At 44.2% G+C, this 57,671-nt stretch carries 53 protein-coding genes, 1 rRNA gene, 1 riboswitch and 1 other annotated feature (2 of these 56 only partly in view); of the genes, 19 read left to right on the forward strand and 35 right to left on the reverse strand.

The annotated features are described in order from the left end of the window. From RA086_RS10895 to RA086_RS10920, 6 genes are all read right to left on the reverse strand, one after another. Positions 1 to 1,308 (reverse strand): 16S ribosomal RNA (locus tag RA086_RS10895) (it extends 258 nt beyond the left edge of the window). Positions 1,309 to 1,936: 628 nt separating this feature from the next. After that, positions 1,937 to 2,758 (reverse strand): IS3 family transposase, encoded by an 822-nt coding sequence (locus RA086_RS10900; RefSeq protein ID WP_308702431.1) that lies wholly within the window; start codon positions 2,756 to 2,758, stop codon positions 1,937 to 1,939. A 38-nt stretch (positions 2,759 to 2,796) separates the two neighbouring features. After that, the gene (locus RA086_RS10905) at positions 2,797 to 3,324 is read right to left on the reverse strand and encodes a helix-turn-helix domain-containing protein (RefSeq protein WP_308702430.1); all 528 of its coding nucleotides are present in this window, start codon (positions 3,322 to 3,324) and stop codon (positions 2,797 to 2,799) included. Between the two features lie 240 nt (positions 3,325 to 3,564). Beyond that, positions 3,565 to 4,077 carry an ECF transporter S component gene (locus RA086_RS10910; protein WP_308703814.1) on the reverse strand — a complete coding sequence of 171 codons (513 nt, stop codon included), beginning with the start codon at positions 4,075 to 4,077 and terminating at the stop codon, positions 3,565 to 3,567. A gap of 155 nt (positions 4,078 to 4,232) precedes the next feature. Continuing rightward, positions 4,233 to 5,489: a tyrosine--tRNA ligase gene (gene tyrS, locus RA086_RS10915; RefSeq protein WP_308703815.1), complete on the reverse strand. Its 1,257-nt coding sequence runs from the start codon at positions 5,487 to 5,489 to the stop codon at positions 4,233 to 4,235. A 58-nt stretch (positions 5,490 to 5,547) separates the two neighbouring features. Next, positions 5,548 to 5,748, reverse strand: a binding site (T-box leader). Between the two features lie 43 nt (positions 5,749 to 5,791). Continuing rightward, positions 5,792 to 7,174 carry an MFS transporter gene (locus tag RA086_RS10920; RefSeq protein WP_308703816.1) on the reverse strand — a complete coding sequence of 461 codons (1,383 nt, stop codon included), beginning with the start codon at positions 7,172 to 7,174 and terminating at the stop codon, positions 5,792 to 5,794. A 154-nt stretch (positions 7,175 to 7,328) separates the two neighbouring features. On the opposite strand from RA086_RS10920, the gene RA086_RS10925 reads away from it, so the two are divergent. Then, entirely contained in the window at positions 7,329 to 7,769 is a 441-nt protein-coding gene (locus tag RA086_RS10925; protein WP_308703817.1) for a MarR family winged helix-turn-helix transcriptional regulator, read from the forward strand. Between the two features lie 133 nt (positions 7,770 to 7,902). Here the strand turns inward: RA086_RS10925 and RA086_RS10930 are convergent, their stop codons facing one another. From RA086_RS10930 to RA086_RS10945, 4 genes are all read right to left on the reverse strand, one after another. Beyond that, positions 7,903 to 8,337, reverse strand: a complete 435-nt coding sequence (locus tag RA086_RS10930; RefSeq protein WP_308703818.1) for a hypothetical protein — start codon at positions 8,335 to 8,337, stop codon at positions 7,903 to 7,905. A gap of 14 nt (positions 8,338 to 8,351) precedes the next feature. Continuing rightward, positions 8,352 to 9,914 (reverse strand): GH25 family lysozyme, encoded by a 1,563-nt coding sequence (locus RA086_RS10935; RefSeq protein WP_308703819.1) that lies wholly within the window; start codon positions 9,912 to 9,914, stop codon positions 8,352 to 8,354. Positions 9,915 to 10,540: 626 nt separating this feature from the next. Further along, positions 10,541 to 11,308 (reverse strand): C39 family peptidase, encoded by a 768-nt coding sequence (locus tag RA086_RS10940; protein ID WP_308703820.1) that lies wholly within the window; start codon positions 11,306 to 11,308, stop codon positions 10,541 to 10,543. A 227-nt stretch (positions 11,309 to 11,535) separates the two neighbouring features. Next, positions 11,536 to 12,102: an NAD(P)H-binding protein gene (locus RA086_RS10945; protein WP_308703821.1), complete on the reverse strand. Its 567-nt coding sequence runs from the start codon at positions 12,100 to 12,102 to the stop codon at positions 11,536 to 11,538. 201 nt (positions 12,103 to 12,303) lie between these two features. Between RA086_RS10945 and RA086_RS10950 the strand changes: the two genes are divergently transcribed. Then, positions 12,304 to 13,641, forward strand: a complete 1,338-nt coding sequence (locus RA086_RS10950) for a sensor histidine kinase (RefSeq protein WP_308703822.1) — start codon at positions 12,304 to 12,306, stop codon at positions 13,639 to 13,641. 103 nt (positions 13,642 to 13,744) lie between these two features. Then, complete coding sequence (locus RA086_RS10955; RefSeq protein WP_308703823.1) at positions 13,745 to 14,248, forward strand: YueI family protein; 504 nt, start codon at positions 13,745 to 13,747, stop codon at positions 14,246 to 14,248. 636 nt (positions 14,249 to 14,884) lie between these two features. On the opposite strand, the gene RA086_RS10960 is transcribed toward RA086_RS10955, so the two are convergent. From RA086_RS10960 to RA086_RS10970, 3 genes are all read right to left on the reverse strand, one after another. Next, positions 14,885 to 15,565: a DUF554 domain-containing protein gene (locus tag RA086_RS10960; RefSeq protein ID WP_308703824.1), complete on the reverse strand. Its 681-nt coding sequence runs from the start codon at positions 15,563 to 15,565 to the stop codon at positions 14,885 to 14,887. A 176-nt stretch (positions 15,566 to 15,741) separates the two neighbouring features. After that, complete coding sequence (locus RA086_RS10965; RefSeq protein WP_308704466.1) at positions 15,742 to 17,043, reverse strand: cation:dicarboxylate symporter family transporter; 1,302 nt, start codon at positions 17,041 to 17,043, stop codon at positions 15,742 to 15,744. A gap of 157 nt (positions 17,044 to 17,200) precedes the next feature. Then, positions 17,201 to 17,716, reverse strand: coding sequence for a YagU family protein (locus RA086_RS10970; RefSeq protein ID WP_308703825.1), 516 nt, complete (start codon positions 17,714 to 17,716; stop codon positions 17,201 to 17,203). 185 nt (positions 17,717 to 17,901) lie between these two features. Between RA086_RS10970 and RA086_RS10975 the strand changes: the two genes are divergently transcribed. Together RA086_RS10975 and RA086_RS10980 are read left to right on the forward strand one after the other, a co-directional pair. After that, the gene (locus tag RA086_RS10975) at positions 17,902 to 18,969 is read left to right on the forward strand and encodes an ABC transporter permease (protein WP_308703826.1); all 1,068 of its coding nucleotides are present in this window, start codon (positions 17,902 to 17,904) and stop codon (positions 18,967 to 18,969) included. 15 nt (positions 18,970 to 18,984) lie between these two features. Then, positions 18,985 to 19,656 carry an ABC transporter ATP-binding protein gene (locus RA086_RS10980; protein ID WP_308703827.1) on the forward strand — a complete coding sequence of 224 codons (672 nt, stop codon included), beginning with the start codon at positions 18,985 to 18,987 and terminating at the stop codon, positions 19,654 to 19,656. Positions 19,657 to 19,753: 97 nt separating this feature from the next. On the opposite strand, the gene RA086_RS10985 is transcribed toward RA086_RS10980, so the two are convergent. The 3 genes from RA086_RS10985 to RA086_RS10995 form a co-directional block, all read right to left on the reverse strand. After that, a complete protein-coding gene (locus RA086_RS10985; RefSeq protein WP_308703828.1) occupies positions 19,754 to 20,506 on the reverse strand; it encodes a MerR family transcriptional regulator in 753 nt (250 codons plus the stop codon). Between the two features lie 532 nt (positions 20,507 to 21,038). Next, positions 21,039 to 21,587, reverse strand: coding sequence for an ECF transporter S component (locus tag RA086_RS10990; RefSeq protein WP_308703829.1), 549 nt, complete (start codon positions 21,585 to 21,587; stop codon positions 21,039 to 21,041). Then, a complete protein-coding gene (locus RA086_RS10995; protein WP_308703830.1) occupies positions 21,584 to 22,573 on the reverse strand; it encodes a nucleoside hydrolase in 990 nt (329 codons plus the stop codon). The genes RA086_RS10990 and RA086_RS10995 overlap by 4 nt, the downstream gene beginning before the upstream one ends. 23 nt (positions 22,574 to 22,596) lie before the next feature. Next, positions 22,597 to 22,641, reverse strand: a riboswitch (PreQ1 riboswitch). Between the two features lie 140 nt (positions 22,642 to 22,781). On the opposite strand from RA086_RS10995, the gene RA086_RS11000 reads away from it, so the two are divergent. The 3 genes from RA086_RS11000 (at position 22,782) to RA086_RS11010 (ending at position 28,369) form a co-directional block, all read left to right on the forward strand. Beyond that, on the forward strand, positions 22,782 to 23,336 hold the full coding sequence (locus RA086_RS11000; RefSeq protein WP_308703831.1) for a TetR/AcrR family transcriptional regulator: 555 nt from the start codon (positions 22,782 to 22,784) through the stop codon (positions 23,334 to 23,336). 123 nt (positions 23,337 to 23,459) lie between these two features. Continuing rightward, positions 23,460 to 25,259, forward strand: coding sequence for an oleate hydratase (locus RA086_RS11005; RefSeq protein ID WP_308703832.1), 1,800 nt, complete (start codon positions 23,460 to 23,462; stop codon positions 25,257 to 25,259). Positions 25,260 to 25,603: 344 nt separating this feature from the next. Continuing rightward, the gene (locus RA086_RS11010) at positions 25,604 to 28,369 is read left to right on the forward strand and encodes a cation-translocating P-type ATPase (RefSeq protein ID WP_407659065.1); all 2,766 of its coding nucleotides are present in this window, start codon (positions 25,604 to 25,606) and stop codon (positions 28,367 to 28,369) included. A 135-nt stretch (positions 28,370 to 28,504) separates the two neighbouring features. Here the strand turns inward: RA086_RS11010 and RA086_RS11015 are convergent, their stop codons facing one another. Then, positions 28,505 to 29,707: an ATP-binding protein gene (locus tag RA086_RS11015; RefSeq protein ID WP_308704468.1), complete on the reverse strand. Its 1,203-nt coding sequence runs from the start codon at positions 29,705 to 29,707 to the stop codon at positions 28,505 to 28,507. A gap of 312 nt (positions 29,708 to 30,019) precedes the next feature. Here RA086_RS11015 and RA086_RS11020 point away from each other — a divergent pair, with 312 nt between their 5' ends. Next, positions 30,020 to 30,547, forward strand: coding sequence for a dihydrofolate reductase family protein (locus RA086_RS11020; protein ID WP_308703833.1), 528 nt, complete (start codon positions 30,020 to 30,022; stop codon positions 30,545 to 30,547). Here RA086_RS11020 and RA086_RS11025 read toward each other — a convergent pair. Beyond that, positions 30,544 to 31,083, reverse strand: coding sequence for a GNAT family N-acetyltransferase (locus tag RA086_RS11025; protein ID WP_308703834.1), 540 nt, complete (start codon positions 31,081 to 31,083; stop codon positions 30,544 to 30,546). The genes RA086_RS11020 and RA086_RS11025 overlap by 4 nt on opposite strands. After that, entirely contained in the window at positions 31,073 to 32,254 is a 1,182-nt protein-coding gene (locus RA086_RS11030; protein WP_308703835.1) for a cation:proton antiporter, read from the reverse strand. The genes RA086_RS11025 and RA086_RS11030 overlap by 11 nt, the downstream gene beginning before the upstream one ends. 259 nt (positions 32,255 to 32,513) lie before the next feature. Between RA086_RS11030 and RA086_RS11035 the strand changes: the two genes are divergently transcribed. Next, entirely contained in the window at positions 32,514 to 33,194 is a 681-nt protein-coding gene (locus tag RA086_RS11035; protein WP_308703836.1) for a YczE/YyaS/YitT family protein, read from the forward strand. 89 nt (positions 33,195 to 33,283) lie between these two features. After that, positions 33,284 to 34,210: an AEC family transporter gene (locus tag RA086_RS11040; protein ID WP_308703837.1), complete on the forward strand. Its 927-nt coding sequence runs from the start codon at positions 33,284 to 33,286 to the stop codon at positions 34,208 to 34,210. A gap of 78 nt (positions 34,211 to 34,288) precedes the next feature. Here the strand turns inward: RA086_RS11040 and RA086_RS11045 are convergent, their stop codons facing one another. From RA086_RS11045 to RA086_RS11060, 4 genes are all read right to left on the reverse strand, one after another. After that, complete coding sequence (locus RA086_RS11045) at positions 34,289 to 34,552, reverse strand: type II toxin-antitoxin system YafQ family toxin (protein ID WP_308703838.1); 264 nt, start codon at positions 34,550 to 34,552, stop codon at positions 34,289 to 34,291. A 36-nt stretch (positions 34,553 to 34,588) separates the two neighbouring features. After that, the gene (locus RA086_RS11050) at positions 34,589 to 34,894 is read right to left on the reverse strand and encodes a type II toxin-antitoxin system RelB/DinJ family antitoxin (RefSeq protein ID WP_308703839.1); all 306 of its coding nucleotides are present in this window, start codon (positions 34,892 to 34,894) and stop codon (positions 34,589 to 34,591) included. A gap of 217 nt (positions 34,895 to 35,111) precedes the next feature. Beyond that, positions 35,112 to 36,308, reverse strand: a complete 1,197-nt coding sequence (locus tag RA086_RS11055) for an MFS transporter (protein ID WP_308703840.1) — start codon at positions 36,306 to 36,308, stop codon at positions 35,112 to 35,114. Positions 36,309 to 36,425: 117 nt separating this feature from the next. After that, entirely contained in the window at positions 36,426 to 37,088 is a 663-nt protein-coding gene (locus RA086_RS11060) for an HAD family hydrolase (RefSeq protein ID WP_308703841.1), read from the reverse strand. A 591-nt stretch (positions 37,089 to 37,679) separates the two neighbouring features. On the opposite strand from RA086_RS11060, the gene RA086_RS11065 reads away from it, so the two are divergent. Further along, positions 37,680 to 39,164, forward strand: a complete 1,485-nt coding sequence (locus tag RA086_RS11065; RefSeq protein ID WP_308703842.1) for an MDR family MFS transporter — start codon at positions 37,680 to 37,682, stop codon at positions 39,162 to 39,164. Continuing rightward, on the forward strand, positions 39,161 to 39,667 hold the full coding sequence (locus RA086_RS11070; RefSeq protein WP_308703843.1) for a DUF4811 domain-containing protein: 507 nt from the start codon (positions 39,161 to 39,163) through the stop codon (positions 39,665 to 39,667). The genes RA086_RS11065 and RA086_RS11070 overlap by 4 nt, the downstream gene beginning before the upstream one ends. 128 nt (positions 39,668 to 39,795) lie before the next feature. Here RA086_RS11070 and RA086_RS11075 read toward each other — a convergent pair whose 3' ends face one another. Continuing rightward, entirely contained in the window at positions 39,796 to 40,806 is a 1,011-nt protein-coding gene (locus tag RA086_RS11075; protein ID WP_308703844.1) for a YeiH family protein, read from the reverse strand. A gap of 118 nt (positions 40,807 to 40,924) precedes the next feature. Between RA086_RS11075 and RA086_RS11080 the strand changes: the two genes are divergently transcribed. Next, complete coding sequence (locus RA086_RS11080) at positions 40,925 to 41,749, forward strand: LysR family transcriptional regulator (protein WP_308703845.1); 825 nt, start codon at positions 40,925 to 40,927, stop codon at positions 41,747 to 41,749. 68 nt (positions 41,750 to 41,817) lie between these two features. On the opposite strand, the gene asp1 is transcribed toward RA086_RS11080, so the two are convergent. Next, positions 41,818 to 43,326, reverse strand: a complete 1,509-nt coding sequence (gene asp1, locus RA086_RS11085) for an accessory Sec system glycosyltransferase Asp1 (protein ID WP_308703846.1) — start codon at positions 43,324 to 43,326, stop codon at positions 41,818 to 41,820. Position 43,327: 1 nt separating this feature from the next. After that, the gene (locus tag RA086_RS11090; RefSeq protein ID WP_308703847.1) at positions 43,328 to 44,869 is read right to left on the reverse strand and encodes a glycosyltransferase; all 1,542 of its coding nucleotides are present in this window, start codon (positions 44,867 to 44,869) and stop codon (positions 43,328 to 43,330) included. Positions 44,870 to 45,266: 397 nt separating this feature from the next. Between RA086_RS11090 and apf the strand changes: the two genes are divergently transcribed. Beyond that, positions 45,267 to 46,154: an aggregation-promoting factor gene (gene apf, locus RA086_RS11095; protein ID WP_308703848.1), complete on the forward strand. Its 888-nt coding sequence runs from the start codon at positions 45,267 to 45,269 to the stop codon at positions 46,152 to 46,154. A gap of 75 nt (positions 46,155 to 46,229) precedes the next feature. On the opposite strand, the gene RA086_RS11100 is transcribed toward apf, so the two are convergent. Beyond that, a complete protein-coding gene (locus RA086_RS11100) occupies positions 46,230 to 46,766 on the reverse strand; it encodes a bifunctional transcriptional activator/DNA repair enzyme AdaA (protein WP_308703849.1) in 537 nt (178 codons plus the stop codon). A gap of 141 nt (positions 46,767 to 46,907) precedes the next feature. Here RA086_RS11100 and RA086_RS11105 point away from each other — a divergent pair, with 141 nt between their 5' ends. From RA086_RS11105 to RA086_RS11115, 3 genes are read left to right on the forward strand one after another with little or no spacing between them, the layout of a single operon-like run. Next, the gene (locus RA086_RS11105; RefSeq protein WP_308703850.1) at positions 46,908 to 47,426 is read left to right on the forward strand and encodes a methylated-DNA--[protein]-cysteine S-methyltransferase; all 519 of its coding nucleotides are present in this window, start codon (positions 46,908 to 46,910) and stop codon (positions 47,424 to 47,426) included. Between the two features lie 44 nt (positions 47,427 to 47,470). Further along, complete coding sequence (locus RA086_RS11110) at positions 47,471 to 48,370, forward strand: ABC transporter ATP-binding protein (RefSeq protein ID WP_308703851.1); 900 nt, start codon at positions 47,471 to 47,473, stop codon at positions 48,368 to 48,370. Beyond that, on the forward strand, positions 48,363 to 49,580 hold the full coding sequence (locus RA086_RS11115; RefSeq protein WP_308703852.1) for an ABC transporter permease: 1,218 nt from the start codon (positions 48,363 to 48,365) through the stop codon (positions 49,578 to 49,580). The genes RA086_RS11110 and RA086_RS11115 overlap by 8 nt, the downstream gene beginning before the upstream one ends. A 106-nt stretch (positions 49,581 to 49,686) precedes the next feature. Here RA086_RS11115 and RA086_RS11120 read toward each other — a convergent pair whose 3' ends face one another. Genes RA086_RS11120 through RA086_RS11130 form a run of 3 tightly spaced genes read right to left on the reverse strand, consistent with a single transcriptional unit; the run spans position 49,687 to position 51,178 of the window. Then, on the reverse strand, positions 49,687 to 50,430 hold the full coding sequence (locus RA086_RS11120; protein WP_308703853.1) for an SDR family oxidoreductase: 744 nt from the start codon (positions 50,428 to 50,430) through the stop codon (positions 49,687 to 49,689). A 10-nt stretch (positions 50,431 to 50,440) separates the two neighbouring features. After that, entirely contained in the window at positions 50,441 to 50,764 is a 324-nt protein-coding gene (locus RA086_RS11125; RefSeq protein WP_308703854.1) for a carboxymuconolactone decarboxylase family protein, read from the reverse strand. Positions 50,765 to 50,776: 12 nt separating this feature from the next. Next, positions 50,777 to 51,178, reverse strand: coding sequence for a cupin domain-containing protein (locus tag RA086_RS11130; RefSeq protein WP_308703855.1), 402 nt, complete (start codon positions 51,176 to 51,178; stop codon positions 50,777 to 50,779). A gap of 155 nt (positions 51,179 to 51,333) precedes the next feature. Between RA086_RS11130 and RA086_RS11135 the strand changes: the two genes are divergently transcribed. After that, positions 51,334 to 51,768 carry a MerR family transcriptional regulator gene (locus RA086_RS11135; RefSeq protein WP_308703856.1) on the forward strand — a complete coding sequence of 145 codons (435 nt, stop codon included), beginning with the start codon at positions 51,334 to 51,336 and terminating at the stop codon, positions 51,766 to 51,768. Between the two features lie 157 nt (positions 51,769 to 51,925). On the opposite strand, the gene RA086_RS11140 is transcribed toward RA086_RS11135, so the two are convergent. The 5 genes from RA086_RS11140 to RA086_RS11160 all read right to left on the reverse strand — a co-directional run. Then, the gene (locus tag RA086_RS11140; protein ID WP_308703857.1) at positions 51,926 to 52,510 is read right to left on the reverse strand and encodes a hypothetical protein; all 585 of its coding nucleotides are present in this window, start codon (positions 52,508 to 52,510) and stop codon (positions 51,926 to 51,928) included. After that, a complete protein-coding gene (locus tag RA086_RS11145; RefSeq protein ID WP_308703858.1) occupies positions 52,500 to 53,891 on the reverse strand; it encodes an AAA family ATPase in 1,392 nt (463 codons plus the stop codon). Before RA086_RS11145 ends, RA086_RS11140 begins: the two co-directional genes overlap by 11 nt. A 193-nt stretch (positions 53,892 to 54,084) precedes the next feature. Then, positions 54,085 to 54,540 (reverse strand): GtrA family protein, encoded by a 456-nt coding sequence (locus tag RA086_RS11150; protein ID WP_308703859.1) that lies wholly within the window; start codon positions 54,538 to 54,540, stop codon positions 54,085 to 54,087. A 17-nt stretch (positions 54,541 to 54,557) separates the two neighbouring features. After that, positions 54,558 to 55,793 (reverse strand): ArgE/DapE family deacylase, encoded by a 1,236-nt coding sequence (locus RA086_RS11155; protein ID WP_308703860.1) that lies wholly within the window; start codon positions 55,791 to 55,793, stop codon positions 54,558 to 54,560. Positions 55,794 to 55,888: 95 nt separating this feature from the next. Further along, positions 55,889 to 57,671, reverse strand: the 3' portion of a protein-coding gene (locus tag RA086_RS11160; RefSeq protein ID WP_407659092.1) for an ABC transporter permease. The gene runs 794 nt beyond the window's last position; only the last 1,783 of its 2,577 coding nucleotides appear in the window; its start codon lies off the right edge, out of view — the gene reads right to left on this strand; the stop codon is at positions 55,889 to 55,891.

Raw genomic sequence — 57,671 nt, forward strand, 5'->3', positions numbered from 1 at the left:
GAGATTAGCTTACTCTCGCGAGTTCGCAACTCGTTGTACCATCCATTGTAGCACGTGTGTAGCCCAGGTCATAAGGGGCATGATGATTTGACGTCATCCCCACCTTCCTCCGGTTTGTCACCGGCAGTCTCACCAGAGTGCCCAACTTAATGCTGGCAACTGATAATAAGGGTTGCGCTCGTTGCGGGACTTAACCCAACATCTCACGACACGAGCTGACGACAACCATGCACCACCTGTATCCATGTCCCCGAAGGGAACGTCTAATCTCTTAGATTTGCATAGTATGTCAAGACCTGGTAAGGTTCTTCGCGTAGCTTCGAATTAAACCACATGCTCCACCGCTTGTGCGGGCCCCCGTCAATTCCTTTGAGTTTCAGCCTTGCGGCCGTACTCCCCAGGCGGAATGCTTAATGCGTTAGCTGCAGCACTGAAGGGCGGAAACCCTCCAACACTTAGCATTCATCGTTTACGGTATGGACTACCAGGGTATCTAATCCTGTTTGCTACCCATACTTTCGAGCCTCAGCGTCAGTTACAGACCAGACAGCCGCCTTCGCCACTGGTGTTCTTCCATATATCTACGCATTTCACCGCTACACATGGAGTTCCACTGTCCTCTTCTGCACTCAAGTTTCCCAGTTTCCGATGCACTTCTTCGGTTAAGCCGAAGGCTTTCACATCAGACTTAAAAAACCGCCTGCGCTCGCTTTACGCCCAATAAATCCGGACAACGCTTGCCACCTACGTATTACCGCGGCTGCTGGCACGTAGTTAGCCGTGGCTTTCTGGTTAAATACCGTCAATACCTGAACAGTTACTCTCAGATATGTTCTTCTTTAACAACAGAGTTTTACGAGCCGAAACCCTTCTTCACTCACGCGGCGTTGCTCCATCAGACTTTCGTCCATTGTGGAAGATTCCCTACTGCTGCCTCCCGTAGGAGTTTGGGCCGTGTCTCAGTCCCAATGTGGCCGATTACCCTCTCAGGTCGGCTACGTATCATTGCCATGGTGAGCCGTTACCCCACCATCTAGCTAATACGCCGCGGGACCATCCAAAAGTGATAGCCGAAGCCATCTTTCAAACTCAGACCATGCGGTCCGAGTTGTTATGCGGTATTAGCATCTGTTTCCAGGTGTTATCCCCCACTTCTGGGCAGGTTTCCCACGTGTTACTCACCAGTTCGCCACTCACTCAAATGTAAATCATGATACAAGTACCAATCATTACCAGAGTTCGTTCGACTTGCATGTATTAGGCACGCCGCCAGCGTTCGTCCTGAGCCAGGATCAAACTCTCAAATTAATGATGAGTTCTAAAAAAGCTCATTTAAAAAGTTGGTTCAAATTTATTAATTGTTTTCACGAATTGACTTCGCAAATGTTTTGCTAACAATCACAAGGATTGCTAGACCCTACACATTTGATTTGTCGAAACTTTGTTCAGTTTTCAAAGGTCTAATTTGTTGGTTGATTACCTCAACGCAACTTAATCATCATAGCATCTGAAGCGCTTACTGTCAAACACTTTTTTCAAAGAATTTAATTGGCTTTTTCAACTATCGTTGCCGTTGCGACAACAGAAACTATCATATCAATTACTGAAGAAGTTGTCAACAACTAATTTCAATAATATTTTTGGTTTCATCAGCACTGGGCTGACCTGCCGTAGCAGCAACGTGTACTAATATACCAATTTGAAATGAAAGTGTCAACGGTTTTTGACATCTTTTTTCACAATTATGAGAAATTGACACTGTAGAAGCCACTTTTTGCACGGTTTTGACAAGCTAGAAAACGCCCCATTTCAACGTTCAAGGACTATTTTTACGGTAATAATCGACAAGTTGTTTCTATTATATTGAATTTAACTAAAAACGAGTCTGGGACAAAAATGAAGTGCAATAGAAAAGTTAGACAAATGGTAATTTAATTTATGCTGCTAAGGCTTGAGTCCTGTAACTTATAGGGCTTAAGCCTTTTGTCTTCATTGAAATTCGATCATGATTAAACCATTCAATATAAGCGTTTAGGATACCGCGTAATTCGGTAATATTCTTGATCTTGTATTGGTTCAAACACTCCCGCTTAAGTAGACTAAAGAAACTCTCTACGGGTGCGTTATCATGACAATTCCCTTTTCGGGACATGCTTTGAATAATGCCCATTTCTTTGAGCTTTGATTGATAACCAGGAATTTGATATTGCCATCCTTGGTCGGAATGGAGGATTGGGTGAAGATCATTTGGAATATGCTTTTGGGCTGTCCTTAAGGTCGCTTTGATTAGCTTCTTATTAGGTGAATAACTTGTCACTGCTGAGAGCACTTCCTTACTGGCTTCGTCAATAATGACTGAGATATAGCTCCATTTACCATTATATAGTGCCACTTGGGTTACATCAGTGTGCAAGACAGTTAAAGGCTTGGTGGCGTTGAACTTTTGTTTGAGCAAGTTCGGCGCAATCTTACCAACGGTCCCCTTATAGGAGCTATATTTGCCAGTATGTTTGGAGAATAAGGTCACTTTAAGATCCATATCGGTCATGATTTTTCGAATTGTTTCTTCGGAATACGTGAATCCAGCATCGATGGCCTCTTTATGCATACGTCGATAACCATAGCTGGCTCCAGAATTAACATATTCCTGTCGAATAAAATGTTTGACCTTAGCGTATTTATCAGGTTTGTGGTTACGCTTTAAACGGTCATAATAAGTCGCTCTAGGCAATTTAAGCTTGCGTAGTAGTTCCTTCAACGGATATCGCGACCGTAACTTAGAGACAATATTAGCTTTTACTTTGGTTGTTTCCTGGTTATGGTCGCTAGTGTTTTTAAAATGTCACGATCCAATTCAGCGTTGTGCAGTTGCCGCTTTAATTCAGTGATTTGTTGTTTGTATTTTTCCTCTTTAGTTGCGGTTAATCGTTTTGGGGAGCGGTTTTGATTCTTATGTTTACTCATGGTTGACCTTCTTCCACGAGGTTTAGGACGCAATCCAGCCACACCTTGTTCCTGGTAAATTTTCATCCAACTATTAGCCTGGCTACTGGAAATTCCAAAGTGAATTGCGGCTTGGTTACGACTGATCTCGTGAGTTTGAATATAGTCTACCACGCTTATCTTATAATCCTGTGAATACTTGTTACGATGATGACTTACTTTTAGTGAACTCATACCATGAACTTGAGCACGTTTTACCCATGAAGAAACAGTACTATGCCGGGCAATCTGATACTTTTGTTGTAATTCATTTAATCCAATCCCCCCATCCAAATATTCATGAACCACCTTAGCTTTAAATTTACTGCTATATTTAGTCATAATAAAAACCCCACAATCGTTAGACTCATCTGTCTAACAATTGTAGGGCACTTCAAAAACCCCAGACTCTTGTTGGTATTCCTAATATTTATAGCCGAAACGTGGGACAAAAGGCTTTGATGCAACCGAGCTACGAAAGTCGAACGATTGAAAATGCCAATCATTCGACTTTCTAGGCTATGCTCGGTAGCAAACCGCCTTTTGTCCCACTCTCGCGATAATCAAAATCGAAATAATTCCTTAACTGAAGCGCGCCTTAACACGATCTTTTAATTGCACAACGATTGGAAAAGCAATTACCGCACCCAGTACAGCTTGAACGGCATTCATCGGCACACCGATTAAGCCAGTCGGAACCGTATATAATATGGAATCAGAGGCAAAATAGCCTGCCACCATCACAAGACTGCCAATTGCTAAGGCAACGAGTTGTTGGCGTTTAGACTTATTGGCCCCAAACTGACCAACCAAAAAGCCTTCCAAACCATGGACAATTAACGAAAAGACCATGTACTGTGAATATCCCAAAATCATGTCCAGCAAAAAGCCACTGGCACCGCCGACGATAGCCCCACCACGTCGGCCAAATAATAAAGCGGCAATAAAAATACCAGCATCACAAAGATTGACGTACCCATGAGTCATTGGTACTGGGATATGTACAAACATTGAAAGTGCCACATCGACCGCAATCAATAGCCCCAAAGCTGCGACCATCCGGGTTGAAAACTGTGTTGATTGTTTACCTGCCATTTGTTGATCACTACTCCCCTATTTTCTGAAGACCTAACAACATCAAACCTGTTGATGTCACTTTAAATTTTACACTATTTTCATGAAAACACCCACTACTTTAATCGCAAAAAAACTGACACACGTCTCCGCATGCCAGTTCATTATTAAGCTAATTAGTTAACGCGTGCTAAGAAGTAACGTTTCTTACCACGACGCACGATGACAAACTTACCATCGAAGGCAGTGCTAGGATCAATCTCAGCATCAACATCCGTAATTTTCTCACCATTGATGCGAATAGCACCATTTTTAATATCTTCACGTGCTTGGCGACGAGAGCTTTCAAACTTAGTCGCGTCTACTAACCAAAGGACGATATTTTGCTTTTCGGCAGTGACATCCGCTGAAGGGACCCCTTTGAAACCTTGTTCAATTTCATCGGCAGATAGCTTTTGCACTTCACCAGTGAACAATGCTTTGGTGATGTTTTCAGCTTCAACGACGGCTGCTTTGCCATGGACAAATTCTGTGACTTCTTCCGCTAATCGACGTTGCGCTTCACGTTTTTCTGGCGCCGTCTTCACGGTCTCCGCCAAAGCATCGATTTCTTCATGACTCAAGAAGGTGAAGTATTTCAAGTATTTGACGACGTCACGATCATCTTGATTAATCCAGAATTGGTAGAATTCGTATGGTGACGTCTTTTCAGGGTTCAACCAAACTGCACCACCCGCCGTCTTACCAAACTTCGTCCCATCAGCTTTCAACAATAATGGAATCGTTAAGCCGTATGCTTTAGCTTCATTGCCTTCCAACCGGTGAATCAAATCAGTCCCGGCCGTAATGTTGCCCCATTGATCGGCGCCACCAATTTGTAATTGGACATGTTCGGCACGGTATAGATGTAAGAAGTCCACAGATTGTAGAATTTGGTAAGTGAATTCCGTGTATGAAATACCGACTTCCAAACGACTTGCCACAACTTCTTTATTTAACATGGTATTCACGCTAAACAACTTACCATAATCACGCAAAAAGTCTAATAGCGAAAGTTTTGACAACCAGTCGTAGTTATTGACGATTGAAAAATTCTCGTCTGAGCCAAACAACTTGTGCATCTGCGCGTTCAGCCCGTCTTCATTGTGTTTAACTTGGTCCATCGTCTGTAAGACCCGTTCTGAATTCTTACCAGAAGGATCACCGATAGCACCAGTCCCACCACCAACTACCACGTATGGATGGTGTCCAGCAAGTTGGAAACGCTTCAAAATCATAAAGGGAATCAAATGGCCGATATGCATACTATCACCGGTTGGATCAATCCCACAGTATAATGACACTGATTGGTTCTCAGTCAATTCCTTTAGACCGGCTTCATCCGTCTGCTGATTGATGGCGCCGCGCCACTTTAAATCATTAATAATGTTCATCTATAATCCTCCTAAGTTAAGGTCCGGAGTAAAATAAAAAAACTCACCCCTGCTATTAAACAGGGACGAGTTTTTCCGCGTTACCACCCAAGTTACCACTCTAAAAAGAATGATCTCTCATTTATTGATAACGAAATAATCCGGCCGAATGGCAGTTCACTTTATGTAATTCATCATTGATCACAGCTCGGTTCGCACCAACCACCGAGTCGCTTAACTGTTGGATCAATCACTACTAATTAAAGATCACCACTTTTAATTGTTATCTCATATCATAAGCACTCAATTGACAAATGTCAATCTTATTTCCGCGTCCGCATCGCTAAAGTTAAGACCAAGAGATTGCTTAAAATCAAGACAAACAACAGGATGAATGCCACGGTTGACCCTAAAGCTGTCCGGTGTGCCAATGAACCGCTGGCCTGAGCTTGTACTAACGTGATCAAGGCTGAAACGACCGCCGTCCCCGTTGCACCAGCAAATTGTTGGAGCGTATTAAAAACCGCATTACCATCCGCTTGTTGGCTTGGCGACAATTGGCTCAACCCACTTGTCATCGTGTTGCCCATCGTTAACCCCATGCCAACCATTAACACAATATAAAGTCCTAAAATCAAGCCCCCTGTTAAGTGCATCCCTAATAGGGTGAAACCGGCAATCGCCACAGCCAAAACAATGGCTCCAGTTAATATTGGTTTGGCCGCACCAAAGTGATCCAAGATACGACCACCCAACGGCGCAAAAGCTGCCCCCACCGCAGCGCCAGGCAAGACAAACAATCCCGCCAGTAAGGCACTCTTCCCAGTGACGATTTGAATATAGTTTGGCAAAATAAACGCTAAGCCTAACGCATTAATTTGGACTAAGAAGAATCCCAACAAATGCCAGTCAAACGATGAGACTTTAAAAACCGCTAGCTTGATCAACGGTTGAGACGATCGCTGCGTCCGGTAAACAAACCCCAACAAGCCAACTAATCCCACCGCCAATAAACTCAACACCTCGCCCGGTCTAGTCGCAATGTTTGGCAAGCGATTGAAGGCAAAGGTAAAACCGACAAAAATCACCATGACCATCAGCCATGCGATCACATCAAAACTGGCCGTAGTGGTGGGTGTCATTTGTCGAATGGCAAACAATCCCAATCCTAGCGATAGCAATAATAGTGGTAGGAGTAAAATGAAAATCCAATGCCAGCCAAGACTACTGACCACAAGTCCCCCAAAGGTGGGGCCTAATGCAGGCGCAATCGCCGTAATTAACGTTCCAATACCCATTAAAGTTCCCTTTTGATTGTCCGGAACGCCCTCTAAGATGATATTAAACATTAATGGCAATGCAATCCCGGTCCCTAGCCCCTGTACAATTCGACCCAGTACTAGCATCGCAAAGCTACCGGCGCACGCATCAATCAATAATCCCGTCATAAATAGCAAATTTGCCGTCACAAATAACGTTTTAGTCCGGAAGCGGCGTTTTAAGAAGGATGAAATGGGCACAATAATCGACACGACTAACAAGTAGGCCGTTGTCAACCATTGAACAGTCGCCGCGTTGAGGTTAAATTGGCGCATTAAGACTGGAAAAGTGATATTCATCGCCGTTTCAACGATAACGCCACAAAACGACAGTAGCCCAGCCGCCACTACCGCCAAGATTAATTTTAAATCGACTTTTTTAGTCACAAAACAGCCTCCTTTATAATTAGTTCGTATTCGAACTAATTAATTAGTTTAACACAATTCATTAGAAATGCTAGTCCTTATTAACACTTGACTTTCACTTGTTATGCCCATACAATGCCAACTAGTAAGATTACGAACTATTTTAGGAGAAGCTATGAAAAATTCACTTGGAATCGCCATTAAAAAAGCCAATAATGCGTTAGCACGAGATTCAGATCACTACGCCAAGCAGCTCGGTTTAACCGGAGTGCAAATCAGCACGATTAATTACATTGCCGATCATGAAGCCACCCAGACCATTTTTCAGCGTGATCTTGAACATGAATTTAATATCCGTAAAGCAACCGCCTCTAGTCTGGTCTCAACCATGGTTCGTAAACAATTACTCGTACGAGTCCCAGCGCCGACCGATGCCCGCTATAAGCAACTATTATTGACGCCCCAAGCACGACAACTCGCTACCCAGATTGAAGCTTTCTTTGAGACCAGTGAGCGCCGCATTCAAACCCTGTTAACGACCAATACGTCATTAACTTACGATAGTTTAACGCAAATTAGCACGGCCTTTACGGCGGAAAACACCCCAGAACCTTAATATACAGCCTATAAAGCTTATAAAAATAGACCAGTAACGGCTCAAATCAGTCCTGAGTCGTCACTGGTCTATTCGCATCATAAGACAGCACTCAATACAATTTTTGCCAGTCTTGATGGTGCTAAATTCAAAATTAATTTTTAGCAATAACGGCAAAATCAGCCGCTGGCCGCGTTGGCTGCGGTACTTTAGGCGCGGGCTGTTGCCACTTCATTGGACTGGTCATCCGAGCACCAACATTTTTTGGCCTTGGCTCGACCTTTTGGGCAGCTGGTTGGACATGATCAGCGAAAGCTAGTGCCTTTTTCTGCCTTGTCTGCTTTGGCAAATTAGTTGCCGTGGTCGACTTGCTAGTCGTCGCTTTGATTCGACGCGTCACAGAACTCGCCAATTTTGCTTTTTGACTGGTGGCGCTAACAGTCAGGGCAGTCTTCGTTGTCTTGACAACACTCACATCCCCCACTGCCATGTGGAAGAGTTGATTAACTGAAGGTGTGATCAATAAGCCTAAAACAATGAGCCCCGTTGTAACGAAAATCCCTAACTTAATCTGCCGTTTAAAATCCATAAAAGTTGTCCTTCCTAAACTGTCACTGATTGTTTATCCGCCGTAATATAGCGCCCATTTGGCGTGACAAAGTACCGCGACCCATCGGCACGTTCACCTAATCTTTTCACCGGAATCCGACTATTTCGACGGATTCGAGTGCGGCTTAAATCATGTCTTGTAAATGTCGAGTAACTATACTGTTGTAGGCCAACTTTAGCCCGAACCCATCGTTGTGCAGGCATCCGTTCATAATAAGCTGGTGTCACCGCAGTCACATTGGCAGTCAAATAACCCGCGCTGGTTTTCAAAACAGTTGTTGCACCCACAGTTATCAGTCTAGCATTAATTTGCTTGCCAGCTACTAAACGCCGACCCGTTGCTCGCCGTAAATGGCTGTCGCGATAAAATTGCAACGATCGAGTTGCCGTATAGGCGCCATGTTGACCAGCCCAGTAGCCAGTCACATCTTGCGATAAAACCCACTGATGTAACGTTGCCAAGTAAATGGCTTGGCGTGAACGGTCAGCTTTTATTGATTTAACCGCCGTCACCCGTAACAAACGGTATTTTGCACTAGGTCGGATTTTAGTTCGGTTACCATAATAGGTCCTAGCCGTCGACGATAGGGCCACAACTTGCCCTACTTGATAATCGCTAGTGACCCATCTGATTGGCTGGCGCTTCACGTTTTGAGTCACAGGTTTAGCCACGACCCGCTTAACTGGCGGAGTCGTTTTTCTGACCACACTAACTTTTTTAGTGACCGGTTTCTTTTTGACCGGCACAGCCTTTTTAGCGACTGGTTTCTTTTTAACGGCTGGTTGGGGCTGCTTAACGACCGCGACTTTTTTCGCTGGTACTGGCTTTTTGACGGCTACCGGCCGTTTCGGCTGACTCACACTTGCAGGTGCGGGTTGACCGGTTGCCAGCCACCAACTGACCGGATGAACCCAAGTGGCGACGCGACTATTATCCACGTACTCATTGAGACCGGCCATATAAAAGTGGTCTGTATATTGCCATAAATCATAAGGTATTCTTGGTGGCGTGGCTGTTGCGTCGGCGATCCACTGCGCATCAAATAAGAACCGTGATGAACTAGCGTAAGTCGTCGCAAACGATTGATACGAGTAGAAAATCAGTTTTTTATGCGTTAAAGCGCGCATCTGTTGCACCCAAGCAGCGACCGCCGCATTGGTCGTGCCGGAAGTCACCGTATCAACTTCAAAGTCCAACACGTAAAACCGGGCCTGCTTATTTGATCGCGCATAAAATAGTCGTGCTTCCTCGCGAGCACTAGCTGCATTTGTAAATAACGAAAAATCATACTCCCCAAATGGAATACCATACTTAACATATAGCGCCGTATTATTTGCGGCATCTTTATCAATATAATTTGATCCATACTGGCGCCGATTGATCACAAATGAAACGCGTGGCTTCATTGCTTCAACCTGTGTGGCGGTTAATCTGCCTTGCCACTCCGAAATATCCGGGATCGCTAATGCTTCCGCTTGCGCGTGCAATGGCACCGCTAAGCAAAGCATTGCGATAAATCCCATCAGCAATTTCAATCCCCATGCTGAATGCTTCATGCAATGGTCCTCTCCTATGTCTGACTTCACCAAACCTGTCTTATCATAATGACTTGGTCAAGCAGATTGCATCAGCTTGTACTGCATCGCAGCTACCTTGTTTAATTAAGTTGCCGCTCCGGTTAGCCTGGAATGATGCTGGAACGTGGTGACCAACGGAGACGAGCAATTAATCAATTATTCGAAACATACGATACCTTCGGATGGCTCAAGTACAATCCTACTCGACCATCACTTTCATCATAAGCCCTTTTTCTTTAGAAAACGCGTCATTCCGATTTCAATTTTGTTACAGATTTTTAACAGTTACCGCTAACCCCGGAGTTACTGGGGTTCTGCCAAATCGTTTGTCGTATGTTTGCACTTGGATCGTTAACTAACCTATTATTTTAGCCCCACAACACCCCTAAAAATCAGGCCCAAAAACGATAGCGTAATGCCCCATAACGCTCATATTTTAAACCATGCTATGGCTTGCCCATCTCCGTGGCTCACCACTTTTAGCATCATGCCAGACCAACTTGACTCACAATAACGATCTGGCACAACAAAAAAAGAGCTTGGAAATAGTCCCAAACTCATCTTGATGTTTTTCATATTTACAACCGAAACGTGGAACAAAACGGCTAATGGTTTAAAGTTAAAACAACCGCTTGTTTACCCATTTGATTGTAGGCCCCTTCAAAATCAGACCAATTAACGGCTTGTTGCTTATAGCCATAAGGATTGTTGATGTAAACGACTTTTTTAGCCCGATCAAACCCAACGATGACCACACTATGCATGTCATAAGTCACCTTGACCGACCCTTGTGGTGTCTGCCAAGTTTTCATCGTGCTAACGGGAGCAAAAGTTCCCGTTGTGATCGTCCACACAGGGCGACCTAATTCCAATTGAGCAATCACTTGGTCAAAACTGGACCCGGTTAAATCTTTAACTTGACTGGTTTGAGTCTTAGCTAATTTCACGATTGGGCCATGATAAACCCCTAAACCGGGATTGGCACCAGTCACATCGCCGACAAAACCCACGTTTGGATTGCCGTGCTCACCGTTATCATAATCCAACGGTACACTAGTTAATTTAGTTGCCAGTTGGTTCTTCGTGACATTGATGTGATAATAATTTAACATCATCGTTAACGACGTCACTTCGCAACCGTTATATAATTTTGGTTCCGTCATTTGCTCGACTAATGGCACTGACAACTTGACCTGATTCACAACTTTGGGCTGTGGTTTAGTTGCGGTTTGACTCGTCTTTGGTTGCTTGGTTTTGAACGATGCTTCGCTCCAATCCGAAACCTGTACCGCCGAAAAGCCACCAATTCCTAGAACTAATAGTGTCACGATAACAGTCGGCCATATGCGCCGTCGCTGAATGTGTTTTGGCATGGTGCTAACCCCTATCTCCTAATTAACTGATTGATTACCATATAAACTGTTCTAATTCATTACCAGTAATAATAACATCAAACAATTAATAATAACAGCGAAAAAATTAACCGCGATCTAATCGTTAAACTGGGCTAAATTAGTAATCCTGCCGAACTTAAACTATAATTACTTTTATGAAGATTAACACCATCAACTAATAACGTGCATTAGTTATTTATATTATACTAAGCTGAAAACGGGAGGGCTAAATCAGCAGTCAAATAATCAGTTACCGCCAAAGACCGTCGAGCTGGTACTGCCGTGGTCCAGGTTTGGCTTAGCATTTGATTATAGAGCGTCGTGTCAGCCGCAGTCGTTCCTTGAATCAAGGTAAAGTTTAGCTGACTACGACGTAACAAGTGTTCCACTGTTCGAATGGCCGCTAATTGTTGGCGTTGACGACGTTGCTGATACCATTTAACCGTAGTTTGTGCGAGTGATAGGACGCTGTCAGTCATGCTGACAACAAGTTGCATCGTTTGGGTCGTTGCCATGGCTGCGGTAATGGATTGTGTTTGCGCGACCAAGGCACTAGAATCGAGTTGAACCAAGACCAGGTCTTGCGCTAACATCGCTGCGGTTAACCCCGCTGTGTCTGTCAATTCGCCAGCAATCACATTGCCGGCTACGGGCCAAACACTGACGTCGGTCGTATAGACGGTCAAACGCACTGCGGGTAATTGTTGAACTGCTTTTAAGATGGCCTGACTCTGATCTAAGGTTAATCGGCCAGCAACTAAGATATTTTGCATTATTTCGATGCCTACTTTCTCGACTTAATTTTGAATAGATTGAGTTTACTAGCTTCGTGTTACTCGAACGCAAGCAAAATTTACATTTTTTCAACAAATTTTCTCATTTTTTTGTGGCATCGGTTTCATTTTGATTTATGATTATAAGGTCAACTAACTAACTGTTTTATGAACAAAATTTCAATATAATGAGGTGTTCAAATGGAAGCTGTATTATATGCACTTTCCTTACTTTCAGGAGCTTATGAAATGTTAGTCATGATGATTGCCTTCCACGAGCTTCTGACCTGGCGGCTGGCAACCGTGTGGGTCACACTAATTATCGCGAATTGTGAATTTGCGCAACTTGCAACGGCATTTTGGCCTCAAGTTCCACTAGTCTTCTTTTGGGTCGTACCACTCACCATTATCACGACCGTCATGAGTGCGCGCTTACTCTACACAAAATGGATCTTAACCTTGCCAATTGCGATTTTTTTAAATGCCGTCAAACGCCTGATTGGTGGGATGGCAGGCAGTTTTCTCAAATGGATCATGTCTTCTGATGCGCCCATGCGATTACGCCAGTCCATCGATATGCATAATTTAGCCGCTAATATCAACTTGTTTGGTGCGGCAATGCTTTGTCTCCCAGCCATGATCATTATTGGCTTAATCGCGCACCATTTTGTGATCAAATCAGCCGCCGCTGACTTTTTCCAACATGCCAAAATTGATCATAGCGACTATTTACTAGTCCTACTCTGCTATGGCCTATACATAGGGGCTTATGCTTATGTCATGCAATTATCGGTTACCTCACAAACCTTTGTAGCCAGTGCTTCAAGCTTAATTTTTGGGATTATCGTTTTCTACGTCGTTAGCAATAAAAATAGTCGCTTGACCGATGCCCAGCTCCTTAGCGAAGTTTCTGACTATAATGAACTCTTAGGCCATCGCAACCAACAGTTGCATCTCTTCAAGCACGACTATCAAAATATCTTACTCAGTCTTTCGCAATACATTCAAAATGAGGATATGCCTGGTCTGAAAACATATTTTGAAAATGAAGTCATGACCAGTGGGCAAAGTTTAAATGTGGACGTTGGCCCTGAACAACTGCGCAATCTACAGGTTCCCGCACTAAGTGGCCTAATCTATTCTAAATACGAGGCCGCAGCAAGTCGTGGCGTGGAGTTACAGCTCAACGTCTTACAAGCCATCGAATTACCAGAAGCCGCCCATGTCAACATTGTGCGCATCTTGGGAAACCTGATTGATAATGCGATTGACGCTGCCAGTCAAGTGGACCACCGGGTTCAACTTAGCATTCGACAAACGACCGCTGGTACCGTTGATTTCACCGTTGAAAACAAAGTTCCCGCTGGTGAGACGATTGATCTCGCACGCATTAAGAAAAGTCGCTTTACAACCAAACCGGGTCATCTCGGCTATGGATTGTCAAGCATCTCACAATTAGCCAGTAAAAACGTCGCAGTCCGCTACCAGATTCAAGAAGGGACATTCTCAGCGACCTTAACCATTCATAAGGCACACTAGCCTTTAGAAAATCTTAATTTGATAAAATTATTTTCTCCATTACAATTGAAGGTATACTTTGAGTGGTAACGGTTACCCACTCTTTGGAAAGGACTTGAAATTCATGTCACAATCCGAAGATGAAATGTCTAAACATCTACAATCGGCAATATTTGGTACCCCAGTCTTACATCCAGACGAACAACACCGAAATCTAGGCACTTTTCATGAGCGCATTGATTTAGGAATTACTTTTACCCAGGCACTTTTGCGGGATTACTCTGCAGAATTAGAGACCGAAATTTCTGCTCATCCTAATTACCAACTTTTGTTGCATGGGCTACTGGACCAAGATATTTTAGATCGGTATATCAAACTTGCTAATCAGGCTAACTTAAAGTTTGCCATCCGTAATGATCTGCTGTACCTGCACGAACCGGACAGTTTAGCCATTGCGTTGGCAGCGCCTTGCGCCATTCAACCAGCCACCATCAATATTGATGACCGGTTCCCGCAACCAGCATCAGCAACAACTTCAACGATTCCTAAACAATTATTATTGGAACGAATCTATCAGCATCTTGAACGTAATCGGCGCAACTATCATCAGCGCCATCAAACTAAATAGGCTTAACATTTACTGAACTAATCTAAAACAGTAGCAGCGTCAAAATTATTTGGGAGTCCAAATAATTTTGACGCTGCTACTGTTTTAATGAAATAATTAAAGGTTGAAAGTTAAAAATTGCCGGTCTGCACCACTACGTCAACAATCCGGTAATGAAAACTAGTCGACTACTGCCGTTTCCGGTTGTTGCCGATAACATGCGGACGAGGGACCGGTTCAAGCCATAGAAACGTCTTGAATCTCGCCCGGAAACTTTGCCAAAGCCGCAAATTTCCCGGACCGTCCGTGGTGTAAGGCCGGCAAAAGAACGCCGGTCAAACACTACCTGCACGTCTGATGCTATCAGCAACAACCTCCAGCTAAGTCAGTAGCTATTTATGCTTAGCGGAATCAGTCAAGATCGTTGTGCAGTGTCGGCGAGATTAATCGGCGTTCTTGGCTGACTAATCTCGCGGGGCAATTCAAAGACGTGTTTTGTCGGCTTGGAATTGAGGCGTCAGACCGTACCTTGGCTGGCGCAGTCCCCCCACAGCACACCGATTTTGACTGACGGAGCGCTAAATTTAGGTGAGTCTACTTTAGGCTTATGGGTTACCGGTACTACAACATTTGTGATGCTTTTGAGTCTTTCAACCTTTAATGAAATAATTGCAAAATTCCGATGACGATTGGTGGTACAAGGAGTGAGGGTAATAAATTTAAAGTATTGATTTTTTTGATATTTAATAAACCTAAGCCAGAACCGAGGATCAAGATACCCCCGACAATTGTGATCTCATTTAAAATAGCCGTATTTAAGGCTCCTTGCAGGATCAATGCCAAGACATAAAGCGACCCTTGCCACGCAAACAACACACCCGCCGCAATCGCGATGCCAAAACCAAAAGTTGACGCTAACACGATCGACGTAATCCCATCTAACATCCCGTTCGTGAACAAAAAGGTATAGTCATGTTTTAAGGCAGCCTCAATTGGCCCCAAAATAGATAACGAGCCAATACAATAGAGCAAAATGGCGGTAGCCAGTCCTTCCGCGAGATTGCCACCGGAGAAACGACCCACAAGTTTGTCAAAACGGCCTTGCAGATCCAACGCTTGGCCAATGAGGCCCCCCAGCGCTAAACTGACAATAAATAAAACCGGATATTTACTTTGGGGCATCCGCTGAACCACGGCATTGATCCCAATCACGGTCGCCGCTAATCCCAATGCCTGCATCAAAATCTCATGATAGGCTGGCTTGATGCCTTTTTTAAATAGACTACCAAGCGTACAACCCACTAAAATCATTCCAACATTAAAAAATGTCCCAATCATTGCTAAATCCTCCACTGCCGAAAAAAACGCGGTCCAAAAGGCATCTGCTTGCCCCGTGTCAGCCTGAAAGCTCACTAATGGTTACTTTCATCGCTAACACCGGCGACTGCCCTTTGTTCCACGTTTCAGCTCGTAATAGTTCGTCCAAATAAGTTAGATCACTTGTCGCTTAATGCTTACTTTGAAATTGGCGCTGAATGATGACCTGCCTTAATTTCGGCCAGATAACGCTCACTCATGTCGCCATCAAATTCATGTTCTGATTTACCAATAATGACCGCCGCAAGCGAGTTCCCAACCACGTTGACCACGGTTCGACCCATGTCGACTAGCCGATCAATACCAGCAATAAAGGCTAAGCCTTGTACCGGGACGCCGATTGATGAAATCGTGGCTAGTAAAACCACGAAGGAGGCACCAGGAACCCCCGCAATCCCCTTTGAGGTGATCATCAAGACGATTAACAAGGTAATCTGCTGGCTGAGCGACAAATGAATGCCATACGCTTGCGCTAAAAACAACGCCGCTAAAGACTGATAGATCGCCGAACCATCGAGATTGAACGTGTAACCGGTCGGAATCACAAAGGAAACGATTCCTTGGCTAACACCATATTTCCCCATTTTATCAATGATTTTTGGTAGAGCCGCTTCGGAACTTGCCGTTGAAAAGCCAAGGATCATTTCATCGCGAATAACGCGTAACAAATGCCAGATGTTCAGACCAAATAAACGCGCTACTAACCCCATCACGACGACGATAAAAATAGCCATCGTGGCGTACGCCAACACGATAAAATAGCCCAGCGGTGCTAAAGCTTTGAGTCCCATTTCCGCCACGGTCACGCCGATCAGTGCACAGACCCCAATCGGTGCCGTGTGCATGACCCAATTGGTGACCTTAAACATCGCTTCCGCCACGGCATTCATGAAGTCCAAAATAATCTTACCTTGATCGCCGATGGCCGCCGTGCCTAAACCAAAGAACACTGCGAAGAAAATGACTGGGATCATGTCACCCGCAGCTAATGATTTGAAAACGTTGGTCGGAATGATCCCCATGACCGTCGACCAAATGCCACTGTGCGACACCGTTTTCGCGGTCGCAACATACTGACTGATACTAGTCGAATGAAGCTGATGAATATTAATATAATCACCAGGATGAAAAACATTCCCTACCAGCAGCCCTAAAGCAATCGCAATCGTGGTCATCACTTCAAAGTAAATAATCGTTTTGCCACCAATGCGACCAAGCTTTTTCAAATCACCCATATTGGCAATCCCAGTAATCAAACAGGCCACCACAATTGGTAACACGATCATCTGAATCAAACTAATGAACATGGTCCCGATATTTTGCATTGCGGTGATCGCAGTCTGATTCCCATAAAAAATGACGCCTAAGATAATTCCCAAACCCAAACCAATCAAAATTTGCCAGCCTAAACTCAGGCGAAAACGGTGATAGGTCTTCATTTTTGTTTCTTGCTTCAAAATCAATCGCTCCGTTCACATTTATGGATAGTTTCACTAAAATTGCCACACAATATTAACATTTTAGCACAAATTATTCGTAAATGAGAAAATAGTTAGAAATTAACCAGAAAGCGACAGATTTTTTTGTCAATGACTGCTATTTGGTCCCTTTTTTACCCGCAGTTAAGCGCTGATAAACGGTCGCACTGACCCAGTCAGCCGTCCACATCCATAGCACATGACCAATGGCTTCTGAAAGATGTTCTTCAGCGGGTTGATCCTTAGCGCGAGGAATCGTTCCTAAAGCTGGTAAGATGCCATGATGGAAGACGCCAAAAATCGTTAGCCCGAATAACGCACTGCTACCGGCCTTCGCACGCGGATGCTTGCGAGCCCATAAACTGTAGGCCACCGCAAAAGTCGTCGAAAATCCGAAGTGCATCATGTAACTCACAACGGGTAATTGATGACCTGAATACGTATAAGTCGCATGAGTCACACGAGCTGGAATCCCAATTTGTTGTAGTAATTGCTGAGGTGGATTAGTTTGATCACGTGCGGCGGTCCGCGGTGGTAGGATATTTTCCCAACCTAACTTAACTAACCCTGAGATTACCCCGCCAGTGACACCGGCGATCATTGCTGCTTGATGATTAAAACTTTTCTTTGCCATTAAAAAAACCTGCCTCTCTTCAATAAGTTAATCATACCAGCCTTTCAAGCGGAACCGTAACGATTCCACCCCAATCTCAGTTATAAATATAATAATATTAAAACTTGCCAGTTCGTTGATTTGATGCTATGCTTTGATTATTCGTTTATCACTTGATAAGTGAAACTTAAAGGGAGGAAAATCATATGTACTTAGGTCTCAAAGAAATGCGTCATGAAAAGCTACGCTATAGCTTATTAAGTGGCGTCCTACTATTAATTGCCTTGGTCGTTTTCATGTTGGCCGGACTAGCCAACGGCCTTTCCAACGGCAATCGACAAGCCATTGACAACTGGCAGGCCACGGATGTCTATTTAAACCAAAATGCGAATGAAACCCTCTCCACTTCTCAGCTTAAATTAGCCGACCAGAAAACCATCAAGGGGGATAAAGTCGCCCCATTAGCGACTTTGTCCGGCACTTTACGGACTGCTAAGAATAGTCACAAAACGACTATCAGTGCTTTAGCTACAAGTCGTCAGGCGTTTATTATGCCCAAAGTCACCAGTGGTCACCGAATCAACGGTCAAAATCAATTACTGATCTCAAACAGTTTAAAAGCTGATGGCTATCATATTGGTCAAAAGGTTCGTTTAGGAACCACTAAGAAAACGGTCAAAATCGTTGGTACATACGCCAGCAGCACGTACATGATCTCACCAACGGTCTACACCGACGTTGCCACCCTGAATCGATTGAAAGACATGCCCGTAACCAGTGGCAATCAGCAAACAATCAATGGTTTCGTTACAAAAAACGGCGCCTTCAAACGTGCTGATCATGACAGCCTCCAGCATTTAACGATGGCCACCTTCATCAATAAGTTACCTGGTTACAGCGCCGAACAATTGACGTTAAACACCATGATCTATTTCTTGTTTGCGATTGCCTTAGCCATCATCGGCATTTTCATGTTCGTCTTGACCTTACAGAAACAAGCGCTGTTTGGGGTTTTAAAAGTTCAAGGAATCGGCACCAAGCATATTCTCGCCGCTTTACTCACACAGAGTGTTGCCATGGCAGTCATCGGCATCGTCATTGGCCTAGGCATAACTGTCGGCTTGGCCCAAATCATGCCCGCCGGCCTACCTTTTGCCATCAACTGGCTGCAATTTGGTGGGTATAGTCTCGCATTGCTTGCCGCCGCCGTTATCGGTGCCTTACTTTCTTGGCGAACCGTCGCTAACATTGATCCCGCCGTTGCTATCGGCTAAAAAGGAGTGCAAAATATGACAGCAGTTTTAGCTTTAAAACAAATCAATAAACAATTCGGCCAAGGTCATACCGCCGTTACCGCCTTAAAAGATGCCAATTTTGAAGTCGCCGCCGGCCAATTTGTCGCGATCATTGGCCCATCCGGTTCCGGTAAAAGCACCTTTTTAACGATTGCCGCCGGGCTACAAACTCCGACCAGTGGTCAAGTCTTGCTGAATGGTACCGAATTGGCCGCTCAATCTGAAAAGGCACGCCTAGCCTATCGTTTTAATGAAATTGGTTTCATTTTACAGAGCTCCAATTTGATTCCGTTTCTCAATGTCACGGAACAATTAAAACTCGTGGACAAAATGGCTAAACGTCCCTTTCAAAAAGCCCGCGCCCAAAAATTACTCGCTGAGTTAGCTTTAAGCGACGTAGTGACCGCCTACCCGAACGAACTCTCTGGTGGTGAACGTCAGCGAGTGGCAATCGTGCGCGCACTCTATAATGATCCCAGCGTTATTCTTGCCGATGAACCCACAGCCAGTTTAGATACACCACGCTCAATCGACGTGGTCGCACGACTCGCCAAAGAAGCTCATCAACATCATAAAGCTATCGTCATGGTCACCCATGATCAACGTTTGATCAGCCATTGTGACGTCGTTTATCGAATTGAAGATGGCATCATGACTCGCCAATAACACCCAAAACTGGACATAATCTAAAAAGATGTTAACTTCACAACTGATGTAGAGTTGTGAAGCCAGCATCTTTTTTTGTAGTTCTTATGGTCAGACCTTAAGCTTGCGCATAATACGCGATAATCTGGCAGAGCAAGGCACTCGCACCTTTCCCAGCTCGCCCATCATAGTAAGCTTGGAATCGGTCATCTGCTTGATACATCAACGCTAAATTCCGATGCATGGCGGCAGAATAAGTGACCCAACTATAGCTTAACCACTTTTTGTGTGCGGTATAAATCCGTGCTGCAACCGCACTTGGTACAGCAGGTCGCGTCTTCAAATCTGCCAGCAGTTGGGCTTCAGTTGCTCGCATTGCCGCATAATCGTCAGCGGACAAGTTGGCAAATTTTTGATTGGCCTGTTGAATCGTCTTGGCATCATACTTATCAGCCAATTCTTCCCCGTATTCAGCGGTATTAGCCGCCACTTGTTGCCGCTTAAAGGCTGCAAATTTTTCACTATCCGTCATAGTTGATCCTCCTTGATGACTCTTAATCGTTGCTTGGACCAGTCCTAAAAGCCGATCTAACTGTTGACGTTCCGCCAATAACTGCTGATATTGCTGCGACAACGTTGCGACAATTTCAGTAGTCGATTGTGCTAAGAGTGGCTTAATTTCAGCTAACGGTACCTGCATCGCCCGATAGAGACGAATTTGTTGGAGTTGATCTACCTGGGCCGTTTCATAATAACGGTAGCCATTCGTCCCGATATAGGCTGGCGGTAACAAGCCAATTTCATCATAATACCGCAGTGTCCGGACGCTGACGCCGGCCAGTTTAGCCAACTGTTTAATTTGATAAGCCATCGGACTGCCCCCTTTCAACAAATTCAAGTCTAAAGGATAACGTGACGTGAGGGTCAAGTGAAAAGATTAATCTTTTTATCGTCGAGCATAAGATTGTGACCTGTGCTTAACTATCATATCAATTTAACTTGCCGCTCCGGTTGGTCTGGATTGATGCTGGAACGTGGTGGCCACGTTTGTGAGCCCAAAGGCGGTCTCACAAGCCGGGCTTTCTCTAAGCTGGAAAGGTCCGCCAGCAAAGAGAAATTTCACCACTGAGCATCATCCAGCCCGTCCTGCGCTAATCAACAGCCTGATTATCAATCTATTTTCATCGAAATTAGGTTTATCACTATTCTTTTGATCAAAACCACTATTTAACAACGGAGTGAACCAATATCTTCACCATGTCGAAAATCTCTGCTGAGTGACATTTGTTACTCAGCTTAGTCTCTGGGCCAAATCTTAAGACGTGTCCGCGGCGATCGTACTGGTCAACGGAGACAGTCAACAACTAGCCAAAGCCTGCGACAAACCAACTATCCCCACAAACTCAATTTGCTTGTGGCAATTTATACCGAATCGCTCGATAAACTAGCGCCACCACGTAAACAGTCAAAAAACGATCTAAATAATCGGTTCCGATTTGAATAAGAAAAACTGCTAAAGCCTTACTCATCCCCGTGCCTAGCAATACTTGCACTAACATGCTGGAGCCCGACGAAGTAATACCATGGAACAATATTACTGTGATCAGCGTACTAACGAGCGTTCCTGGTAGCGAAATTGCTAACGCTAGCCACCAATTATTTTTAAAACTGCTTGGTTTGAGGCGCCGATAAATCAACCCAGCAACTAGCCCGGTTAACAACTGGACAGGCATGAAAAATAGTGAATATAAGTCAGTCGTCGCCATGAACAGCCCGGTCGCACCCCCAGCTAGCATCCCACCAAGTGGGCCAAAAACTGCCGCAGCTAGCACAGTTCCAATTGAATCTAAATAGACCGGTAACTTCAGCATCAAGGCAAGATTGCCACCAACCACGTTGAGCGCAATGCACAACGCCAACAAGGTAACGGTACGTGTTTTGATTTTTTTCATGCGCCCACCGTTAATAATTGATGCAAGGTTGTCGTCAAGTCTGGTTCGGTTGCTCCTAAAACACGCGTCAAAAATTGACGCCAGAATGCTGGAACATCCACCTGCGTGCTGACAAAACTATTTGGTGAACGATGCCAGAAATGATGATCATCCACCATCGACTCGCCGCGAGCGAGATCATCCGTCGCCACGATGGTCGTATAAGCCTCAAAGCCAGCCAAAATTCTTGGATCAATGAGATAGGCAACCGCCAAAGGATCATTGATCACACAACCGATGACCCGTTCGTATTGCCAGTGAAAATCAAAATAAAAACGCGTAATTTTTTCAATAAAGGTGCCCATTTCAGGGTTAATAACTTTCATATATTCCAGTAGACTTGGCGTTAACACAATTTTTCGTGTGACATCCAAACCGACCATGTGAATTGGGACTGGCATCAGATCAAAAACAATTTTTGCCGCATCCGGATCACACCAAAAATTATATTCAGCGACCGGCGAGCAATTCCCATGGCTTTTGTAGTTACCACCCATTAAAACGAACTGATCAACCGCTGCAAAAGCGGCCGTATCACGTTCTAAAGCCTCAGCAAGATTAGTCAGTGGTCCCAGCGCCAAGATAGACGTCGTGGGATCTTCCGCCAAAGTATCCAAAATAAAGCCAACGGCATTTTGAGCCGCATGGACCGTAGTCACTGCGGGAATGTGACTATTGCCCAAGCCATCATCGCCATGCGTGTCTTGAGCACTGACATAATCAACTTTCAGTGGCCGGTTGGCGCCAAGGTAAACTGGCACATCCAACCGATCCGCTAAAGCTAACACTTTCAAGACATTTTCAGCCCCAATATGCGTGGGCACATTGCCACAAACGGTCGTAATACCAACCACATTTAGTTCCGGTGAATTCAACGCTAATAACAGCGCTAAACTGTCATCGATGCCCGGATCACAATCGATGATGACGTTTCTTGTTGCATCCATTTTCCTACCTCCGATTAATCGTGAAGTTCTTGGTTTTTTATCCTGGGAAGTTTACGAACCAGGCCAGCGGTAACCCGCTGATTGCATAAATGCAAGTTTAATTATAACGAACCTAGGATCGAATTAACATCACTCAAAAAAACTTCTCGTCGAATGTTTGAAAAAAAGCTATAATAAGACGCATCGCATCACTTAGGGGGTCCAGAATATGGCATCAAAAACGAAAGAAAAATTAGCGGCGGCGTTAGTCACAGAGTTACAACAAACACCGGTGGACAAAATCACGATCCAAGCGATTGTTGATGACTGTGAACTCACCCGCCAGACATTCTATAATCATTTTGCTGATATTTATGAACTCGTCGAATGGACTGCTAAAGAAGCCACGAACCGAGCACTCGCAAACGTGGCCGACTACGATAATTGGCAACAAGGTTTCTTAAACATCATGGCGGATATTCAAGCGAATCAGTACCTAGTCATGAATACTTATCAATCCGCTTATCGTGACCTATTAGAAAAGTATATTTATACCGTGCTCTACCAATACATCATCAAAGTGGTAGATCGCCAAGCAGTCGGTATGCGTGTGGCCGCCAAACACAAACATTTCATCGCCCATTTCTACAGTCTCGCGTTCATTGCGTTGATTTTTGAGTGGGTCAAAGATGGCTTCCATGACGATCCTCAAGAAATCGTGGAACAAACGGGAGTCCTTGTTCAAGGGGATTTTCAGAAAGCACTCAACAACTATGCTGAATAATTTACAATGTTTGCGAACTGTCAAAATTTTGACAGTCCGCTTTTTTTGTCAATTGTTTCCATCCTGGTACCGCTTTATTGTAAGAACAAGCAAGAAATCTTATTTACAAAGAAGGCCATTATTATGAACATTTATAAAACAATGTATCGCCCGTTAAAACCGGCTGGTATCGATGATCGTCGTGCCAATATCGTTGGTGGCGGGATTGCCGGCTTAGCCACTGCCGTTTTCCTAATCGATGACGCACAAATGCCCGCTCGCAATATCACTTTATATGAAAAGAAACCCGTCATGGGCGGTTCCATGGATGGGACTAAGCGCGCCGCTGGCTATCTTTGCCGGGCCGAACGTGAACTCGAACCTTATATGGAATGTCTCTGGTACCTTTGCAGCAAGATTCCTTCACTAGAGAATCCGGGCCGCAGTGTCTTAGACGATGTCGTTGATTTCAACCGTGACGAACCGATCCATAGTGAAGCACGGGTCATCATCAATCAAGGTGAGATCGACAGTCATTATCACGACTACAAGCTAGCACCGCAATATGCCGAAGCAATGCGGCAGATCATTGGCTCAACCGAAGATGAACTCGCTGACAAGAGTTTAGATGATTTCTTCGACGCAGGCTTCTTCAAGACCAACTTCTGGACTTGTTTCCATAGCCAATTGGCCTTCAAAGATTATCACAGTGTGATCGAATGTCGGCGTTACTGGCAACGTTTCACTTTCATCACCCGTCATGAATATTTGGAAGGTTTTATTCATACTAAATATAACGAATACGATGCCATTATTTTACCAATCGAACGTTGGTTGACGGATCAAGGCGTACATTTCGTCAATGATTTTGCCGTAACTGACCTACAACTCGATGAGGCCAATAATACCGTGATGGGCATTGTGGCAAAACAACATGGTGAACCGACCACCGTTGCCGTCAACAGCCAAGATCTCGTCTTCGTCACAACGGGGTCAATCAGTGAAAACAGTACCTTTGGCGATAATCACATCGTCGCTGAAACGAACCGGGATACAACTGACATGGGGACTTTCACCATTTGGCAGAATTTGGCTAAAAAAGATGCTAAATTCGGTCACCCCGAAAAATTTTTGGGCCAGATTGATAAGACAAAATGGATTTCCTTCTTCCCAACCGTTAAAGGTTACCCTGAATTCTTCAAACGAATTGAACGACTTTCAGGCAGTCCAGCCGGGACCGGTGGTTTAATGACTTTCAAAGATGCTAATTGGGATCTATCCTTTGAAATTCATCACAAGCCATTCTTCCCTTATCAAGCCGATGATGAAGAAGTTGGCTGGGGCTATGGGCTCTACGGTGAAAATATCGGGAACTACATCAAGAAACGGATGTGGGATTGTACCGGTGATGAGATCATGACGGAACTGCTCTATCACTTGGGCATGCTCGACATTAAAGATGAAGTCTTAGCTCATACCTACATGTCTACAGCGATGATGCCATATTGTACCGCTCAATTTATGCCACGGAAGCTCGGCGATCGGCCAAAAGTCATTCCAGCTGGTTGCACCAACTTAGCGTTACTCGGCCAATTTGTCGAAATTGACGATGACGTTGTCTTCACCGTTGAAACCTCTGTCCGCACTGGGATGGAAGCCGTCTATGGCCTCTTGAATCTTGAAAAAGATGTCTTGGAAGTCAACACATCACGTTACGATATTCGCTACTTGCTCGAACGGGTTAAACGCTTTGCTGGTATTCATGGTGAAATCAAAGCTAGCGATTTGCCACCAATGGACCCAGCCAAATTACCAGAACTAGAAGCTGGCTTGCTTAAGTTGATCAACGACGTGCCACCGTTCTATCAGATGTATCTGGGACGCGATCAAACGATTCCAACTAAAGCCGCCGTGCTACATCCCCAAGCACCACGCAGCAAGTAACCTTTTCTCAAGCGTCCAATAATCATCAATAACTCCCTAAACGTGGGCTAACTTTAATGGTTAGCCTGCGTTTTTTTGTCATTAGTCTAAACATTACTTTTGAAATGTTTTTGCAAATAATCGTAGTATTTTTTCATTAATGAGACTATTCTATGGTATGTAATTAGAAGACTCGATTAGCTGGTAATCGTCATAATTTGTCTTAGCCACCTGCCAGCGCATCGCAATGATCATCGTTATTAGTGTCGGTTTAGGCTTGTGTCAGAAATGATGTGGGACGTGGAATCGCCTATGTAACTATGAACGCTACGAGGAATTAAATCGAGCTATAGGAGTGAGAAAAGATGGGAAAATCTGGAATGACTACCGATGATTTTGCAAAATTATCCGTTGACCAATTTTACCAAGCCCTCAAGACCCAAGCGACCGGTCTGAGCGCTGCGGATGCCGCCAAACGTCTACAAGATGTTGGCCCTAATACGATTCAACAAACGCAATCGCGGTCGCAATTCAAAGCATTTATCAAGAACTTTACCAGTCTGATGGCGTTACTACTCTGGGTCAGTGGCCTGATTGCCATGTTCGTCGGAATGCTAGAACTCGGTATTGCGATTTGGGCCGTCAACGTCATCAACGGCTGCTTTAGCTTTTGGCAAGAACATGCCGCTCAAAAAGCCACCGATTCACTGAAAGAAATGTTGCCAACCTATACGCATGTCATGCGAGCTGGCAAAACGATACAGATCAATGCCACCGACCTTGTTCCCGGTGATGTTTTCACCATTCAAGCCGGAAACAGTATTTCAGCGGATGCCCGTATCATTCAGGGCACGGCCTTACAAGTCGATGAATCTGCTTTGACTGGTGAATCTGTGGCCGTTGATAAAAAGCCCACTTACGATAAAGGTGATGGCAAATTTTCTGAGGCTAATATCGTGTATGCTGGGACCGTGGCCGTCAATGGTACCGCCACGGCAGTCGCCGTTCAAACGGGGATGCAAACCGAATTTGGCCAAATTGCCAGTTTAACTCAGAACCAAAAAACGACCGTTTCACCTTTAACAGCTGAATTGAATCGCCTGACTCGTCAGCTTTCATTAATCGCGATTTTAATCGGCTTGGTCTTCTTTGTTGCCGCAATCTTTTTCGTACATTATCCAGTCGCCAAATCCTTCATTTTCGCTTTAGGGATGATCGTGGCGTTTATTCCTGAAGGGCTCCTACCAACGGTTACCCTTTCGTTAGCACAAGGTGTGACGCGGATGTCTAAAAAGCATGCACTCGTTAAGGAGCTCAGCAGTGTTGAAACGCTGGGTGAAACAACCGTGATCTGTTCAGATAAGACTGGGACGCTCACCCAAAATCAAATGACGATCAATCACGTTTGGCTACGACAACAACATTATCGCGTCAGCGGTGAAGGCTATGTCAATAACGGCCAATTGCTGCTAAATAAACAACCAGTTGATCTCACTAAAGCCCCTGATTTGGCGCTATTGCTTCGAATTTCTGGGTTAGATAACGATACTGAGATTCAACCCGGTAAAACGGCCCAAGCTAAACCAAAGATTTTAGGAACACCAACGGAAGCTGCACATCTCATTTTGACTCAAAAATCAGGACTCGTTCTGGATAAGCTCCGCCAACAATATCCACGACTAGAAGAATTACCTTTTGACTCCGACCGGAAACGGATGACTACCATCCATCGCCAACCCGATGGTCAACAAGTGGTTTACGTTAAGGGCGCTTTGGATGGTATCTTACCGATTTGTGACACCGTTCTCGACAACGGCAAGGTCCGGCCATTAACCGCAACCGACACGGCAACGATTGACGCCGCTAACAAACATTATGCCGCGGAAGGTCTCCGCTCAATGGCGATGGCTTACCGTAGCTACGATGGCCTGCCAACCGATCCGACCGATTGTACAATTGAAAATACGGAACAACATTTGACCTTTGTTGGTTTGACCGTGATGGCCGACCCACCACGACCAGAAATTTACGAAGCCGTTGAAAAATGTCATCGGGCAAACATCCGTATCATTATGGTCACCGGGGATAGTCCCCTCACTGCCAAAAGTGTCGCTGTGAAAATTGGGATTGATAGTGATCAGGTTCGAGTCATTACTGGCGACGAACTGACAGCGATGAGTGACTCTGACCTGCAAACTGCTGTCAAAGGTGAAGTGATCTTTGCCCGGGTTGCGCCAGAACAGAAGTATCGAATCGTCAAAGCTAACCAGCATAACGGCGAAATTGTGGCCGCAACTGGTGACGGGGTCAATGATGCGCCCGCGCTCAAACAAGCAGATATTGGGATTGCCATGGGTGTCACCGGGACAGATGTCGCCAAAGACGCCGCCGATATGATTTTGACGGATGACAACTTTGCTTCGATCGTTGCCGCGATTGAAGAAGGTCGCACCGTTTATAGTAATTTGCAAAAATTCCTACTATACATTTTGAATAGTAATGTCCCAGAAGCGATCCCATCCGTCCTCTTCTTATTCTCACGTGGCTTGATTCCATTACCATTGACCGTTATGCAAATTCTGACTGTCGATTTGGGAACTGACATGTTACCAGCCTTGGGACTAGGTGCTGAAAAGAGTGAACCAGGTATCATGGATCAACCACCGCGTGCTCGTAACGCTCATCTGCTTAACAAAAGTATTATTTGGAAAGCATTTGGTTGGTATGGCATGATTGCCTCAGTTCTTTCAACGGTCGCTTACTTCTTCGTCAACTACTTGCACGGTTGGCCAAACGTCGCCCTGGCCGCCAGTGGTGACACTTATGTCATGGCAACGACGATGACACTAGCAGCCATCGTCTTCTGTCAAATTGCCGCGGCAATCAACTGCCGGACGAAAGTGACCTCTGTATTCAAGATTGGCTTGTTCAGTAACCATCGTGTTTGGTGGGGCATTGGCTTTGAAATCATTCTGATTGCGGTCTTGATGTATGTCCCCGTTTTACAAGGACTTTTTAACACCGCTGCCATCAATGGTCGTGATTGGTTATTGCTCTTTAGTATTCCAATTCCACTGATTCTCATTGAAGAGGCTCGCAAAGCCGTCGTCCGTCGTCGTTTAACGCCTTAAATCGTAACCGCTAAAATAAGCTTGAAACCAAGTCGTGGTGACTGGTTTCAAGCTTATTTTGATTGCTCATCTTATTTCTGTAAACAGGTTTAACTCACAGCGAACGGCTTTTTGAAATATGACCACTATGAGACACTATTCAGTCGTTTCGGTTAGTAGCCAATCAACGATATTAATGACCGGAATACCATCAATGTCATGAACATCACGATAGTCACGTTGTGTAATTAATATTTTCTTGTAGTTATCATTGATATTCAACAAGTTATCAGTTTCATGGGAATTTCGAGGCAATTCATACGTTACTTGCACATACAAAATTTCATCAACGCGACGGGCAATAAAATCAACTTCTGCCACGTCTAGCTTACCAACATCGACTGTATAACCCCGTCGTAATAATTCCAAATAAACAATATTTTCTAATTGCCCACCATAATTTCCTGGCCGCCGTCCAACCGCATTTCGCCGTAATCCAGCATCAACCATAAAATACTTACCAGCAGTTCTCAAGTAACCACGTCCACGTAAATCATATTGCCGTGCGCGATAAAATAAGAAAGCATCCGATAACAAACTCAAATACCGTTCGATCGTGTGGTTACTAGTCAGAATTCCTTCACTTTTTAAGGTATTAGCCAGCTTTGCTGGACGAACAAGCTGCCCAATATCATCTGCCAGAAATCCCACCAGTGCCTTTAATGACTCACTATCCCTGACGTTCGCACGCATAGAGACATCATTCAAAATAATTGTGTCAAAGATTCCTGATAAGATTGTGTCTTTGATCTTTTCATCCGCTAAAATAACCGAAGGAAACCCACCATATCGCTCATACTCTTCAAAAGCACGATCCACTTGTCGATCATCGATAGCAAGTTCTTTAGCATCTAAGAATTCACGAAAAGAAAATGGATAGATTGGTATTTCAACATATCGACCACTTAACAAAGTGGCCAACTCGCCAGATAACATCTTCGCATTGGATCCAGTAATGACAATATCACAATCATAACTGGCATGAATCCCGTTAATCACACGTTGCCAACCCTCAACCATTTGGATTTCATCCAACATCAGGTAATTATGACTGTCCTTTCGCAATAACGGTTTTAATAAAGCAATAAGCTGTGTCGCTTCTCGAACAGCCAACAAATCAAATTCCTCAAAATTAAAATAAATAATCTGTTCATTTTTAACACCTTGTGATAACAGATAATCACGATATAACTTTAATAACACTGATTTTCCAGCCCGTCGAACCCCAGTAATAATCTTGATAAAATCGGTATCTTTCAATTGAATTAATTGGTTTAAATACATGGGTCGCTTAATCATCACTTCACCTAGATTCACTTTATATCCTTTTCTGACAGTTTAACCTAAGTCCGCCAAAAATGGAAGTATACTTCCATTTTTATGGATTTTAATCATTTTTGGAAGTATACTTCCATTTTTATCTAAATTCACTAATTTTGGAAGTATACTGCCATTTTTACTTTTATTAAGCCAGACCCATTTTAGCTGTCAACTAAAAAAGCTCCCAATCATCAACCAATCCCACCGGTTTCAGGATTTGCTGCGATTGAGCGCTAAAGCATGCTACAATATGATTATTACTATGACTAAACTAAAAGCAGGTGTCCAATTATGCGCAAAGTTCAATTTTATGGTGCCGTTTCCATGGATGGCTATCTAGCTACCAAAGATGAACGGCTCGATTGGCTATTTCAGACCACTGGTGCCAAAGAAGCACCCACTGAAACCTTCATGCAACAAGTCGATACTGCCATTATGGGCCGTCATACTTATGAATACACCATGGCGCAGACCACTGATCAATTGATTAATCCGTTTAATCCCGCGACGAAGAACATCGTCATGACGACCAAGCCGCATGCTGGCGACGAACATACCACTTTCACCAACGCTGATCTCCCTACTTTGGTCGAGCAATTGCGTCAAGAAGATGGTCAAAGTATTTGGATCGTCGGTGGTGCTGGGGTTTTAATGCCTTTACTCACAGCCGATTTGGTTGATGAACTTTACATTCAGATTGCCCCCGTATTCTTAGGCGCTGGCATCCGGCTATTTACGACCACCGATTATCAGCACCGGTTTAAACTCGTTGCAACTAATCAATATGGCCAATTAGCCGAACTCCACTATGCGCGCTAATTAATACCAAAAGCGGCATCATAGTGCAATTTGCCATGATAATGTGTCAAGGCATGGGGCGTCAGCTCGTGCAACATGAAGTTCTCATCAGGCAGATCAAATGGCGCCGTAATGTTGAAATCAGCCGCCGTTGTGTAGCCAAAACGACCGTAATAAGCAGAATCACCTAAAATACTGATAGCTGGTACCCCAGCGATATGAGCTCGTCGCTCTAACTCACGAACCAGGGCACTGCCGACGCCTTGTCCTTGATAAGCTGGCAATACCGCTAACGGGGCCAAGACCATCAAAGGCTGCCCCGTCGCCGGTTGCTGATTGACAGTCGCCACCGATAACATCGAAAAGCCAATTATCTCCCCCGCCGTGGTACTCGCCAACAAATCAAAAGTTGGTTGGTACTGCGGCGATTTTCGTAAACGACCAATGAGTTGGTGTTCATCATGATCCGACTGCACAATTCCTGTGAACGCTTTTTCAACCACAGCGGCCGTTACTGCAAATTGCGACGGTAAAACGGTCTGCAACTTAATCTCCATGCGTAACCTCCAAGTTTTCTTGATGATGAATCGACTGTCGTAGCAACAATGGCGCAATTAAGGTTGTCAAAATAATCGCCGTGATCACCGCTGAATACCGATCAGCCGACAACAATTTACCTTGATACCCAATCTGCGCAATAATCAGGGCCATTTCACCCCGTGAGACCATGCCCGCACCGATTTCATAACCACTAGTCCAACTAAAGCCTGCTAATTTAGCCCCGATACCGGCGCCTAATAGCTTCGTTGCAATCGCCGCAACCGTAATCACAACGATAAACCAGAAGTCACTCATGAATCCTTTGAAGGACATGTTCAACCCAATACTAACAAAAAACACCGGGATAAAGACAGCATTTCCAATCGGCTGAATATGGTCATCGATGACTTCATGATAATCCGTTTGCCCCACTGCGATACCCGCAAAGAAGGCCCCAATTACGGCACTCAGGCCGATAAAGTCTGCTAAATAAGCCAAGCCAAAACAAATCACCAAAGACATTAAGGTGACGGAAGTCGGCACCAGCAAGGCATCCCCAATTTTCATCAAGCGAGGGACCAACCATTTGACCACGACGAATAAACTGACAAAAAATGCGGTTTGAATCGCCAAGGTCACGCCAAGATTAGTCGATTGTGAAGACTTGCTTCCCACTTCACCACCAAATAAGCTCACCATTAAGCTCAAAATCAAGACGGCCAAAACGTCATCCACGACCGCCGCACCCAAAATCGTCGTGCCTTCTTTGCCATCAAGTGCATTTAATTCCTTTAACACGGCGACCGAAATTGAAACCGAAGTGGCCGCAAAAGTAACCCCTAAGAATAAACTTTCCACGTTACTTAAATGGAATAACTGGCTACACCAGTCAATCACCCCAACTGGCAAAATTACACCTAAGACGGCCACCAATAAACTTGGTTTCCAATACTTTTTTAGTAATTGTAGGTCACTTTCCAAACCAGCCATAAACATCAAAATGATTACCCCAAGTTCGGCGAAATCTTTGATAAAGCTCGTAGCCGAGACCCAACCTAGCAAGGCCGGCCCCAAAACAATCCCACTCAACAGCTGTCCAATCACCGCTGGCAGACCCATCCGTACACTCACATGTCCCGCCAGCGCCGTGACAATCAATATTAAACTTAAAGTTCCAACGTAGCCCATTTTTCCTCCTAAAAAAGGACACGCCAAGTCTCCAACTGCCCAACCCAAAAGCAGTCTGAATTCTTGAAGTGTCCTTCAACCGAATGTATTTATCTGTGAAATTAGTATAGCATATTTTCATAATCCTCGACAGCAACCGGTACCGTTAAGTTATTTAACCATTACTTTACACTGGCAGTGTCGTACAATTAACCGGTCATCGTTCTGCAAAACCGGTATAATAAGCCTATTGAGCTTTACAACGAAAGGACGATTGTTTGTGACCCACATTGCTGATTTTCATCAACGTTTTTGGTTTCTCATATTTTCAATCTTTTTAAATTCGGCTGCTAACGCTTTGACCATCTCAACCAACCTAGGTAGCGCGGTGTGGACCGGATCGAGTGTGAACCTTGCCAACTGGATTCACATTCCACTTGGCACGACCTTACTATTATACGGGATTGCGGTCACCCTTTTGAATCAACTGATGCTAGGTCACTTTGACCGCCGACGGTTTATTTCTAATTTACTCTACATCGTGCCATTCAGTTACTTAGTGCAATTTATTGCTGGCTTTTGGAACTGGCTTGGCGTGCCGAGCTTGCCACTGGTCATCCGCTTGATCGTCAATTTATTAGGTCTCATCGGTGTCGCTACCGCGGTCTCCATTTATCAGCGATGTAATTTAATTCAACATCCAAACGACGATTTATCTTATATTTTACGTTTTCGATTTTTACATGGCTCCGCAATTATTGCCCAATGGACCAGCTACTTGCCGCCACTAACAATCACCGTGATTGCTTTCTTCGTCACCGGCCAACTTCGCGCCATCGGCATTGGCACCGTCTTTGCCTTAGTTGCGCAGGGCGCTATCATGGGATGGTCAGATACGCACGTTTTTCCTAGTTTGAAACACCACGTCGACGTGCCCACCGCCCATCATCATGCGGCTTAAATCAGGAGGCTTTTTGAAAACGCGTTGACATTGTTTCAGGCTTACCTCAATAATAGTGATAGCATAATTCTAACTATTGGACTGATTATATGAACTTAACGCAATTAACGAGTCAAATTATCTTGATGTTTATTTTGATGCTCGTCGGCTTGATGATTAACAAGCTCGGCTTTATGCATGCCCAAACTTCAACTGACTTGACGAATATTTTACTCTACGTCGTTTCACCCTGTCTGATCATTAAAGCTTTTGAACAGACTTTCTCCGCGAACCGACTCCAAATGTTAGGGCGCGTCATTTTAGGAATCCTTATCATTTATCTGTTAATGATTGCGATCACACAGGTGGCATTCAAGCACGTCAAAGATGATAATTTACGTCGCATCATGCGGTATGGTGCGGTTTATTCGAATGCTGGCTTTATGGGGATTCCCCTCACCAGTTCGCTGTTCGGGTCAAATGGCGTGTTTTTCGCGGTTGCTTCACTGGCAGCCTTCAATATTTTCAGCTGGACTCACGGAATTAGTTTATTCACCGGCAAGCAAGGCAGTCGCCGAGATAACGTCCGTCAAATAGTCTTAAATCCCAATATCATCGCGATAATCGTCGGGTTAGTGTTGTTTATCGCTTCGATCCACTTGCCAACGATCGCCAACAGTGCCGTCACGTATGTGAGTTCGATTAACACGCCACTGTCTATGATTGTGATTGGAAACAGTTTGGCAGATGTGAAACTCAACCGGGAAACCTTAGACAAACGACTGTGGTGGGTGCTCTTATTACGGAATCTTTTGTTCCCCTACCTCGCTATTGTGGTCTTACAGTTGATGGGAATCAGTGGAATTCCACTGTACACCACCGTCTTGATGGCCGCTTGTCCAGTTGCGGGTATCGTCGTCCTATTCTCTTTGAAAGTTCACGGCAATCCTGGTCCCGCAGTCGCGTTGATGAGTATTTCCACTATTTTAAGTGTCGTGACTATTCCATTAGTCTTCGCACTGGTTAATTTACATTGATCAAATCAGCATTAGGAAGCTAAAAAGTGTTTCACAAAATCGTTTTGCCAATGGCAATCTGATTCCGTGAAACACTTTTTATTTTAAGGGTCCTTGAAATAACTCATCATGTGAGCCAATTCTGACCAATCGAATACTCGGATTCGATTTGTGTGGTAAATATAAGACTAGGACATCTACTTTTCCCTCTGACAAATGAAAATCAACATAGCCATTATAATTGCCACCTGCTTTTGTTAATAGATGTGGTTGATATGTATCTGGTACCGTTCCAAAATTGATTAATTCATTCAAAACCAATTTAAGTTCCGGTACCAATTCTGGGTGCTGATATTTAACCAATGATAGTCATGTAAAAACTGCGAATCATATTTTAGGCTATACATTAGTATCCTCACTATCCAATGATGCCATCATCTTATTGACTTCCGTAAAGGTCGTTGAATCATCAGGGATCAAGCCTAATTCTTTGGCTTCCGCCAATACCATTGCTCGCTTAGTCTTGGCTGTCGGTTGATCCTTCTCGGGAACAATTACCTCAAATGGAATTCGGTTTTGAATCACAAACTGTTTAGCCGCCATGGTGACGTAAGTATTCAAACTAATCCCGGCCGCATCCAAACGACTATTTAGTTCTTTTCTTAAATCATCATCTAATCTAATCGTTGTTGGTGTCGTACTCATTTGAATCACCTCTTTTCAACATCATAGTAACATACATTTGGGTTCCATGTGATGCCTCACGCTTAAAAATTAGCCCTATAATAGTTCTTATATCAATTCTGATTTCTCTTCCAAGAAGGCTAAAATTTCAGTCAGAAAAAAGCACTAACCTATTAATCAGATTAGTGCCAAAATATGCTACTTCAAAAAAATTGGTCAAGGGCTTCACAGTCTCGGTTCATCGATTCAACGATGTTGCTTGGTGTCGAACCACGTGGGGATAGTGAATGAAGTGAGCGTAAAATCCTATCACTAACACCACGATTGCGAGACCGCAAACGCCATACCAACCTGCTAAGCCCCAAAATAGATTACCGAAGAATGAGCCTAAAGCCCCACCCATAAAGTAACCGAACATAAAGACTGAATTGAAACGACTGCTGGCCTTGGCATCAATGCTTTGAATCCGTGTTTGATTCGCCACTTGACCAAATTGTGTCCCTAAATCTAAGATCACAATGCCTAGCACCAGCCCCCATACATGTGCCGCAAACAAGCCAAACACGATGTAAGCAAGGGTTGATAAAATTAGCCCCACACCAATAATCGTCCGTGGTTTAAATTGATCAGCTAATCGACCTATCAACGGTGCCGCTAAGACGCCGGTTACCCCTAGCAAAGCAAACAATCCTGCTTCACGACTCCCCCAGCCATATTGATGTTGCAAGTAGAAGACCAAGGTCGCCCAAAAGATATTAGAAACGCCGAACAAGACAAACCCGTTAACCGCCGAAGCTCGTAAAACGGGATACTTTTTGACGAGTTTGGGCACGGTGCGGATCATCTCACGGTAAGTGGTTTGGTGGGTCGTCACTGGATCATGTGGCAATTTACGCCATAAAACTAGCCACAAGCCGGCAATCATCACGGCCGCAATCAAATAAACCCATTGCCATGGCATGAAACTAGCTAGCACTCCACTGACCGTTCGTGACAAGAGTACCCCCACTAGTAATCCACTCAAAACGTTGCCTAGCACCCGGCCACGTTGACCGGCTGGTGCTAAATAACCCGCGTATGGAATAATGACTTGCGGCGCCACCGAGGTAATTCCAATCAGTAAGCTCGCGAACGCATACAGCCAAATATTGGGAGCGATAAACGCTAACAACGCGGAAACAATCGCCAAGATCAATAATCGCATGATCAAGGTCCGGCGATTCATAATATCACCCATCGGGACGATCAAAAGTAACCCAAACGCATAGCCCAGTTGCGTTAACATGGCGACAGCACCCACTACCGCATTGGCTAGATTAAATTGTTGGGCAATATCCGCTTCAATTGGTTGAATATAATTAATATTAGCAACCACAATGGCCGCTGAAACGGCCATCAGTAAGACCGTACTTGAATTTAAAGATTTAGTTTTCACATCAATTTCCTTTCTAACTTTCAATCTGTTGACCAGTCAAAAGTCAGAAAGCATTCTCCACACGAACAATTAACCAGTGTTTCAACTGATCATTGACGGGACAGCCTCGTAACATCCCTACCCCAACCAATCCTTGGCAGCCGCTAAATCAGTTACCATCTGAGTTGGACGTGCACTACCACTGGGCTCATTTTTTCCACGATTGACCCAGATCATGGACCACTGCATCGTCGCGGCCGGCACAACATCGGACTCATAGCCACGCGCAATGTGCCAGTGATTCTCAGCCGTCAATCCTAATTGTCGTTCAGCCGTCTTGAAAAATTTTAAATCTGGCTTATACGCTTGCACATCTTCAGCCGTGATAACTGCGTCAAATGGGACTTGGAGCGCCGCCAAATTAGCTGGCATGATATCCCACGACGAATTTGACATGATCACAAGCTGGTAACCTTCAGCGTGCCAAGCTTGCAAGGTCGGCACCACATCAGGATATGGCAACAATTGACGTTGCACTTGCAGACATTCAACATAGTGACTTTCAAAGAAGTGGCCTTGTTCAAACATGCCGTCCAAATGCTTCAAGTTTTCTCGGACCAAATCAGCGTAGTCTAAATAAGGCTGCACACTGATTGGATCATCCTCATAACTCGCATACGCGTCTCGAACGGCTGTCGTTTCAAGACCCGCCGCCAACGCCAAATTTTCGAGCCATTGATAAAGTGGGTCCGTGTTGATCAACGTCCCATAGCAATCAAACGTTAAAATTTTAGTTTCCATCTGTCAAAACTCCCCTTAATCGTCGTAAGTCCAAATTAATTCACTCACGTTACTTTTTATTCTAGCACAATTACTGATCCCTCGAAGACCGCTATCACGCAGGGGTTCGTGTCTCATTGCGCTCACGATTAGAAGATTTGCTAATCGTCCCGTCTCCGTTGGCAACACGTTTGCTATGGGGGCAAACCTGCAACCAAAGTTTGGTCTCGACACAGCAAACGTGCTGGCCACTCCGACGTCAAATAGCGATTCAATAAACAAATATCAATGAAAGGCCAATTGACATTAGGATCACTAATTAGCGCAGGTTGGTCTGGATGGTGCTCAGTGGTGAAGTTTCTCTTGGCTGGTGGTTTTCCAGCCTAGAGAAAGCCCGGCTTGTGAGACCGCCCTTTGGCTCACAAACGTGGCCACCACGTTCCAGCATCAGTCCAGACCAACCGGAGCGGCAAATCAAGCTGAGACTTAAATATTGATAACTATGAAGCCTAAGCGAGTTACTAGGGCTGGTTTAAGTTAAGTGCTATACTTATTAGTTGCGTATTTTAATGATTTTTTACTGATTTATTTATAGAAGGGACTGTTTTAAAAATGCCGACACAAACTTCGGCCTTGCCACTCGATGCAGATGGTAAACCGTATCATCGTACTTGGCTAGTCCTCACACTACTCGTGGGGACTTTCAGTACGTTCGTGACCCAGACGTTATTGACCACGGCGTTTCCAACTTTGATGAACTACTTCCACATTTCAGCGACCGCCGTCCAATGGTTAACGACTGGTTTCATGCTGATTATGGGAATTATGATTCCTGTGAGCGCATGGATGCTGACCCGGATCAACTCCAAGATTTTATATTTAGCCGCTATGGTTATTTTCGGTCTCGGAACCATCTTGGCCTATTTTGCCGTTAACTTTCAAATGCTTCTCGTTGCCCGCATGATCCAAGCAATGGGCGTCGGCATTTCGGCACCGGTTTTTCAAACGATCATGTCATCCGTCTATCCGCCCGAAAAACGGGGCTCAGCCATGGGGACCGCCGGAATCGTCATTGGCCTCGCCCCGGCGATTGGCCCGACACTTTCTGGTTGGATCATTGACAATTATAACTGGCGTGCCCTATTTCTCTTCATCATGCCTATCAACTGGGCCGTGATTATTATTTCCTTATTTACGCTACGTAAAGTGTTACCAACTTCCAAGCAACCCATCGATTGGTGGTCCGTTTTAATTTCCACGATTGGCTTTGGTAGTATGCTATACGGCTTTTCCGCCGTTGGTGAAGCCGGTTGGGGTGATCCAATTGTTTTGCTTACCTTAGTTGTCGGAATTGTTTTTGTGATTTTGTTTGTTTGGCGTCAATTGCATATGAAACAGCCATTATTAGAATTACGAGTCTTCAAAATTCCTGCTTTCACCTTATCAGCCATTTTAACTGCCCTCTCGTATATGGCAATGATGGGCGTCGAAATGATTCTACCGATGTATATTCAAACCGTCCTCGGACGCTCAGCTATGGATTCCGGCCTGATCCTTTTACCAGGCGCGATCATGATGGGAATTATGAGTCCAATTACTGGCCGGATTTTTGACCATATTGGTGCACGGCGCTTAGCAATGACCGGAATGCTCTTATTGACCACTGGGACGGCCTTCTTCCTATCTATCAGCGCCACGACCCCGATTCTCTGGATCATTGTGGTGTATGCGATTCGGATGTTCGGCTTAACCATGGTCACGATGCCGGTCACCACGACTGGGATCAACGCCTTACCATTTAGCCTGATTTCACACGGAACTGCCGCGAATAACACCTTACGCCAAGTCGCCGCTTCAATGGGGACTGCGGTGCTGATCAGTGTCTATTCGAGTGTGGCTAAATGGCAAATGCCGAGCCAACACTTACTCACGCAGGCGCCATTAAAATATCGCGCCGCCGCAACTTCAGCGACCTTAACTGGTTATCACATGGCCTTCATCGTTTCCTTAATCTTTTGTGCGTTCGGTTTCGCCTTAACGTTCTTCTTGAAATCACACCACTCCGTTGCCACCAATGAAGAGAGGCATGCCGCATGATAATTATTTTATTAATTTTAGCCACACTCATTTTTGCGGGTGTCATGATTTTTAGTCCCAATAGTGTGCAACGAACCATTTGGGTGACGGGCAGTTTTATCGTGATTGCTGGCTGCCTCATCGCTCTCGTTTTAAACGATAATTACCACTGGGGGATGCGGGCCGTCAGTGAAACTCAGACCCAAACCCTAATCCCACTTCAATCTAAGCAACGCGCACTGGGCAGTCGCCGGCTTGGAACGGGACATGAACGCGTGCTGATTTACCGCACTGCTCAACTGCCCACTAAGATACAAAAAACGACCACCCATGCCACAACGACTCATGTCACAACTGGCAAAGTGGCCGAAGTCCAAACCACCACCAAACGTTGGCAATATCGGAATCACTTGGCAAGAATCTTATTTAACTTAGGTAAAGATCAGCAGCAATTTGCCAGCCGACATTACACGTTCAAGCTACCAGCAACCTGGCATATCGTCACGTTGTCGACAACAAAATAAGCTTAAAAACGGTCAGTCAATTTACTTTGGCTGACCGTTTTTAGCTTATTTTGATATTGGATCTACTACTAACTTAGTGCAGTCGCAACCAAATTAAGCGGACACTTATAAATGCGACAAGACCCAGCTCAGCCTTTTAATAAAAACGAAATCAAAATTAAGGCGGTCGTCACTTGCAGCATCCCAACGCCCAAGCCGTATAATGCTAGCCGTTTGCCTGCTCGCAAGAAATTAACCAAGTTTAAGCGCAATCCAATTGCGGCTAAAGCGATAATTTCAAACCAACTGCTGATTGTATGCACTGATACACTCAAGAAGGCCGGTAAGGTGAAGAGACTGTTTAACCCACATAGAATTAGGAAACCAGCGACATACCAAGGCAACCAATGACCGTTCCCATTGCCGCTCACGACGGCTTCATCCGCCACTTCCTTTTCAAGCGATCGCTGATGTAGGCGACCAAAGATGAGGACGACCACGACCAACATCATGATCCGCATGATCTTAAAAATCGTCGCAAATTGAACCGTTGCCTGATTAACCATACTAGCCGCCGCCACAACTTGCCCAACGGATTGCAAGGTGCCACCAATCAGGGCGCCCTTTAAGATGGTCTGGCCGCCGAATAAGCTTGTTCCTAACCACGGCAATGTGAGCATTAACACAGTCCCCATCAAGTTGACCAATGTAATGACGGTCCCTTTGTCGTCTTCATCCGCTTCAATGACTGGTGCAATCGACGCAATCGCTGAAGATCCACAGACGGCATTCCCGCCAGCCATCAAAAGTCGCATGGATTGACTAAAACCCAGCCGCTTGCCCAACCAAAGTGCTCCCAGGATCGTCACGGTCATTTGAATCAAAATAAAGCCAACGCCCCAGCCCCCGATTTGACCAATGGTTTGAACCGTCATCGTCGCACCCAGTAACATAACCGAATATTCCAGCAATTTACTTTCCGCAAACTTTGTACCACTGGCTAGTTGCGGTTGTCGCAACACAGTGTTGCCTAACAAAATACCAAGTAAAATTGCAATCGTTGCCGCACCTAAGGCTGGCACCCGCTGTGCAACTAATTGACTAACCAACGCAATGGCTAAACTCGTCAGCAAGCCCGGTAAAATCTCTTTAACTTTCATCAATTCAAACTCCCTCGTCGTTTCGATAAAACTTATTATACTGGGCTAGTAATCATTTGAGAAATAAATTATTATGATAGTTACTATTAAAATTATTAATCGAGGGAGCTGACTAACAATGCTCAAACAATTGGCAACATTTAAGGCAGTCTACGAGACGCGTAACTTTTCACAGGCCGCCGAACAACTATTCATCTCACAACCGACTGTCTCCAGCCAAATCAAACAATTAGAAACTGACCTACAGACACGACTATTCAACCGCAATGGCCGACAAGAAATTCAACCCACCGCGAGTGGCACCGTCCTTTATCGCCAAGCTCAAAAGCTACTCGAAGCTTGGGATACCACTAAACTAGCGGTCCAAGCGACAAGCCAGGCCCTGCCAACAACTATTCGACTGGGGGCTTCACATACCACCGCTAGTCTTATTTTACCCGGCTTGCTAACACAGTTGGCACCGCTCAGTGATCACTTTAATATTGAAGTCAGTTTGGCTAATTCTGCCGATATTCTGACCCAAATGACGCAACACCACTTAGATTTTGGCCTAGTTGAAAAACCACTTGTCACAGATCAATTGGCACGCTTAGCCTTTGGTCATGATGAATTGGTCCATGCCGGCCAATTTGACCAGCCACTTTGGTTATTACGTGAACCAAATTCTGGCGTACGTCATTACACCAATGCGTATTTAAAAGCTCAAAATATCCAGCCAACCACAACGATGATCATTCATAGCAATCAATTAATCGCAGACTTGCTGGCAGAAGGCATCGGCCAAACGATTATTTCAAAGCAAGTCTTAGCAGCAACTGTACCAGTGGAACCCTTGGCACCCAACTATCAGCGCCAATTTTTCCTGCTAACACCCACAACGGTTAAACCGGCTCTTAAACCCTTGCAAGCGAAAATCATCACGTATTTACAAAATAATGACTAACCAAAAATAAGACTAGCAACGGCTCAAAATAATAGCGTCGTTGCTAGTCTTATTTTTCATGATAATGATTAATTAACGATCTGTTGCCATTGTTCCCAAACTGCGGCATCGCCATACGCTTGACTACTTTGATAAGCGCCGTCGATCAACCGCTGCTGACGTTTCGAATTTTCAATGGCGCGCTTCATCCCAGCTGCCAGCTGATCAATGGCCCCATCTTTAATCAGATAGCCGTTCTTGCCATCTTTCACGACATCACGAGGACCATAATTTACATCATAGGCGATGACGGGCACCCCATGACCAAGCGCTTCGATCAATGATAACGGTTGGGCATCACTTTCACCCGCATAAACGTACGCGCCAGCGTGATCATAGACCTGACCTAAATTGGGCTGATAGCCCTCAAAAGTCACAACTTTGGTTAATTTCAACTTGGCAACTTGGGCCTTTAACTCATCCAAGGCCGAGCCATAGCCATAAATCGCCAAGGTTGCATCCTTGACGCCACGTTTAACGCGGTCAAATGCTGTGATAATTTGATCCACCCGGCGGCCTTGATCGACCCGACCAGTATAAATAATTTGGTGCGCATGCCGCTCAGCTAATGGCACCTTTGGCCGTGCCAGTTGATTAGCTGACACCACCCCAGCCGAAATCGCATAGATTGGGCGTGGCGATTGACCACCTAACCATTGTCCTAAATCCCGGCGCTGTTGATCTGTACTTGTAATAATGCCATCTAACGCGGTCAAATGCTGATGAATACCATAAACATAAGCATTATTCAAATTTGAATAAACCTGATCACGTGGATCGTTGGCATGGGGCGTCGGCAACCAAAGATACTTGCGAGCCGGCGTTTGCATATTAATCACCGGCCATTGAGCAGCCAGCGGTCGATCAGCGATAAAGGTATTTTGAGTGCCATTTTCACGATTGAGTTCATCTAAGAAGAAACGATACCATTCTTGTTCGCCATTAAAATAATAATCTTGACCGTGATAATCGATCAATTTGCACAATGACACATAATTGGCGCCAGCCGTATTGTGTGCATAATATTCTTCCGCAAAACGAGTGCCATTTGGTCGATAATATAATGCCGTAATGACTTCGCCGGTGGGTCCATAGAATTCATCACGGGCCTTAAATCCCCGTTCATCATAATCTGTCCGTTGTGCCAAGTTACCAAAGGAATCAAAAACTTCAATAAAGTAAACATGCCCAACCGTACTCGGGACAAAGTGAACTTTGGCCACTAAGCGATCCCCCTCGACTACTTCGCTAACGTTCGGATTAGGTTTGATATTATAGGCACGCGGAAAATTCAAATCATCAATTTTGATGACCTTAGTGGGATAAGTCAAGGTGCCACGAAAATAATCAAATAAGTTTGTCATTTGATCATCCGTCAAGTTAAATCGACGCATGTTTTGATGTAACAACGCATCAAATTGACGTGTGACCATGGTCGCCGCCACTTGATGATGCTTAAACAGCTGGAGTCGTTTAAATTCAGCATGTTCAACGCCTGAATTTAGCGCCATTAAATATTGATTAACAAAGAAAAACATCTCACGACTCCTCACTTTCCGTTTGATAAAAGGACTTGGCAGCCGCCATTAGCGGTTCCCACTGCGCCCAAACTGCTTTAGGACTGTACCGGTCAGCGTCCAAATAAGCTTGCGCGCTATAGGCTTGTAGGCGTTGCGGATCACTAAGTAACTTGATCATCGCCGTAGCTAGTGCCTCGATATTGTCCACTGGCACCAAATCGCCATCTTGACCATCGCGAATAATATCACGCGGCCCGTACTTCACATCATAAGCAATCTGTGGCACACCATGTGATTGACCTTCTAACAAAGCTAATGCAAAGCCCTCGGCTCGTGATGTCAGCATTGCCAATTGGGCATGGTCATAAACCGGTGCCAAATCTTGGGTGTAATCATTAAAAGTCACCGCATCCGTTAACTTCAAATCACGAACTAACTGTTTTAATTCTTTGCCCGTATCCCCATTTGCGTAACCCCAAAAGTCTAAGGTCGTCTTTGGTAACTGAGCATGCACTTTTTTAAACGCTCGTAAAACATGGCTTTGTTGTTTTTCTTCGGATAATCGTGCCACAAAAATAATCTTGCCCGGTGTGCGGCTTGACCACTTTGGATGAGGCGCTTTTAAAGTGGCCTCTGAAACAATCCCCACTGGAATCGTATATACAGGGGTTTGGTTGCCATAACGGTCAACAAAATCGGCAGTCTGTTGTGACGTCGCCGTAATAACCCCATTCCATGCGGATAAATTATTTAATGCATAGGAATAATTATAATTAAGGGTCGCCGTTTTCGGATGATCGGGATCATTCACATGATTACTGTGCAAGTGCATTACTTTGAACGCTTTGGTCTGCATTTGCAACGCTGAATAAGCCAATTCATAAGTCCGATCAATCACAAATACGGCTTGTGGCGTTTCCCGATTGAGTTCATCTAAGAAAAAGGTCGTCATGTGTTGCTCCCCAATAAAGGACCAATCTTGACCATGATAGTTAATGAAGCGATATAAGGAATTTTGTGTCACATTTTGACGATTGGGTAAGTGATACGTCTGATAAACCACGGCACCCTCAGGATTGAAAACTTGTTCTGTCGCGACTTGACCATCAAACGTATAAAACTGTTCCAGACCTTTGAATCCCCGAGTATCATACCAGTCAGTCTTCACCAACTTACCGTTCTGATCGTAAGTCTGCACATTATTGATTTGTTTATATTCTGGTGCGAACAAATTGACCCGCATCAGTAATTGATCTTGTAAATAAACATTGTAATTATGTTCTTCAGCTTGTACTCGTAAATTTTTGGGCAAATGTAAGTCGTCGATTGTTAGTTTGACCGGCTTAAAATCTGTCGACTGTTGAATAAAATCGAATAAGTTAATCTGATTGTTTTCAGCGATTCCAGCCGCTTTTAAGGTTTGATGTAGTGACAGTGAAAAGAACCGCGTCACTAATTTAGCCGGCACTTTTTTCTCATTAAATAGTGCGAGCCGTTTCATTTCAGCATGTTCAATGCCGGATTTTTTCGGATTAATACTAGTATTCACAAAGTAATACATTCTCTCGCCTCTCAAATATGTCATAGTGGTTAGCGTTGTCGATTATAGCAAACTTCCTTGATTTTTTAAGGCTTTAGGACGTCAATTTAACCCTTTTCTACAATATTTAAGCGGCCCTTTGGTAAAGCAAATAGCCAAAATAACAGTTTAAGCGCCGTTTATTGATGAAACTTTTAATAAATTGTGATGAAATTGTTAAATTGTTACAACAAGTTACAATAATCGCTTTTTATTACAAAAGTCCTGCAAACTGTAACTTGCCGTTTATTGTCTTGCAACACAGGGCGTCTATACTTAGCGTCGTTGTTTAGTAAATGCATCGAAAGCATTCGCTAAACCAGTAATTAAAAAATGACTAGTTATTCAATCGCAAACATACAGGAGTGAACTAATTTTTATGAAGATTAAAAGTATACTATTATCATCCGTAGCTGCCACTGGTTTATTTGCCATCGGAACCACGATTGCAAACGCCGATACCGTTACCGTTAAGGCCGGCGATACCGTCAGTGCCATTGCAGAAACGCACAAGACAACGGTAGCTGCGATCCAAAAAGCCAACAAATTAAAGAACGTTAATTTGATTTTTGTTGGTGACAAATTAGAAGTTAATGGCACTACCGCTAAAACAACTACTGTCACGGCAACCTTACCATCAAGTGCCGCTAGCCAAAGCAACGCTGCCAGTGCCAGCTCAACTTCGACAACCAGTGTTGCCAGTCAAAGCAGCGCAACCAGCGCTAGTTCAACTTCAACGACCAGTGCTGCGAGCCAAAGTAGCGTTCAATCAGCAGCTTCGACTTCAACGACTAGTGCAGCTAGTCAAAGTAGCGCAACGAGTGCTAGTTCAACCTCATCAAGTGCTGCCAGTCAAGCGAGCCAAAGCTCTGCTAGTGTCAGTGCGGCGTCAAGTTCAACCCCTAGCTCCGCTGCCAGTCAATCTTCAACTTCGACCGCAACGTCTGCTTCAACGACGAACTTGAGCTACTCAACCAACGCTAGTTCCAGCAATGCTACTAGTGCAACTACGACGACTAGCACAACAACTTCAACGAGTTCAAGCTCTGAAGCATCTGCTAAGGCTTGGATTGCCAACAAGGAATCCGGTGGCTCATACACTGCTTCTAATGGGAACTATTATGGTAAGTATCAATTGACTAAGTCATTATTGAATGGTGATTTGTCAGCTGCTAACCAAGAATCCGTTGCTAATGCTTACGTGACGTCCCGTTACGGTTCATGGACCGCTGCTAAGACGTTCTGGGAAGCTAACGGTTACTACTAAAATCAAAAGTTAATCAATCGGAGTCTGGGACAAAACCTAGGCTCCTTTTTTGTGATCTCTGATCCTTATCGTCGCTTATCGAAACGCACTAGGACGCTGTTGAAAGGCTTGCTTAAACACCGTACTAAAATACGCTGCCGACTGAAATCCACAGGCCGTCGCAATGTCACCAATACTCAAGTGAGTCGTTTGCAATAACTTTTTTGCCTGCGCCAATCGGACTTGTTTCAGATGAGCCATGGGAGTCTGCCCCGTTACTTGTTGATAAACATGATGTAAATAGTACGGCGCACCATGCGCGAGTTGGGCTAATCTCGTTAAATCCAAAGGCGCTTGATAATGGGTGGCAATAATCTGATTGATTTCATGCACCCATTCGTCTGTCGATACCAGCTCACCCGTTGGACGACAACGTTTGCACGGCCGAAAGCCGGCTTGCATAGCTGCCGATACAGTTGAAAATAACCGCAAATGGTCTCGTTTTGGTAACCGTGAGTGGCAACTTGGGCGACAAAAAATACCAGTACTCGTCACCCCATAATAAAATTGGCCGTCCTGCGTCACATCGTTACTCTGAATGGCCTGCCAACGTTGGTCCGTTAGTTTCAACATTAAAGTGCACCCCCTGCATTAAATTATACGGCAATTTAAGCGGCAGTCCATCATCGTTTGGTTTAAAAAGCAAGATTTTGAAACTTTTTCCGGCCTATTTCTGCTATACTGACGCTAAATTTATTTTTGGAGGAAACGAACATGCAACTCACACTATCGCAAGTAACGATCAATCAACAAACTTTTTGGCTAGGCAGTACCTTACAAGGCTTGGCCTTCGTTGGGCGTGCCAATGGTCCAGCCAATGAGTGGCGTGACTTGCTCCCAACCGCCACCAGTCAGATTGATCCTGCAGCGAATCAAGTCGCTGGCCGAGCACTCGCCGATTATCTGAATGGTCAGAAAACTGAATTCTCACTACCATTGGATCTGTCCCATGGGACACCTTTTCAACAACAAGTCTGGCAAGCCTTACGCGAAGTCCCTTACGGCGCCACTTGGACCTATTCAGAATTAGCACATAAACTGCAACGACCGACCGCGACACGCGCCATTGCTTCAGCCGTTGGACGCAATCCCCTTTTGATGGTGGTTCCTTGCCATCGGATCGTTCGTAAAGATGGGCAGTTAGGCGGCTATCGCGGCGGTTTAATCATGAAACAGCAGTTACAACAATTGGAACGGGTTAACCCCACGGAATCCGGTTGCAAACGGCACTAAACTACGCCATAATTAACCTAATCTAATTTATTGGGGGCAACAACATGCTATCGGTAGCGCATATCAGTAAAGATTTTGGGACACTGCATGCACTTAAAGACGTTTCTTTTGATGTCCATGACGGGGAAATCATGGGCTTAATTGGTCAAAACGGTGCCGGAAAATCAACGACCTTTCACAGTATTTTAAACTTTTTGAAATTCAACGGTGCCATCACTTGGAACGGCCGACCATTGACCGCAGAAGACTATAATCAAATTGGTTATTTGCCAGAAGAACGTAGCTTAATGCCCAAGTTGACCATTACCCAACAAATCGTTTATTTAGCACGACTTAAAAATCAACCAGCTAAAGTGATCAAGCCTAAAATTAACGACTGGATGCAACGTTTTGCAGTCAAAGGTCAACCCACAGATAAAATCAGTAAACTGTCAAAAGGGAATCAGCAAAAGGTTCAACTGATCTGCACCTTGATTCACGATCCTCAACTGATCATCCTCGATGAACCCTTTAGCGGCCTCGACCCGGTTAACTCTGACTTATTAAAACAAGCCATTTTAGCAGCAAAGCAACGTGGGGCAGCCATTATTTTTTCAAGCCACGACATGAGTAACGTCGAGGAAATCTGTGATTCGTTAGTGATGCTACGTAACGGCGAATTGATCCTAAAAGGAAAAATCAATGCTGTTCGCAATCAATTTGGCCGTACCCGTTTGTTTTTAACAACGCCTTGGACCACAGATCAATTAGCGGCCTTACCCGATGTCGCCTCAGTCAAAGCTCTGGGTGACCAACGCTATCGACTGCAATTAACCACTGCCGATGCCGGTCCTGCAATCTTTGCAGCGGTGACACATGGCGACTACATTCAAGAATTTAGTCAACAACCACCAACCTTGGACGAAATTTTCCGAACTGAAGCTGGAGGTGTTGACCATGAATAAGACTTGGATCGTCACTAGCGAAACCTATTTACGCCAAACCAAATCATGGAGTTTCCTAATGCTGGTACTCATGCCGTTTTTATTTATCGGGATGACGTTTGGGATTACTTACGTCGCCACGCCGAATAAGAGTAAAAGTGACATCGCCGTTGTCAGCACCAACTCGGCCTTACGAACGAGCTTCATGAAACAAAGTGGCATTGCCACCACGAAAAAGTATGCCAATGCTGTGGCAGCTCAAAAGGCCACCAACCGAAGTGACATCAACGGTTATGTCGTTTTAAAAACAACCAAGGAACAAGTGAGTGCGACCTTTAATGGCCCCAACGAGATCAGTAGTGGTGACCAGGCCAAGATTCAACGTTTCTTGGCCACGACACAGTCCCAGCTGAATGTGCAACGGGCAAAATTATCACCAACACAACAACAAGCCTTAGCGATCCAGCCCAAATTCAAGCAACAATTGCAAAAAAAGACCGCTTCGAATAAAGCGGCCAAAACCATTTCATTTTACATTTTGGTTTTCTTCGTTTACTTGATTTTGACGACCTACTCCTCGATTACCGCCCAAGAAATCGCCGCGGAAAAGGGAACCAAGATCATGGAGGTCATCTTCTCTAGTACGACACCACGAAAATACTTTAATGGTAAAGTTTATGGTGTTTTGTTGATGATCGTCACACAACTTTTAGTTTACCTGCTCGGCGGTGCGCTGGTTGTCCAGTTTGCCCAACATAGCCGTATCACAGCCGGTCTTTGGCAACAATATTCAGGGGTGATTGGCAAAGTACTGCATAACCTACTATCCATTAATTTATTATTTGCCTTAGCCGCTGTCTTACTTTACACGGTCGTTTCTGCCTTTTGTGGCGCACTAGTCACGCGGGTTGAAGATGCTGGCAAAGCCTCACAACCTGTCATTTACTTGAATTTATTGACCTTTGCAATGGCAATGGCTTTTCAAGGCAGCCCAAGTAGCGGTATTGTCACAGTCTTCTCATATATTCCATTCTTCTCGTCTTACTTGATGCCACTACGCTTGATCAACGCGACGGCCACCATGCCACAAGCAATCATTTCGATGGTGATTTTATTAGCAACCGTCGTTGGTAGCATGTGGTATATTGGCAAGATTTATGGCGGTTTAATGTTACAAACCGATGAACTTGGTTTCTGGGGAAATCTAAAACGAGGTTTGAGTTTGAAATAGCGCTTTTATCCATCACTTATCCACTAAAAAGGGACTACCATCCGTCAATCGAGATGGTAGTCCCTTTTTAGTGGTGGTCAGATCTGAACCACTACAGTCTAAACTGTTAGGCTTGTTTCGTTGGATAAATTGTAAATTCGTTAACATTAACGTCTTCCGGTTGATCTACCGCAAAGTTAACCACGTTGGCAACGGCATCTGGGCTAATCCCGACTTGCTTGTAGAAAGCATCCATGCCTTGCTTCGTACTTTTATCCGTGATCGTGTGCAATAATTCGGTATTAATTGCGGCTGGATATAGACTAGCGGTCCGAATATTAGTCCCTTCTTGCGCGCTTTCCATCCGAATCACTTCCATTAAGTTACGAACGGCAAACTTAGTCGCACCGTAGACGCCAGAACCAGCAAAACTCTTAATGCCGGCCACTGATGAAGTCGTGATGATTTGACCGTGTTTTTGCGTCGTGAAGATTGGCATCACAGCCGCAACCCCGTGCAAAACACCCTTCAAATTGATGTCGATCATAGCGTCCCATTCATCTGTGTGTAAAGCACTGATTGGTGAATTTGGCATAATCCCAGCATTATTGAAGATCACATCTAAGCCGCCAAATTGTGTCTGAGCGAGCTTCACTAAGCCATCAACATCCGCTTGTTTGGTCACATCCGTCACCTGATAAGCTGCGGTACCGCCGGCTGCTTCGATATCTTTTACAATTGCTTGCAGCCGTGCTTCACGCCGCGCACCTAGGACAACCTTGGCGCCATTCTTAGCTAATAACTTAGCCGAAGCTTCCCCAATTCCTGATGAAGCCCCAGTAATCACGATAACTTTATTTTTAACCGTCATAAATATCCTCCTATTTATCGCCGAAAACTTCTTTAGCCACACCCATGGCTGACCAAGCTTTGGCCCAGCCAGCATAGAAGGCCAAATGTGTGATTTCTTCGACAACTTCGTCTTTTGTTAACCCATTTTGTTTGCCCATTTCTAAATGCGCTTTTAATTGTGGAAACGCACCACTCGTCATTAAACTGGCGATGGTAATCATACTGCGATCGCGTAAACTCAGTTCCGATTCACGGGACCAAACTTCACCAAATAATACATCATCATTGAGGGCGGCGAACTTAGGGGCGAAATCGCCCAAATTATCGCGACCCGCGGTTTGTTTTTTAGCCATGTTTAATTCCTCCTAACCTAATTTTGCGTATGCGGCATCATCAACAGGTTCAAGCCATTCGCTCGTGCCTTTTGTGATGGCAACGTGTGAGAACCAACTATCCTTAGTTGCGCCATGCCAGTGTTTGACCCCTTCATGGATCGTCACACTGTCGCCAGCATGTAATAATTGTGCTGGTTTGCCAGCTTCTTGATACCAGCCTTCACCACCAGTTACTAGCAAAATTTGAAAGCCATTATGATGAATGTGCCAATTATTACGGCAACCAGGTTCAAAGGTCACGTTTGAAACGTTCACATCAATTTCATCACCGGGTTCTGATAAGCCTTGTAAATAACTTTGCCCAATAAAATACTTAGCGTACGCCGTGTTCTTGGTTCCTAAACCGAAAATGCCACTTTTACTTTCTGACATATTGAATTCCTCCTAAATTTGTTTTGCTCACTTAACGATGAATTCATCATATTACTTAAAGTACACTTTAAGTCAAGTGTATTTTCTAAACTTGTTAAAATAATTTTTCGTGCTATTATCGTTATTAAAGTTACTTGAAGAAAGGACATGATTTTTTGCCAATAGACACTGAAACACGTTATTCGATTGGTGATTTTGCTAAAGCAGTCGGCTTAACCGCCCCAACCTTACGTTATTACGAAACAGAAGGTCTGATCGAGCCACATCGCTTAGACAACGGCCGCCGCTACTATGAAGCTGCCGATATCAATTGGGTCAAATTCCTCCTTCATTTAAAGGGAACTGGCATGAGTATCAGCGAGCTCAAACAGTATGTTGTTTGGCGAGCAGCTGGAGACACCACAATTCCCGAACGACTGGCCCTTCTCAAAAAAGTTAAGGGCGACTTTCTAGTGCAATTTAACGAAGTGCAACATCACTTGCAGATTCTCAACGATAAAATTAATTGGTATGAAGAAAAAGAAGCTGGCGTCACCACCGACCAAGAAAGCTTTCGCGCCTATCTTGATCGTTTTGGACACCATGAATGAGATCATTTCATCACGTCTAGTCAAGGTTTTGACTGGGCGTTTTTTTGTTTTAATCAAAAGAATTCACAAATCAGGCTTTGAAGCTAGTACACTCATGAGCGACTATGCTTAAAACTTGATTTGTGAATTTTTGATATTACTGTTAGCAAAGAACAGCTTAAAATCTTGGACGCTGTTCAAGGCAATATTTTAACAAAACATCTAAATTTGTTTTCTTTGATTGTGCCATTTCAGTCATTAATTTTTCCACTGCGGCAACATCGGCAATGACTCCGTTAGCGCCAAAAACTTGGATATACTGGTGTTTTTCTCGATTCGTCTTAGCCACAAACTCAAAGCCAATATCTTGTAAAACATCTTCAAAGTTTTCTAAACAATAGATTGGCGTAATATACGGTTGCAGTTCATGACGTCCCAGACCACTAATATGACCTTCAATATAGTTTTGACGCACCGAGACGTCTTCACAATCATCTACATCCATAATTGTGAAGATTCGACAACCAATCAATTGATGCTTTTGATAACGGATTGTTGGAAAATGATTTGTTAATGCTCGTACATTTTTAAATTCACGATTTTTAAAATAGCCAGGTAGTGCGGTTATCTGAATACTTGAACGACCTTTATCCCGCGCAACTACCTCAATATTCAATCTGAGCTTTGATTTAATAGCCTTCATTAAGGCATATTCAGATTGACCATGAACAATGATGACAGCACTAACAAAGTTATTCATCATCGGTAGAATCCCCCAATGTGCTCAATATATCATAAAAATCAACATCATCAGCATACGGGATTCCTGAAAAATAACCATTTAAGTACATTTTTTGAACATTATTATGAGCAGCAATATTTTCTTTACTTGCTTTGGACAAATTGACAACCTGCTTATTTCCTTCAACATCGGTTTGAATGACATACAACGCCGATAAATCCAATTGGCGCATCACTTGTGTGTCATGAGTTGTCACAATCAGCTGACCACTGATATCTTCTTGAAGATTATCGATTAACCGATCAATAAGCAGATCATGAATACCTTGATCAATTTCATCAATAATAACCGTTTCACCACGGACCACATTTAAGAATAGCGGTAAAAGATTCAATAGTTTTTTCGTCCCATTTGATTCTAAATCAAACGGAATGGTTAACTGCTGTCCACCGACCCGCTTACGGACAAATAAACGATAGTCCAACTTATCGTTATCGGTTTTAACGCGATAAAACACTTCTAATATATCACTATACAGCGGCACAAAATATTGATTTAATGCCCTTTTAGTCACTGCTAATCTTTGCTCATTCTCACTAGTTTTCTTTAATTGTCCTTGATTTAAATCGCCTAGCATACTGTTAAAACTATTGACACCGGTCGCCATGTCAGTGCGAAAAGCAATTTTTCCAAAATTAGCGATGACTTTTAATAAATTCGATGAAATATTTTTTTTAATATATTTCTGATTGGTATCAGCTACGAAACTCGTCAAAATAGATAGAAACGTATGTGTCCCCCAAAGTCGCTCAACAGAATCATCAATTAAGGTGCCAATCTCATTATTCTTGAATAGCGTTGGGCTCCAGACATAATTGATGTCACCTGCAGAAGAACTCTTAATTTCAAACAGCTTTCCGCTACTTCGATGGATCAAATAGTATAACGTTTCAGAAGCGAGGTACATTTTATCATTACGATCAATTTCAAATAAAAGCTCATAGTAACCGCTATGCCCATCAAACTCGAAGTCATAACGAATCCGCATAGGAGCCGTTGTCCCAATCATATGCGTACTACGATTAAATATTTGTGATAATTGCCGATAATTCATGCTTCCCGAACGAATAAAGGTCAACATTGATTCTGGAATTCGATTGTTACCATCCTCATTTAAGCTTTTGTCAGCAGCGACTTGGGTCTGAATCTCAGTCCATTGCTTCTGCGTCTCTACAGTTCTGAGTGAGAGGCTCAAATTCATAAATGCCGACACAATGTTAGATTTGCCTGCGCCATTTTCGCCATAAATCGCAACGACTTTCTTTGGCTCATTTGCTTTAATCATTTTAAATTTTAAATTTTTAAACACTTTATAATTTTCAATTTCGAGTCCTGTAAACATAGCAATCCTCCATATTTTCATACAAAATGTATAAATAAAGTCGTTTTATAGCTATATTGTAGTTGAAACACTTTATTGTTACAACTAATCAGAGCTAAAAAAAGATATTACAGATGATTTCCTGTAATATCTAAAAAGCGCTGGTTAAAATGACTATTTTTTTTATGAAATAAGCTGATTTAGCCCATCTTAGCTAATCCTTTTTAAAGACTAACCATTTCGACAAGAAGTAGTTCGCCACTAAGGCAATGCCATGACCGATCACTTTTGTCATGGTTCCATTAACGGATAGTACTGAAATACCTAGCCATAAAATGACCGCTTCAATCAAATAAGTCGCCACCCGAGTGCCATAAAAAGTCCCGACTTCCTTGACCAAGCTTTTGGTCTCATGCTGGAACACAAACATCTTATTGACAATAAATGAGAATAGCACGCTTAAGAACCAGTCAATCAAGTTCGCAACTTGATATTCGATACCGAAAGTATGATAGAGCAAGTAAAACAAAGCCACGTTGAAAACAACCGTAATGACACCCCATAAGGCATACAATTGTAGTTCATTGTTGGCTTTCTCCTCTACCGCCTCAATTTCTTCTTCAAGTTCCGCCTCAGTATGTGGTACTGGACGTTTCTTATCTTTGTCCATCCATCAAGCCCCCACTTTTATGCTAATAATTTTGTAAATAATTGTTCATATAACTTAATAAAGCGTTGATACATATCCAGATCAACATATTCATTGACTTGGTGAGCCGTAATATTTCCGGGGCCAAACACAATGATTTCCAAATCTGGATTCTTAACAATGTAAGACGACGCATCGGTCCCACCTGGCGCACCAAAATATGGTAACGCCTGTGTCAAAACTTGCTCACCAATTTGTTTGGCTAGTTGCACTAGGTTGGCATCCGCTGGCGTATGAACCGGATAGAAACTATCCTGGACATTTAGCGTCAATTCCGCACCAGCAGCGTTGCAATCCGCAATAATTTTTTCCAGCGCGGCAATAATTTTATCGTTACGTAGTTCTGGAATCGTCCGAATTTTGACCGCCATCTCGGCGCTAGCTGGCACGGTGTTGATCTGTTCGCCACCCTTAATTAACGTCACAACTGGCACCGTCGCACCTAATACTGGATTAACGACCTCTTTGAAGCTATCAAAGTAAGCCTGTTGTTGTTGATAAAAAGTCATCAACATATCAATCGCATTTTTCCCAATCGTTGGCATTGAACTATGCGCCGCAATGCCTTTAGCCTGTACTGTGTACGTCAATGACCCTTTATGGGCGAGTTCGATGAAATGTTGCTCCGTTGTTGGATTAGCGGCCATCATTTTTTCGGCCGTCTCTGCATCAACGCCTAACATGGCTTGAATTGGTTTTTGCGTGAGGAGTTGCTTGTCGGCGCCACTAGGTTCCCCAACGATTAGCGCATCTAAGTCGTCAGCGTAACCTTGTTCCACAAGTTGTTCGGCACCTAAATGGCCATCTTCTTCACCAACTGTCGCCATCAAACGTAACGTCCCATGTAATGGCACCGCGGCTTCTTTTAAATTAATCAAGGCAAATACGCCAGCCATCAAACCGGCTTTCATATCAGTCGCACCGCGGCCAAACAAGCGATTGTCTTTAATAGCTGCCGACAATGCAGGCACCGCCCACTGACTTTCATCGCCTAAAGCGACGGTATCTTCATGCCCATCAAAACCGACGACCGGACCGTTGCCATCACCAATTTCAGCCACTAAACTAGTACGGTTGGGCGCGTAGTTAATTAACTTGGCGTCGATACCATGCTGTTTTAAGAGCTTAGCAAGATAATCAGCCACCGGCTTTTCGTTGTCGTTGACCGTATTCATTTTAACAATGTCACTTAATGCTTGGATAGTTGTATCCATATTAGTCACCTCAAAAACGTGTTTAAACTGATAAACACAATTTGTATTGCAATTCGATTACATCACTTTTTACGCGCTGGTGCAAGTCCACGCGCTTAATCTACCGATTTTAACGCATCCAGCATGTTAACACGTTTCAATTTACGGTGCATCATCAGCATGACGATCAAACTAAACGCAAGCGTCAATAAGGCTGAATAAACGTAACTAAGCGGATGAATTCCCGGTGAAAACATCAGCGCATTCGTTTCCGCAGTTTGCAAAATGTAGCGATGCAACCAGTTTCCTAAGAAACAGCCTAAAATAATCCCCAATCCAGTTAAAATAAAGTTTTCACGGAAAATATACATCGTCACTTCCCGATCATAGAAGCCGAGCACCTTGATTGTCGACAACTCGCGAATCCGTTCAGAAACATTGATATTAGTTAAGTTGTATAGCACAACCAGAGCTAAAGCTCCCGCTGAAATAACGAAGATCAAGACCACTAGATTCATACTGTCGAACATTTTAAAGTTGGTTTGCTTTTCGACTGACATAAGTGTCACGTTCATGATCCCCGCTTGCTTCAATAACGTGTTCGCATAGGCATTGGCTTGCGTTTCACTGTCATTGTTAAATTGAACATAATTACTGTTATAACTAGCAGTTTTGCCAAACACATCTCGATAGTAGCTCGGACTTAAATAAATAAAATGATTGACATAGTTTTCCGCAATTGCCGCAATTTTCACCGATTTGGCCGTTTGACCAGCTAATTTGACTGGTAATGTCTCACCGACTTTAACGTGGTACAGTTTAGCCAACTTTTCATCAATAATCGCTCCATGCTGGCCCAATTGATACCGTTGATGGCTTTGCCGTTGGCGTAAAGTCACAAACTGGTTCAAGCGCTTGGGCGTCTGTGGCACACCCAGCGTCACGGTTTGCTCTGCAACACCATCTTTCTTTATCGTTGCTTGGGCTGATTTTAGCGCCAGGCTAGTCCGATAAAGTTTCGGTTGGCTAATTGTTCGCTTTTGCGCGGCGGTTTCGGTCCCCGTGCGTGTCACGATTGCATCGTAATGCCATAAATCATTAAATTGTTTTGTACTGATGTCCCCAATTGAATCTTTGAGTCCAAAGCCAGTAATCATCATCGCCATACAGCCTGCAATGCCTAACACTGTCATCAGCAGACGTTGTTTATAGCGAAAAAGATTGCGCAGGGTGATTTTATGATTAAAACTCAACCGCCGCCACAAGCCAGACCATCGTTCCAACCAGAGCGTTTTACCAGCTTTGGGTGCCTTGGGCTGTAATAATTGAGCTGGTAATGCTCGTAAATCCACTCGCAACACGACTAATGCGGTTCCTAAGGTGCACAAGAGCGCAATGATTAACGCAATCAAAATATCGACCCAAATATACTGAACCTGGATGGCTGGCAAATTATACATACTGCCATAAGCTTGAGCAATAAATTGTGGGAAGAAATTAACACCAAAGAGCACCCCTAAACCAGTCCCGATTAGGGCTGCAAGCCCACCATAGATCATAAATTCACTACCAACGGCCGCATTCGAATAACCAAGTGCCTTTAAAGTCCCCATTTGTAACCGTAATTCTTCTACCATCCGTGTCATCGTCGTTAAACAGATCAACGCGGCAATCGCAATAAAGAACAGGGGAAAGACCGTCGATAAGGCGACGACCCGTTGCGTATTTTCATGATATTCAGTATAACCCGGGTTATCAGACCGATTACTGTAAATATAAGTTGGCCGCTTAATTGCCGCTACTTGGGCTTGTCCTTGCGCTAATTGGCTTCGTAGCTTCACTAATTGTGGGGTCGTTGCTGGTACTTGTGTCGCTAGCGTGGACACTGCCTTAGTCAAT

Source organism: Lactiplantibacillus brownii (genome assembly GCF_031085375.1).
In the GTDB taxonomy this organism is placed as follows: Bacteria; Bacillota; Bacilli; order Lactobacillales; family Lactobacillaceae; genus Lactiplantibacillus; species Lactiplantibacillus brownii.

Excerpts from the sequence above, each read along its gene's own strand:
- RA086_RS10975 (WP_308703826.1), top strand. The coding sequence starts at position 17,902 with ATGTACTTAGGTCTCAAAGAAATGCGTCATGAAAAGCTACGCTATAGC.
- RA086_RS11105 (WP_308703850.1), top strand. The coding sequence starts at position 46,908 with ATGCAACTCACACTATCGCAAGTAACGATCAATCAACAAACTTTTTGG.
- RA086_RS11025 (WP_308703834.1), bottom strand. The coding sequence starts at position 31,083 with ATGGAGATTAAGTTGCAGACCGTTTTACCGTCGCAATTTGCAGTAACG.
- RA086_RS11010 (WP_407659065.1), top strand. The coding sequence starts at position 25,604 with ATGGGAAAATCTGGAATGACTACCGATGATTTTGCAAAATTATCCGTT.
- RA086_RS10945 (WP_308703821.1), bottom strand. The coding sequence starts at position 12,102 with ATGCAAAATATCTTAGTTGCTGGCCGATTAACCTTAGATCAGAGTCAG.
- RA086_RS10910 (WP_308703814.1), bottom strand. The coding sequence starts at position 4,077 with ATGGCAGGTAAACAATCAACACAGTTTTCAACCCGGATGGTCGCAGCT.
- RA086_RS10980 (WP_308703827.1), top strand. The coding sequence starts at position 18,985 with ATGACAGCAGTTTTAGCTTTAAAACAAATCAATAAACAATTCGGCCAA.
- RA086_RS11125 (WP_308703854.1), bottom strand. The coding sequence starts at position 50,764 with ATGGCTAAAAAACAAACCGCGGGTCGCGATAATTTGGGCGATTTCGCC.
- RA086_RS10935 (WP_308703819.1), bottom strand. The coding sequence starts at position 9,914 with ATGAAGCATTCAGCATGGGGATTGAAATTGCTGATGGGATTTATCGCA.
- RA086_RS11040 (WP_308703837.1), top strand. The coding sequence starts at position 33,284 with ATGAACTTAACGCAATTAACGAGTCAAATTATCTTGATGTTTATTTTG.
- RA086_RS11030 (WP_308703835.1), bottom strand. The coding sequence starts at position 32,254 with ATGGGCTACGTTGGAACTTTAAGTTTAATATTGATTGTCACGGCGCTG.
- RA086_RS11050 (WP_308703839.1), bottom strand. The coding sequence starts at position 34,894 with ATGAGTACGACACCAACAACGATTAGATTAGATGATGATTTAAGAAAA.
- RA086_RS11145 (WP_308703858.1), bottom strand. The coding sequence starts at position 53,891 with ATGTTTACAGGACTCGAAATTGAAAATTATAAAGTGTTTAAAAATTTA.
- RA086_RS10960 (WP_308703824.1), bottom strand. The coding sequence starts at position 15,565 with ATGATTGGGACATTTTTTAATGTTGGAATGATTTTAGTGGGTTGTACG.
- RA086_RS10955 (WP_308703823.1), top strand. The coding sequence starts at position 13,745 with ATGTCACAATCCGAAGATGAAATGTCTAAACATCTACAATCGGCAATA.
- RA086_RS11100 (WP_308703849.1), bottom strand. The coding sequence starts at position 46,766 with ATGTTGAAACTAACGGACCAACGTTGGCAGGCCATTCAGAGTAACGAT.
- RA086_RS10930 (WP_308703818.1), bottom strand. The coding sequence starts at position 8,337 with ATGGATTTTAAACGGCAGATTAAGTTAGGGATTTTCGTTACAACGGGG.
- RA086_RS11060 (WP_308703841.1), bottom strand. The coding sequence starts at position 37,088 with ATGGAAACTAAAATTTTAACGTTTGATTGCTATGGGACGTTGATCAAC.
- RA086_RS10995 (WP_308703830.1), bottom strand. The coding sequence starts at position 22,573 with ATGGATGCAACAAGAAACGTCATCATCGATTGTGATCCGGGCATCGAT.
- RA086_RS11110 (WP_308703851.1), top strand. The coding sequence starts at position 47,471 with ATGCTATCGGTAGCGCATATCAGTAAAGATTTTGGGACACTGCATGCA.
- RA086_RS11140 (WP_308703857.1), bottom strand. The coding sequence starts at position 52,510 with ATGATGAATAACTTTGTTAGTGCTGTCATCATTGTTCATGGTCAATCT.
- RA086_RS10965 (WP_308704466.1), bottom strand. The coding sequence starts at position 17,043 with ATGAAGACCTATCACCGTTTTCGCCTGAGTTTAGGCTGGCAAATTTTG.
- tyrS (WP_308703815.1), bottom strand. The coding sequence starts at position 5,489 with ATGAACATTATTAATGATTTAAAGTGGCGCGGCGCCATCAATCAGCAG.
- RA086_RS11075 (WP_308703844.1), bottom strand. The coding sequence starts at position 40,806 with ATGAAAGTTAAAGAGATTTTACCGGGCTTGCTGACGAGTTTAGCCATT.
- RA086_RS11115 (WP_308703852.1), top strand. The coding sequence starts at position 48,363 with ATGAATAAGACTTGGATCGTCACTAGCGAAACCTATTTACGCCAAACC.
- RA086_RS10985 (WP_308703828.1), bottom strand. The coding sequence starts at position 20,506 with ATGGCTTATCAAATTAAACAGTTGGCTAAACTGGCCGGCGTCAGCGTC.
- RA086_RS11000 (WP_308703831.1), top strand. The coding sequence starts at position 22,782 with ATGGCATCAAAAACGAAAGAAAAATTAGCGGCGGCGTTAGTCACAGAG.
- RA086_RS11130 (WP_308703855.1), bottom strand. The coding sequence starts at position 51,178 with ATGTCAGAAAGTAAAAGTGGCATTTTCGGTTTAGGAACCAAGAACACG.
- RA086_RS10950 (WP_308703822.1), top strand. The coding sequence starts at position 12,304 with ATGGAAGCTGTATTATATGCACTTTCCTTACTTTCAGGAGCTTATGAA.
- RA086_RS11015 (WP_308704468.1), bottom strand. The coding sequence starts at position 29,707 with ATGATTAAGCGACCCATGTATTTAAACCAATTAATTCAATTGAAAGAT.
- RA086_RS11155 (WP_308703860.1), bottom strand. The coding sequence starts at position 55,793 with ATGGATACAACTATCCAAGCATTAAGTGACATTGTTAAAATGAATACG.
- RA086_RS10990 (WP_308703829.1), bottom strand. The coding sequence starts at position 21,587 with ATGAAAAAAATCAAAACACGTACCGTTACCTTGTTGGCGTTGTGCATT.
- RA086_RS10925 (WP_308703817.1), top strand. The coding sequence starts at position 7,329 with ATGAAAAATTCACTTGGAATCGCCATTAAAAAAGCCAATAATGCGTTA.
- RA086_RS10970 (WP_308703825.1), bottom strand. The coding sequence starts at position 17,716 with ATGGCAAAGAAAAGTTTTAATCATCAAGCAGCAATGATCGCCGGTGTC.
- RA086_RS10905 (WP_308702430.1), bottom strand. The coding sequence starts at position 3,324 with ATGACTAAATATAGCAGTAAATTTAAAGCTAAGGTGGTTCATGAATAT.
- RA086_RS11120 (WP_308703853.1), bottom strand. The coding sequence starts at position 50,430 with ATGACGGTTAAAAATAAAGTTATCGTGATTACTGGGGCTTCATCAGGA.
- RA086_RS11065 (WP_308703842.1), top strand. The coding sequence starts at position 37,680 with ATGCCGACACAAACTTCGGCCTTGCCACTCGATGCAGATGGTAAACCG.
- RA086_RS11090 (WP_308703847.1), bottom strand. The coding sequence starts at position 44,869 with ATGTATTACTTTGTGAATACTAGTATTAATCCGAAAAAATCCGGCATT.
- RA086_RS11070 (WP_308703843.1), top strand. The coding sequence starts at position 39,161 with ATGATAATTATTTTATTAATTTTAGCCACACTCATTTTTGCGGGTGTC.
- apf (WP_308703848.1), top strand. The coding sequence starts at position 45,267 with ATGAAGATTAAAAGTATACTATTATCATCCGTAGCTGCCACTGGTTTA.
- RA086_RS11150 (WP_308703859.1), bottom strand. The coding sequence starts at position 54,540 with ATGGACAAAGATAAGAAACGTCCAGTACCACATACTGAGGCGGAACTT.
- RA086_RS11080 (WP_308703845.1), top strand. The coding sequence starts at position 40,925 with ATGCTCAAACAATTGGCAACATTTAAGGCAGTCTACGAGACGCGTAAC.
- RA086_RS11005 (WP_308703832.1), top strand. The coding sequence starts at position 23,460 with ATGAACATTTATAAAACAATGTATCGCCCGTTAAAACCGGCTGGTATC.
- asp1 (WP_308703846.1), bottom strand. The coding sequence starts at position 43,326 with ATGTTTTTCTTTGTTAATCAATATTTAATGGCGCTAAATTCAGGCGTT.
- RA086_RS11020 (WP_308703833.1), top strand. The coding sequence starts at position 30,020 with ATGCGCAAAGTTCAATTTTATGGTGCCGTTTCCATGGATGGCTATCTA.
- RA086_RS10940 (WP_308703820.1), bottom strand. The coding sequence starts at position 11,308 with ATGCCAAAACACATTCAGCGACGGCGCATATGGCCGACTGTTATCGTG.